Origin of the sequence: Natronospirillum sp., assembly GCF_022565775.1 — a bacterium.
Classification (GTDB): Bacteria; Pseudomonadota; Gammaproteobacteria; order Pseudomonadales; family Natronospirillaceae; genus Natronospirillum.
Map to the genome: position 1 here is coordinate 1 of NZ_JAIUMC010000009.1, position 56,827 is coordinate 56,827.

Here is a 56,827-nt window from a genome sequence, read left to right on the forward strand (position 1 = left end):
CTGCTGTCATCCTGCTGGCGACCACCACGGCCCTTGCCGCCGCCGCGCTGCTCGGTTTGACCGGTGCCTCTGTTGTCAGAGCCGCTGGGCCTGTTGTTGCGACCGCCGCGACGGCGGTTATTGCCGCCACTGTCGGCAGTTTCCGGCTTGTCGCCCTGCTGTGCGTTGCGACCACCACGGCTGTCCTGGTTTCGGTTGCCACCCCGGTTGTTGTTGCGGCCGCGGTTGTCCGATCCGCGCCGCGCCTGGCTGCTGCCACCGCGATTCTGCGCGTTACCGCTGCGCCGATCAGTACGAGCCTGGCCAGAGCGCGAGTCGTCCTCGTTGCTGCTACCGCCGAACAGGTTACCGACCCAACTGCCCAGTCGGCTCATCATGCCCGGCGTGCTGGCGGCCGGGGTTGTTCTTGCGGCAGGTGTTGTTGCCCTGGCTACCGGTTCTGCCGCTTTGGGCGCCGGAGCTGGAGCCGGGGGTGCCATCACACCCGAGAGGGCTGCCTCTTCAGGCTTGTGGCTGCGCTCCAGAACGGCTTCCTGCTCAACCGTGGATTTGTCTTCCAGCTTCACCGCATAAGACGGTTCATCGGTCAGCGTTTCATCGTCGTCGCGGATACGCGTCACTTCGTAGTGTGGCGTCACCATGTCCGGGTTGGGAATGACCACAACCTGAACTTTCTGTGTGGTTTCAATGCTGGCCAGGTTTTCCCGCTTCTCGTTCAGCAGGAAGGTTGCCACCGGCATCGGAACGATACAGCGCACCTGAGCGGTACGTTCCTTGAAAGATTCTTCTTCCATCAGACGCAGAATGGCCAGCGACAGTGACTTGACGTCACGGATGACGCCATGACCTTCGCAGCGCGGGCAGACTACACCGCTGGTTTCACCCAGAGAGGGGCGCAGGCGCTGACGGGACATTTCCAGCAGACCAAAGCGGGAAATACGGCCAATCTGAACACGCGCCCGATCCGAGTCGGTCGCATTTTTCAGGCGATTTTCCACTTCTTTCTGATTGCGGCTGCTCGACATGTCGATGAAATCGATGACGACCAGGCCACCCATGTCACGCAGGCGCAGCTGACGAGCAATTTCGTCCGCTGCTTCAAGATTGGTGTTCAGGGCGGTTTCTTCGATGTCGCCACCTTTGGTGGCGCGCGAGGAGTTGATATCAATTGCCACGAACGCTTCGGTGGGGTCAATCACGATCGACCCACCGGAAGGAAGCTTGACCTCACGCTGGAAGGCAGACTCGATCTGCGCCTCGATCTGGTAGCGGCTGAACAGCGGTACCTGATCTTCGTACAGTTTGACCTTGGCTTCAAAGTGCGGCATGACCTTGCGCACAAAATCCAGCGCATGATCGTAAACCGCCTTGTTGTCGATCAGTACCTCGCCGATGTCCTGGCGCAGGTAGTCACGAATGGCGCGAATAATGACATTGCTTTCCTGCAGTATCAGGAAGGGAGCAGGGCGCTCCTTGGCGGCACTGTCGATGCTTTCCCAGAGTTGCATCAGGTAGTCCAGATCCCACTGCAGCTCTTCGGCCGTACGACCAATGCCGGCCGTGCGCACGATGACACCCATGCCGTCCGGAATGGTGACACCGCGCAAGGCGTCTTTCAGTTGCGCCCGTTCTTCACCTTCGATGCGGCGCGAAATGCCACCGGCCCGAGGGTTGTTCGGCATCAACACCAGATAGCGACCCGCCAGGCTGACCAGACTGGTCAGAGCAGCGCCTTTGGTGCCGCGCTCTTCCTTGTCTACCTGGACGATGACTTCGGTGCCTTCGGCAACCACTTCCTTGATGTTCACACGACCCTGAACATTCGGGTCCTTGAAGTAGGTGCGGGCGATTTCCTTGAGGGGAAGGAAACCGTGTCGGTCCGAGCCGAAATCGACGAAAGCAGCTTCAAGGGAGGGTTCAACGCGGGTGATTCGACCTTTATAGATGTTGGCTTTCTTCTGTTCGTGAGAGCCGTTTTCGATATCGAGGTCGTAGAGGAATTGACCATCAACGAGGGCGACCCGGATTTCTTCCGATTGGGTCGCATTGATCAGCATTCTTTTCATAGAGAAACTGTACTCTTTTCCATGATTTAACGGAGAGAGCTACAGTCTCGCGGTCTGAATGCAGAATGCTCATGGGTTCAGAACCAGTCTGAACAGAGCCGGGCAGGTGGTTCGAGCGGCCCCAATAACACAGGGGCAGGCCCGACCAACAGCGGGAAAACTGTCAGGGGACGGTGAAGGTCACGGCACAGCGGGGCTGTTTTAACCTGCCGGGCTCCGGGAAATCAGCGCGCCTGCCCGGCGGCCTTGGCCGCGGCGGGGGAAGAAACGATGTTGTCCAATCGACGTGCAATCCGGCTGCGAAATCTGGCATTGGGGCCGCAGGAATCCGTGTCTGACCGTCCGTATTTCATTCAGTGAACCGAAGACTGTAGCTCGGTTTTATTTTGGGTGGCCCGGCCCTTGCGTACATCCCAGTCAGTTGCGCTCAAGGCGTTGATCAGGGGTTCCAGCCAGGGGCCGAGCAGACCACTAAAATTGCTTTTTGCTTTCCAGTCCACAGGGTATGACGGCATGTTCTTGGCCGGTACCTCTGCGACTCTCAGCAATATATCAGAAAATGCCTATACAGCAAACGGCAGACTGCTATTATACGCGCCATGTCTGAGACCCCTACCACCCGATCCGGCTCGGAGAAGCCCGCAGCTCAGGTGCGTTATGTTCGAATTGACGCTGGACAGGAAGGTCAGCGGCTGGACAATTTTCTGCGCAATGAGTTGAAAGGTGCCCCCAAAAGCCTGATTTACCGCATCATTCGCAAGGGCGAGGTGCGCGTGAACAAGAAGCGCGCCAAACCGCTGCAGAAGCTGTGCATCGGCGATGATGTCAGGGTGCCTCCCGTGCGGCTGCAACAGAGCGATGTGCCGCCACCGCCTTCGGAACAACTCAGCCAGACGCTGCGTGATCGAATCCTGTGGGATGACGATGCCTTCATGGTGGTCGACAAACCCAGTGGGTTGGCCGTGCACGGTGGCAGCGGCATTACGCTCGGGCTGATAGAAAGCCTGCGCCAGATTTTCCCCGAATACCGACACCTCGAACTGGTACACCGTCTGGATCGTGAAACCTCCGGCTGTGTCATGATTGCCAAAAAGCGCAGCGCCTTGCGTTCCCTGCATGCCATGCTGCGTGAGCACCATATCGACAAGCAGTATCATTGCATCGTGCATGGCCGCTGGCCTGAGCATCAGACGCGCATCAATGTACCGCTGCGCAAGCAGGTGCTGCAATCCGGTGAGCGCATGGTCAAACCGCAAGCAGACGCCGGAGAGGGCGCCAAGCGCTCTGATACCCGTTTTGCCGTCGTCCAGTGGCTGCCTGGCGCCGACTTGACTCTCGTGCTGGCCAGTCCACGCACCGGGCGTACGCATCAGATCCGGGTGCATGCCCAGGTTGCGGGTCACCCGATTGTCGGAGATGACAAGTATGCGACCAGTGAACAACTGACCGCAGCCAAGTCGCTGAAGGTAAAACGGCTGCTGCTGCACGCCAGCGCGCTGAATTTCCGCCACCCGTTGACCGATGAACCGGTATCGGTTGGGGCTCCGCTGCCGGAGGCCTTTACCCGACTGCTGGAGCCCGAGACCCCGAATACACCTTGAACGCCGTCTGACAAAGGAAGACACCATGGTAGACGACAACGAAACCTGGGACCGCCGGCCCCGCCCCGAGGGTGACAGTGCCGGTCAGAATAATCCTGGCAAGGCCCAGGACAGTCCGGCCAGGGCATCGCGCCGCGAAGCGAAAGAATGGCAGTTGATCGAGAAGATCGTGCTGACGCACAGCAATGAACTCAAGCGCAGCCGACGCTGGGGCATACTGTTCAAGTCGCTGACCTTTATCTACCTGTTCGCGCTGCTTTACTTCCTGGTCATCGCCCCCGGCACCATGACCCGGGGGCCGGTGCAGACCGGTGGCCATATGGCCATCGTGGAAATGCACGGTCAGATAGCGGACAACTGGGACATATCCATGGAGACCCACCGCGAGCCGCTGCTGGATGCCTTTGCCCATCCTGATACCCAGGCGGTGGTGCTGGACATCAATTCTCCCGGTGGCAGCCCGTTGCAGGCGCACCTGCTGTATGAACTGATCAACGATCTCAAGGCCGAATACCCGGATATCCCGGTGTATGCCGTGGTAGGCGAGATGGCAGCCAGCGGAGGCTACTATATCGCCGCAGCGGCCGATGAAATCTATGCCGGCGGATCAAGCCTGGTGGGCTCCATCGGGGTGATCTCCGGCAGTTTCGGTTTTGACCGCGCCCTGGAGGAGTTGGGTATCGACCGGCGCATTTATACCGCCGGCGAAAACAAGGCTTTCCTGGACATGTTCACTCCGGAGAACGAGGAGGCGGTCGCGCATTGGCAGACCGTGCTCGACAGTGTGCATGATCAGTTCCTGGAGGCCGTTATTGCCGGCCGGGGCGACCGTCTTGACGACAGCAATCCGGATGTTCTCAGCGGTTTCCTGTGGTCCGGCCGACAGGCGGTCGACAACGGGCTTGTTGATGGTATCGATTCCATCTACAGCCTGGCCAACCGCCTGGAAATCGAGGAACTGCTGTACTTCGATCCGAAACGCGACCCCTGGCGCCAGATTCTGGATGACCTCGGTCTGGCTGTCGGGCAGGGTATTGGCAATGCCATTCAGGCCGACCGATGGTTTGAACTGAGGTAGCGTGCCATGTCGACAATAGCATGGACCCCTGAACCGCCTTACTACGCTGTGATTTTTACCTCGCATCGGACCCAGGGCGACAATGGGTACGGGGAAATGGCGGAGCGCATGGTTGAACTGGCCTCCCGGCAGCCGGGCTTCCTGGGTATCGAGTCCGCTAGAGAGGAGGTTGGCATTACGGTGTCCTACTGGGCAGACCTGGAATCCATCAGGGCCTGGAAGAGAAATGCCGAGCACCTTGAGGCCCAGTCGAAGGGTCGAAAGGCGTGGTATTCAGAGTTCAAGGTAAGAGTTGCCAGGGTCGAGCGTGACTATGGTTTCTGAGCCAATGGCCCTTGCAACCTGCTCCAGAGTCGAAATCTCCCTGTTGTGTCCTGAAACCCAGGCAGTGAGTGCCGCATGAAAAAACAGCGCATCGCCGTCGTCGGAGCAGGCACTGCAGGGCTCGCCACTGCAACTCTGCTTGGTCGTCAGGGTCACGCGGTTACTGTTATTGAACGGGCCAATTCGCTTGGCGCCGTCGGGGCAGGATTGCTGCTGCAACCTTCGGCCATCAGTGCCTTGTCGGAGATGGGCTGTCTCGAGCACATGCAGCAGTATGGCCAGAGAATCGACGCGCTCTTCGGGTGGACGCGGTCTGGCCGGGCGATCATGCAGGTTGAATACGCCCACCTTGGCGAAAAGAATGATGTGTTCGGTCTGGGTGTTCATCGGTCTGCTCTGTGCCATGTGTTGGATACTGCGCTGGAGACAGTGCCTCATGACCGCTGGTTTGGATGTGAGGTATCGTCCATCGGGCAGAGCGATCGGGATGCGGTGGTCGCATTTCGCCGTGACGCAGAGATTCATCGGGAAGCTTTCGATGCGGTAGTGATAGCCAATGGCAGTGCCAGTCAATTGCGCCCGCCAGCGCTGGTTCGCTTTGACCGCGAATATCCCTGGGGTGCGATGTGGATGATTCGCCCGTTGACGGAGAATCTGGCCGCATTGAACCGGCCTCATCTGCAGCAGAAGTATGACGGCTCGGCGGTCATGGTGGGCGCATTGCCAACGGGTTGCATTCCGGATGCAGACGGGACGCCGATGCTGAGCCTGTTCTGGAGTCTGCCGGTTTCGGAGATATCGGACTGGCGCGCCGGGCGCATTGATCTGGCGCTCTGGAAAACACAGGTGATAGCCTTGTGGCCGGAACTCGAGCCGCTGATCAGTGCCATCGCCAGTCCGTCCGAGTTGCTGCCCGCGACCTACAGAGATGTCATCATGTCGCGATGGGCTCAGGGGCGCGTTGGTGTTATCGGAGACGCTGCACATGCAATGAGCCCGCAACTGGGGCAGGGCGCCAATATGGCGTTGCTCGATGCCACGGCCTTGGCATCAGCCGTGCGACAATGCGAAAACTGGGACGAGGTTTGGGGCCAGTACTATAGGGTCAGACAAGGGTCGATCCGTTTCTACCAGCGCATGAGCCGGTTCCTGACGCCCCTGTTCCAGTCCAGAATGGTTGGTGCCGCCCGGGGGCGTGATTTGGCGTTACCCCTGTCACACAGGATTCCCTGGGTGCGCCGGCAGATGGCAGAAACCGTCGCCGGTAGAAAGCAACGGTGGATTTTGTAGTTAACAATCGGAACAGTCTGACATCTCAACGCACCCCTGTGGCCATACCTTTCGTCGTTCCTTGCCTGTTTCAATACAGGTAAACGGCACCACTGTTGCTGGCCGTATTGTCGTTGAGGTTTCCGCCAATACCTGTGGCATTGCTGTTTTCGCGAGAAGACCCGACTGCCATGAGTTTACCATCACCCGAAAGAGCTACTCGCCGTCCAAACGCGTGACCTGCCCTTGTATTGGAAGCCTTGACATAGGACTGCTGCGACCATGTATCGCCATTTCGAACAAAAACATAAACTGACCCACTGTTGGCGCTGTCGTTATTGTTTTGCTCACCATTGATGCCGATGGCATTGCTGTTTTCATCAATTGCACCGACTGCCAGCGTATCACCGTCAATTGAGAGCGCCAGCCCCTCACCAAACTGATTTCCGGTTGCGGTATCGGAAGCTTTCACATAAGCCTGCTGTGACCAGGCTCCGCTGCTCCTGGTAAATACATAGACTGCGCCGCTATTGGTCGCATCACTATTGTTCTGAGTACCATCAATGCCTGTAGCGTTGCTGCTTTCTCCCGTTGCCCCGACTGCCAGGGTATTGCCATCTCCCGAAAGCGCGACGCTGATGCCGAACTCGTCACCCGCCGCAGTATTGGACGCCTTGACGTAGGCTTGTTGTTGCCAGTCCTCGCTATCGCGGGTAAACACGTAGACGGCGCCACTATCCGGTTTGTTGTTGTTGTCCTGATTGCCGTCAATGCCTTCGGCGTCACTGTCTTCCTGGTATGCTCCAACAGCCAGGGTATTGCCATCGCTCGACAGCGCAAGACTATATCCAAACCGGTGACCTTCTCCGGTATTGGAGGCCTTCACGTAAGCCTGTTGTGACCAGAAGGCACCCGTGCGAGTAAAGACATAGACCGCGCCACTACTTGCGGCATCGGTATTGCTCTGGTCACCATCTATGCCTGTGGCATCACTGTCTTCAATCCGCGCACCGACCGCAAGGGTATTGCCATCGTCCGAGAGCGCTACCGAGAATCCGAAGTGGGCACCAGAGTCAGTATTGGAAGCCTTGACATAGGCCTGTTGTGACCAGACCTCATTGCTGCGGGTAAAGATATACACTGCGCCGCTATTGTTGGCATCGCTGTTCTCCTGGTCGCCGCCGATGCCTGTAGCATCGCTGTTTTCCCGCATGGCTCCCACAGCCAAAGTGTCGCCGTTATGTGACAAGGCGACACTGAATCCGAATTCATCTCCGGCACTCGTGTTTGATGCCTTGACGTAAGCCTGCTGTGACCAGGTACCATCGGAAAGAGCAAAGACATAAACTGCGCCGCTATTGCTGGCGTCGCTGTTGGTCTGGTCTCCGTCGATCCCGCGGGCATCGCTGTTCTCTCGGTGAGCCCCTACCGCAATCGTCTTTCCATCGCGCGAAACCGCTATGCTGACGCCGAAATTGGTAGATTCAGACGTATTGGAGGCCTTCACGTAGCCTACCGCCTCGGCCAGTGTCCCGCTGACATGTACCGCACTGGAATCGCTGCAGCCACCGCTGTTGCAGGCCTGGAGTATATAGCTGGCGTTGATGCGTCCCGGCAGAAACACATCCAGCTCATGTTCTGTAGTGTCGGCGTCAATAGTGGCTATCTCGGTATAGCCTGATTCGCCATCCGGATTTTCCAATAGTCGGTACTCCGTTTCATCCGAAACGTCTGACCAATTGAAGCTGAAGGTCTTGATCGCTTTTGGGGTGAGGGTCAGAGTGGGAGCCTCTGGAGCTGCCGTTGTTGATTCCGTTTCGTTGTCTTCGACTTCATCTTCACTACTGCTTCCGCTGCCACCGCAGGCGGATAAGCAAAAAAGCACAATTCCAAGCAAGCCAAGTCGAACGAAAGGGGGCGAGTATCGGAGGTGCTCGCTAAATCGAGTACATACTGACGGATGACCGTTTACCATTAATTTCACCATTATGAGTCGATTCACCGCATAGCCTGATCAGGATAATCACTGGTAGGAAGTGGCAAACATAAAATAGAAGTAGAAGCTGTTTACTGCTGTACATTGCGGGATATGTATCGCTCAGGAAATAGTGCAAATGCACTATGGCAGCTTCTGTATGGACCAACAGCACTGGCTGCTTTCGCTTTGCATGCGTGCCTCTGAACTCATGTACACGCATGGTGTTAGGTGAATAGATTGAAAAGCGCTTTTGTTGCACACATACTGCGCGCGTTGTTTTGCCCAATGGAAGTGGATCAGCCTATGTGCCTCGCTGGGTCAGTATGGAGGCTGTGTCAGCTGCATTTGAATAGGGAGGCCTGAAGCCAATGATCAAGCCATTGACGCCTGATAATGTAAGAGCGGCTATTGATGCCCTCGGGCTGGATATCCGTGTGGAAACTTTCGACACCTCGACTGCGACTTCACAGGAGGCGGCCGATACGCTGGGAACAGCGCTGGGCAGCATCGTGAAGAGCCTGTGCTTTCTGATCAACGACGAGCCGATAATGGTGCTGGGCGCCGGGGACCAGCGGATGGATGACCGCAAGCTGGCGGCTTTGCGCGGTGTTGGCCGCAAGAAGGTCAAAATGGCCACACCGGATCAGTCGATCGAATTCAGTGGCTTTGCGCCCGGCGGTGTGCCGCCGATTGGTCATCGAGTACCCATGCCGATCTATATCGACAATACACTGGCCCGCTTCGAGATTGTGTATGCGGCAGCCGGCGCGGCCGACACCATTTTCCGCATTCCTTATGAGCATTTGCTGGCGGTCACCGAAGGAGAAGTGGTTGATGTGGCACGCAAGGGCTGATCAATTCCGGAAGCTTCGAAGCTTCAGCCCACAATGAGTGACCTGTCCGACGACATTGCGGTCTGGTGTGTGATGCTGACCAGCCAGCGAAAGTAGTCTGGCTGGCAAGGGTTTTGATTGTAATGGTATAAAGAATAATCGTCACAAGAGCAAACTTCGAATGACTCCTCTTCGATATGCGACAGTTCTGCAGGTTTTGTTTCCTCGCATACCTGCAGAGTGGAAAGAGGAGTTTCTGGATCATGAGCGCCGACAGGCCCGGCGGATAGCTGTGGTTGCAGCAGTGCTGACATTGCTGGCACTTCCGGCTTTCCAGCTGTTCGAGCTCATATTTTACCGCGATACCCCGGCGTTCGGGCTGCACAATGCGCTCTGGCGAATACCGGTAATGGGCGTGGTCCTGCTGATACTGGTACTGCGCTGCTCCCGGCCTAATGGCAACTGGCCCAGACCCTTGTTGCAGTTGTTCGCTATTGCTCTGTTGCTCATGACGAGCGGCATGGTTGCCATAGCTCTGATGTTGGAACATGCTGCCCTTCACTACACCCTGCAGGGCCTGATCATCAGCCTCGCTGCTGTTTCCATGGCTGCCATCCGCGGGCTGCAGGATCTGCCCGTTATCTACGGTCTGCCGATGCTCGCCTTGATCATTGTGACGCAGCTCAATAATGTACCCCTTGGACAGCTGGCAAACTATCTGATAAATCCCGCCATGATGATTGTTGTGGGATCGGCTATCGCCGGGCTTCTGTATCATGGCGCAGTTTCTGCATTTCTGGCTAACCAGCACTTGCGCGAGGCCGCCACGACGGATCCGCTTACTGGCTTGCTGAATCGACGTGCCATGAGTGCCGAGTTGGCCATGGCTGTGTCGCACCAACGGCGCCACAACCAGAGCTTTGCCCTGATCATGGCGGATCTGGATCATTTCAAACAGATTAATGACGCTCATGGCCATGATGTGGGTGACGAGGTGCTGATCGAGCTGGGCCAGCGCCTGAAAAAGGCGGTCCGCCTGGAAGACAGGGTTGCACGCTGGGGCGGTGAAGAGTTTCTGCTGCTGATTCAGGAAGTCGAAGAGAAGGCTGCTTTTGACGTCGCTGAGAAGATTCGTCTGGCAATTGGGAAGACCGCGTTTGTCACCAGTGCTGCAGAACTCGATGTGACTATCAGTCTGGGCTTGGTTCTATCCGACTCAGGTGGCACAGTGGATGGACTCATTACGATGGCGGACCGGGCGCTTTATGAGGCAAAGCGCAATGGCCGCAATCGCACTGAAGTCATGAGCAGACAGAAAACATGAAGGAAGAAAGTTGGCGGAGCGGATTAGCTGTCGTCTAGTGTCCTTGAGGATTTTGGTGCTGCCCGATTCGCTGCGGCTCGTTGTCCAGACAGACGTCGCCACCGCTGACCGGCCAGTATTTCAAAGGTACCGAGGCAGGATCCCTTACAACGATGCTGAATCATCAATTTTCAAGGACAAATTGTAGTGATGACATGGCCGCAAAGCCTATGGATCAAAGCCACTCCGGTACTGTTTGTGCTGCTGTGGAGCACGGGCTTCATAGGGGCGAAATTCGGGCTGCCCTACGCTGAACCCTATACCTTTCTCTTTGTGCGCTTCATCTGCACGCTGGTGCTGCTTTATGTGCTGATTCGCATACTGGGTGAACATTGGCCCACTGAACCCATGCTCTGGTTTCATATCGCCGTGGTCGGTGTGCTGGTGCACGGCATCTATCTGGGCGCCGTGTTCACGGCCATCGGGCTGGGAATGCCAGCCGGAGTCACGGCGCTGATTGTGGGTCTGCAGCCTCTGGTGACAGCGGGTCTGGCCAGATCCTGGCTGGGTGAGCAAATCAGCCGGCGGCAATGGGTCGGCATTGTGATGGGTCTGATCGGTATTGTGCTGGTGATGGGGGAGAAGCTTGATCTGGCCAACCCCGAAGCACTGTTCGTCGGGTTTGGCTGGGCAGCAGTGGTGTCCGCGTTTTCTGCATTGCTCGGCATTTCAATCGGGACCATCTATCAGAAACGCCATTGCACAAGCATGCCTCTGATTACCGGCACCTTTATTCAGTACCTGGGGGCTGCCGTGGTGCTGGGTGTCGGGGCGATGCTGTTTGAAACGCGTGAAATAGAGTGGAGTCCAACCTTCATCGGGGCCTTGCTCTGGCTTATTTTCGGATTGTCTATTGCGGCGATCCTGCTGCTGATGACGTTGATTCGCCGGGGTGAAGCTTCTCGGGTTGCAAGCCTGTTCTACCTGGTGCCGCCGGTAACCGCTTTGGAAGCGTGGATTTTGTTCGGTGAGCGGCTTGGCCCGATGGCTCTTATCGGCATTGCGGTGGCGGTCAGTGGTGTGGCGCTGGCCGTAAAACAACAAAAAAAGAGCTGAGGCGGGAATAGCCTCAGCTCTTTCTTGATTCAGCCAATCAATCCTTCGTTCGGTTCAGACGGCGTTCCTTGCCTACTGAATCGAGCGCGTTGATCACTGGTTCATTGAAGAGTATTCGCTGACCGGACGATCAGAGTCCAATTCCGCATAGCTGTCGGAATCATAGTCTGGACGCATGTCTGCTTCGCTCTCGTTGAAATTGGCACGCACCTGGTCTTCATTCACTGAAGTCAGTTCACTCAGTGGAATGACAAACTCGTGTGATCCGATGCCCAGAACGCCACCATGAGTGACAACGGCATAGGCTTCATCATCGGTCAGACTGCCGACAATTTCACTGATGTCGCCGATTGACTCACCATCCGCACCGATGACTTCCATGCCATTCAGTTCATCAGGTGTCATGCTCATCAGGGTACTGTCGCCATGGTCGCCCATGCCGTCCATGCCATCATCCGAACCGAATTCTTCATCATTCCAGGTGTCGTCGGACTGCTCGTCCTGAGACTGCGAATCCATGGGTTGTTCGGCATCGAGATCTGAATCGATGTCATGAGTGTCTGACCAGGCCGGAGCGCTCATCAGGGCGGCCACTGCAGTGGCTATAAGTGTCTTGCGATAAAGTTTGTTCATCATGATTTCCTTTGCTTGACGTTCAGATAGGCTCAACCATCCCTGCACCTTGGTGCCTGTCTGCGGATGTTTACCACATGGTGGCTGAGCTGCGTGAAGTCTTGCAGAACCTCACTGAGTGCTCTGTTCGTTGACGCACGCTGCGCCAGAAATACAGCGCAATGGGTTGTAAAAGACTCAGCGCTCTTCCGGCAATGCTGAAGCAACAGAGGTCAGTCAGAGGTGCTTTTTTCAGAAGGTATGGATTCAGCTGAATCAGTGGATGCGGAGTTTGACGGCAAGGGCGCACCCTCAGAGGTGAACTCGTTTTCCGCAGCGTTCTCGTCGACTCGCTCTGCAGGTGACAGGGGTCGAGTAGGCCGCGGTACAATTTTTACCAGAGAGAGAATTTTCATGGGTTTACCTGCTCATTTTGAGGGAGACCCGAAGCCAGGCAATGTCCAGGCCTGGACGGATCTCAAGGTGGGGCTATCCAGAACTGTTGCGTTTGTTGGCCCTGGCCATCAGCAAAAGCCGGAGCCCGCTATTGGCTGCAGTAATGATGGGCAGCAGGCGCGTGCCCTGCAGCAAGTGACTGCGCTGCAGTAAGGCTCCGAGTAGGCCGGCGGTGATTACCGTTCCCGGCGTGACAACCTGGCGTCTGATACGAGTGCTGAGACTCCCCAGAGTTTCGCCGATGCTGCTATGTCGTTGGTTGATTCTGCGCTCTACTGCATCAATCTGCGCCCGCAAAGCCCGAGGGCGGTTGGCAGAACTGCCTCCAAATATCATTCAGCACCTCGCTTTACTTCTTCGGGGGTATCCACTGGTTTGATCGCGCGCTGTGTGGCGGGCCATCCAAGAGATTGACTCATGCGTCTGATCCATAACCAGCACATTACGGCAAGCAACAGATTGGCCACAGCAACAAACAGCAACGCCAGAGCCGGATCAAGGCCGTTGCCGATCAGACCCATTGCTGCCGATCCGGCCAGAGCCAGCCAGGCACTGACGAGCACGAGGGCGGTCAGGCTGGACACAACGACCATTCGGAGCAGGGTGTAGACCGAGAGACGTGTTTCCAGCGCGGCCAGCTCGAGGTGGTCATGCGCCAACGAACGAAACTCATTGAGCAATCCACTCATGCCCTTGTTCAGTAACCCGGAAGTGGATGGGGCCTCGGCCCCAGCCATGGTTCCAGGAGACTCATCCTGGGTACTCATCGGTCGGGACGGTTATCCGGACGCGAAGCCAGCAGGCGGCTCAATACATAGCCCGTGGTTACTGCAAGGCCCAGGGTGACGAGCGGGTGCTCGCGCATATAGCTGGTGCTGGCGGTGATCATCTCGTCGCCCTTGACGCCTGCTCTTTCCAGTGCATCAACAGCATAGTCCGCCAATTCGTCCGCGCCCTCTACTGCGCGATGGGCACCGGCCGCAGCCTTGTCGACTGTGGGGTGAACAGCCTCGGAAGCCGAATCAATGCCTGAGTGAGCGGTTTTGGCAAGACGATCCTTGGTTCTTAGCGTCGCGTCACCGGCTGCTGGACTGGAACCGTTTGTGGGGGTTTGGTCTTCACTGGTCATGGTTGATTCCTGGCTGATCAACAGCCTGATATGCGGGTCTAAAGGTCCGTGATGGTATGGCCTAAATCAGACCATCATCGGAATGAAACAAGAGAATGGCAGACTGTTTCGAGCGGGTTGGTGCGGTGGGCCGCATAACCGAGGGAATATTTTCTGCTTGATCAGATCAGCAGATACGGTAAGTTGTCCGTGACAGAAACAGGAGGTTTTTTGTCTGGAAATACCGGCAACGCCGCCGTCACTTGAAGCAGGGAGAATCTGATGTCGCAATACCATCTGGCCCAATTGAATATTTCCCGTTTGCTGGCCCCCATCGACTCTCCCCCATTGGCCGACTTTGTCGCCAACCTCGAGCGCATCAATGCGCTTGCCGAGCGGTCTCCAGGGTTTGTCTGGCGCTTGCAGACAGACGCTGGTGATGCCACCGACATTGACTACTTTGGCAATGATCATATTGTGAATTTGTCGGTATGGACCTCGGTAGACGCACTGCACGATTATGTGTACCGCAGTGCCCACGTGGAGATTCTGCGACGCAAGAAGGAATGGTTTTCCACCATGCGCGAGAGCCACATGGCGCTCTGGTGGGTGAAGGCAGGCCATTTGCCGACGATTGAAGAGGCTGGAGAAAGGTTATCGTTGCTGCGCGAGGCAGGCCCGACGGCGCAGGCGTTTACTTTCAAGACGCCATTTCCTGCCCCGGGAGTGCGGGCTGAAACGACAGAGCAAGCAGGGTCAAAATAGCTGCTCAGGGTTGTCTCGACGCCCAAATAGCCAGTTTGTGCTGAATGGATTTTTGCGATACCTGGTCTTCAGGCAATGGCTGAATCAGACCGTCTCTCACCAGCAGCCGATAGATGAACAGATAGCGCTCGGCCGCTGAATCAGTGGGCTCGAATTCCGCTGCTCCGCGCTCTTCGGCATAAACCATGCCCAGAGCCAGTGCCTTTTTGGTCATTTCCTTTTCGTTCTCGATCTTCTTCATCGCGCGGGCTCCGGGTGCTGACGCCATGGTTGCAAGTTCAGCAGGATCCCGGGCGGGATGCAAGATAAAGAAGCTGGTTCACCCCAAGACCACCTTCGGCCAAGTTGGCTCGCACTCAGGCAAGCATGCGTTTGGGGCAGTCGTCAATAGATCCAGCTCAGGGCATACAGCCAGACGCTGAGAAACAGCAGGCAGATCAGCAGGTAGGGGCCGTTCCAATGGTAAGCCAGATAGCGTGGCGTTACCCCCGACAGGCGGGCAGTCACGGCAACGGAGATGGTGAAAGGCGAGGAGTTGACCGTCAGGCACCAGGCCGACATCAGCCCGAGAGCCAGCAGTTCCTGTGTCAGTCCAAACAGTTCAACGGGTTGCAGAGCTGCGGCCAGCAGCGTCACCGAGACAATGGGATTGAAACCGATCTGGCCCAGCAGAATCGTCAGCACCATGGCGGCAATCAGCAGCGGTAGCCCCTGCAGGTGCAGTAAAGTCAGCAACCAGACGACCTGATCAACATTGATCATGGCTGTGGCAACGGAGCCCAGAAATCCCGCTGCCGCCAACAGGCCGACTTCACCACTCAAGGGTACTACCTGACCGGGCACGGTCTTGCGCAGGCGTCGCATGGTCAGTCGCGGTGCTGATACCCAGCCAGCCCTACGGCCTTGCCATACAAACCAGCCCAGACTGAACGGGGGAGCCAGGATCAGCACCGACAGTGGCAAGGAGAGATCAGTGCTCGACTCGACAACCAGTGCCGCCCCGACCAGAGACATGATCAGGATAACCAGATGTACGGCTGACTTCCACGCATCGGCAGGGGGTTTCCGGCGCGGACCGGGTGGGTGAATGTGGCGATGTCGGACAAAGTCCTCCAGCCAGCCGATCAGGATAAGGAGAACGGCCGTGACTATGCCGATGGGCAGAATGGCCTGCCAGCGCAGGTCGGGAATCATGGTGAGCAGCACTATCAAAGTGACTGAAAAAGGCGACGCCAGAGGCAGTGCAGCGAAACCCCGCAACATAGCCTGGCTCATCCGTTTTTGCCGCAGACGCTGTATTGTTTCCTGCCCCCAGGCACCGGCCAGCGTATTTCCACGCACTACCATCAGGCCCAGCAGGTGCAGTACACCGAAGTTGAGGATGGTACCGAACAGGGCAGTTGCATAGCTCAGCATGCCATAACGCCTGAGAGGGGGCTGGATGACGGCCCATTCTCCGCATTGCCGGATCATAGGGGATTGCTGGGCAGCCAGGCGGAGAAAAGTCAGTGCTATCAGGAAGGTTGCAAAATACCCGGCCCGGTCAAAAGCTTCCCAGAGGACAGCCTGCCAGTCATCCAGCCAGGGCAGGGAGAGGGCGCTGGCGACAGCCAGGCCGATCAGGATGCGGGGCGAGTTGGAGATGGCGTGCCAGCGCAGGAGCAGGAATACCAGGATAGCCGGGCTCGCCAACCAGAGCCCCAGGGTTACATCAGCCAACTGGTACAGCAATGTGCCGAAGAAGATGAGCGCCAGTACCACCAGTGGCAGGGTTCTGCTCTTCATGACACGGTTATTGAAACTGGTGAAGCCCACTTTTGCACCGGGTCGGCTTACCACATCAGGTCGTCGGGAATCGGGAAGTCCTTGTAAGGGTCGTCCTCGTCCACTTCATTGGCTTTGGGGTCTGCGAGGGAGATCAGGGCTTCCGGGAAGCGCTCAGCCACCTTTTCCGCAATGGCTTTCGGCACGACTACGTACTGGTCACCGTCGGCACAAATCGCCAGGCGGCCCTTGGCCAGTTGATCCTGAATCTCGCTGGTCACATAGAGCCGTTTGATCTTGTTGATCCGCGGATCGGTAAAGTTGAAACGTACTTCACCGTCGACCGGCTGGCGATTATGCTGCAGCATCTGTGCAGCCTGAGCCTGCATGGCGCGAGCATCCTCGGCAGCACGGCGTTCCTGGTTCAACTGGCGATCGCGCTCGGCCTTTTCCTGCTTCTGTTTTTGCAGGCGGGCCCGGGTATCGTCCTCTGCCGCCTGACCCTTGAACTGCTGCTTTTTCTGCTTTCGCTTTTCTTGCTGAATCTGCTTGGCTTTCTTGTCATCTACCAACCCGGCGCTTTTCAGTTGATCTGCCAGTGACTTGGCCATGCCCGCAATGTCCTCTATTGAGTTTATGTGATGAAGTGTACGCAACGGAGGCCGGTTGTCTCAAGCACTCTGAAACCGAATAGACCTGAAGCAGAGGATTGCCGAGCCTCGTGTTGACAGGGTTAGCCCGTCTCTCACCCAGTCTGGTGATTGCCAACAGGGATTGCAGGCGCCATAGTGGAAAGATCGAAAAAGCGAGAATAGGTAAGGGATGCGCCGAGTTCTTATAGTAGAAGATCATCTTGAAACCAGAGACTGGCTGCGCACTATAGTCGAGGAAGCATTTGACGAGCCTGTCGTGCATGAAGCCGGCACTCTGGAGCAGACTTACCTGCTGTTGTCAGAGCATACGCCATCACTGGCCCTGATTGATCTCAGTCTGCCTGACGGCAACGGACTGGATATAGTGGTGCATCTGCAAAGCCAATGTCCGGAAACCTTGCTGGTCGTGACCACGATATTTGACGATGACCGCCACCTGTTCAATGCATTGCGCGCCGGCGCCAGTGGTTACTTGCTAAAAGATCAGCCCAAGAGTGCCATGGTAGAGAGTCTCAGCGGTATTCTGTCAGGGCGACCCCCTCTGAGTCCTGCCATTGCGCGGCGGATATTGCGCCATTTCCAGCAGGAAAGAGTGCCCGTACAGACACCACTCTCCGAGCGAGAGGAAGAGGTTCTGCTGCTGTTGGTCAAGGGATTCGGACGCAGTGAAATAGCTGAGCTGCTGCAGGTATCAGTCAATACCGCAGCCAGCCACATCAAGTCCATCTATCGCAAACTGAATGTCTCCGGCCGGGCAGAGGCCACCATGCAGGCAGTCAAACTCGGCTTGGTGTCCAGCGAGCACCATGAGTCGTGATCCGTCGTCTGCTGCCTGAACGATCTATGCCGGTCGCAGCGCCGATCCCGATTATGGTTGCTGGATTGGTATTCTCCCTGCTCATTTTGGGCGGTGCGGTATTCAGTGCACTGAGCCAACCCTGGATGGGCGTGACGTTCGGGTTTGATCAGCAGCGCAACATGCCGGTCATAGAGTCAACTCATCGCGCACTGCGCGAGGTGCTGCCGCGTAATACGGCAGTGGCCGGTTTGAGCGACCCTGCTACAGGTGCGGAGAAAACCCTGTATGGGTTTCAGCCCTTGCTTGAACCGCCCAGTCTGCCGACTTTTACAGACTACAACCGTTATCTTCATCAGGAAGGAGATGTTGCTGAGTTTCTGCGGGGAGGGGCCGTCACACTGATTCTGGCGGAAGGTGGCCGGGTGACGCTGCCGTTGACACATAATCGACCTGCCTATGCTTTGCCATTGGATTTCTGGCTGTTCAATGTCTTCGGAATGATTGCCTGGAACTTAAGCCTGGCTGTCGTTGCAGTAAGGCCCTCCGCTATGGCCGCACGACTTTTGGTCGTCTCTGGTGCCGGTTTCATGATGGCGACTGTTTTCAACAGCCTCTATCTCGCACGCGAACTCGCTTTGCCCATGGAGACGCTGCGCCTGTTCTCTCAATTGAATCAGATTGGGCTGACTGTGTTTCTTTTCTCTCTCTTGGCCCTGATGTTGCATTACCCGAGGTGCCTGGCCAAGCGAGGATCCATTGCAGTCATGATTGCACTGGCAACAGCCTACCAACTGAATGCATCGCAACAATGGATGGAGTGGCCACTTCATACGCACTACCTGCCAATCTTCATACTTTACCTCGTCGGCGTGCTGATCGCCGCCGCTCAGTGGCGGCTGTCGCGTGATGAACCGCTGGACAGGGCGGTACTCAAGTGGATTCTGTTGTCCATTCTTATCGGTATGGGTCTGGGGCTGGCGATTTATTTTATCCCCATAGCGCTGGCCGGTGAGGCACTTATGCCGCAATGGGTCATGGTCGGGATTGCCAGCCTTCTCTATGTCGGCTTTGCGTTCGGCATTGTCCGGTACCGATTGTTTGATGTGCAGATCTGGTGGCTCAGGATATGGGGATGGTTTCTGGGTGGTCTTGGTGTGGTTGCGGTTGACCTTGTACTGGTGGCCTGGTTGAACCTGCAGCCTGTGATGGCATTGGGTGTGGCGGTGGTATCAGTAGGGTGGCTCTATTTTCCGCTTCGGCAGTGGGGCCTGCGCCGTTTTGGCAGTGGGTTGGCTGTTGATCAACGACGGCTGGTGGAGCAGGTTGAGGCCGCAACCCGCGCGCTGCCCAGTCGCGATGTCAACGAACATTGGCAGCATATGCTGACCGAGCAATTCTCACCGGCAGGCATCGAGCAACTCGGGCACGCGGTTGATGATATACGAATTCAAGGCAATGGCGCGGAACTTGAGGTGCCCGTGCTGCATGGGCAGGGCGCGTTGGTTTTGACGTATCCTGAACGTGGCCGGCGACTGTTCTCGGCCCATGACGTGGGATACGCGAGGAGTCTCTGGCAGATTACCCGACGCATACTGACAGTGCACGATGCAGAGATTGAAGCCGTCAGGACGGAGCGCAGTCGTATTGTCAGGGATTTGCATGATGACGTTGGGGGCCACCTGTTGACGCTGCTTCGCCAGGCACCTTCCGAACGATACGAGCAGTTGGCACGCAATGCCTTGCAAGGGTTGCGCGAGGCCATGCAGGCCATGGATCCGGAGGCCGACGTTGTACTGTCTGATTGCCTTGAAGAGTGGAAGCTGATGCTTGAGCAGCGCCTCGAGAGCACAGGTATCGAGTTGATCTGGGAGCAGTCTGTCGACTGCCAGAACAGGCTTCTGACCACCCGGCAAGCCATCAACATCCAGCGTATTCTCGCAGAAGGCATATCCAACGCCCAGAAGCATGCCAGCCCTGGCTATCTCAAGGTCCAGATGATCCTCAACAACAGCACACTGGTACTGAGCATCCGCAACGATGGTGTGACTCATCATCAGGGGCAACAGAAGATATTGCGCGGCCGCGGCCTGAACAACATGACCACTCGGGCCAGGGAATTGGGCGGTGCTCTGGATTTCGAAGTGCAAGCCGGCACAGCCTGTTTGAAAGCTACCTTGTCCCTGGATTCCGAGTAGAACAGGACACGTGGCATTGGCGCCCGGACATGCGGTATAACAGAGCGGACAAGCCCAAGGACCCTCGTCAATATGAGCTCTGAAAAGCCTTTTTCTCAGGCCTGCGAGAACAACAAGCGACCCATTCTGAAGGTGTTGCAGCAGGTGTTGCCCCAACCCGGTAATCACGACTCTTTGATTCTCGAAATAGGCGCCGGAACCGGTCAGCATGCAGCCTGGTTTGCGTCCAATATGCGATGGCTGCAGTGGCAGCCGACGGATCAGGCGCATTACCTGCCGGGCTGTCGTCTGTGGGTTGAAGAGGCCCTATCCGCCGGCGTGGAGAACCTGCTGGAACCCAAAGTGCTGGATGTGCTGTCAACCAACTGGTCGGCGTGGCAGGCTGAGGCCGCTTTTTCTGCCAACACCGCCCACATCATGCATTGGCCTGCCGTCGAGGCCATGTTTCGGGGGCTGGCAAAATGTCTGGTGCCTGGTGGCGCCTTCTGTCTCTATGGTCCGTTTCGCTATCATGGCGAACATACCAGTGACAGCAATCACCGGTTTGATCAGCATCTGCGCCAGCAGGACCCGGGTATGGGCATTCGAGACATGGACGAACTCCTGCCACTTGCGGAAAGGAGCGGGTTTGAACTGGAGGCTTATCATGCCATGCCGGCCAACAACCGAACGCTGGTCTGGCGGCTGAATTCGTAAATTGCAGAGAAGGACTTTGACATGAAAACCATTGGCCTGCTGGGCGGCATGAGCTGGGAATCAACCCAGATCTATTATCGACTGCTGAATGAATCCGTCAAAGCCCGACTTGGCGGGTTGCACTCCGCGAAGTTGGTACTCTACAGCGTTGATTTTGGTGAAATTGAGCGGCTGCAGCATCAGGGTGACTGGGCCGGAACGGCGGACATACTGGTCAGGGCGGCGCAATCCCTCGAGGCTGCCGGTGCCGATTTTCTGCTGATCGGTACCAACACCATGCACAAGGTGGCGCCGGAGATCGCCGAGGGGATTGGTATACCACTGCTGCATCTGGCAGATGCCACGGCGATGGCGCTCAAGAGCGATGGCATCAGCCGTGTCGGCCTGCTTGGAACCCGCTTTACCATGGAGCAGGCCTTCTATCGAGAACGGCTGGAGCAGGTCGGGATTGAAGTGTTGATCCCGGATGACACGCAGCGAGAAACAATACACCGCATCATCTACCAGGAACTGTGTCAGGGTCGCGTTGAACCAGCCTCCCGGCAGCAGTACCTGGACATTGTCGATGCCCTGGCTGCCCGGGGTGCTCAAGGCGTGATTCTGGGTTGCACCGAAATCGGCATGTTGATCGCACAGGCTGACACATCGATACCTCTGTATGACACGACGGAGATTCACTGCCTGCAAGCGATAGAACACGCGCTCCAGTCATAGGCCTGATTTAATTATTCCGCAGAGCGGCTCAGGGTATTTGCAGGCCTTGTCGGCGCAGACACTCGCAAAGTGCAATCAGCGGCAGGCCGATCAGGCTGGTCGGATCGGCGCCCTGATGCCGGGCGAACAGAGCGCTGCCCAGGCCCTCAGACTTGAAGCTGCCGGCACAGTCCAGTGGCTGTTCCTTCCTTATATAGGCCCTGATTTCTTCGTCCGTCAGGTCACGAAACTGGATTTCGTAACGATCCACCAGGTTTTCCGCATCGCCGGTTCGTGTGTTCAGCACGCACAGGCCGGTATAAAACAGCACTATCCTGCCGCTGGCCGCTCTGAGCTGCTCGAACGCCCGTTCTTCCGTCCCAGGCTTGCCGACCGGGGTCAGGTCATCCAATGTCGACACCTGGTCACTGCCGATGATCAGGCTGTCCGGATAATCCGCCTGCAGACTTTGCGCCTTCAGTGCCGCCAGCCGACCGGCCAGCTCTTCCGGTGACTCTCCGCCAAGCGGTGTTTCGTCGGCATCGGGGCGAGCCGTGATGAAATCCAGATGCAGGCGCTCCAGAAGCGCCTTGCGATAGGGTGAGGTTGAAGCCAGGACAAGTTGCATAAAAACACCAATTCGTTTTGACAGGGGCAGGACGCGCGCATATCATACCGCGCCTATGACGAACCCGCAGCTCCCCGAGTTTATTGCACCCTACCGGTTGGCGGATCGTGAGGGTGTTCTTGAAGGGGCTGTTCGGCCTCATCTGCTGCCGCGTGTCAGTGCTGCCGTGTTGGGCCTGGACGCTGTTCAGGTAGAGGCACGCTTCTATCGCAGTGATGAAGGGGACCGCCTGGTTGAAGGCAAGGTGAGTGCGCAGGTTCAGATGACCTGCGAGCGTTGCCTTGGCCCCATGACGCAGGCCATGGAGACCCGGTTTGTGCTGATGATGGTCACAGAGGAAGCGCAGCTTACTTCTGTACCGAAGAAGTATGAGCCCTGGCTGGTGGCGCCGGGTGAGGATATACCCCTCGCCGAACTGCTGGAAGACACCATGCTTCTGGCCTTGCCGCCATTTCCGATGCACCCGGAAGGGGAGTGTCGGATAAAAACGTCTTTCGGTGATGCCGAGACGGCAGAAACTGCCGCCTCGGAGTCGCCAGAGAAACCCAATCCGTTCAGTGTGCTGGCCAACTTGAAAAATGGCCGGAAAAAACAGGAGTAACACCCATGGCTGTTCAGCAGAACAAAAAGACGCGTGCCCGCCGCGGCAATCGTCGGTCTCATGACGCGCTTGGCACTGCCACGCTGTCTGAAGATTCCGTAACTGGTGAAAAGCACCTTCGTCACCACGTCAGCCCCGATGGTTTCTATCGCGGCCGTAAAGTGGTCGACAAGGGCGACGAGTAATCCAGGTCAGGGCCATTAACCCTTGATCCGGTTGGCGGTGGATATTCACGGTGGTGACCAGGGTCCCGCCGTGATTATCCCCGCGGTACTTGCTTTCCTCGAGCGTCATTCAGACGTTCATGTGACTCTGTTCGGCGATACCGCCGAGAACAAGGCCTGGCAGGCCATCGAGTCGCATGCCGATACTCCGAGGCTGCAATGGCAGCATGGTCGGCATTACCCCGCTTCTGCACTTTCCCTGCGCCAACTGCTGGCTGAACCGGCCTCGGATGATGCCTTGCATCGACTGCTGCGCGAGCATCAGCAGGGGCGCTCTGATGCCGTGGTTTCAGCGGCGGATACCCGAACCCTGCTGTTACGCTGCCGTCAGGTGCTTGGCCTGCAGCCGGGCATTCGTCGGCCGGCACTGGGCGCCTGGTTGCCGGCGCTGACCGGTCAGGTTTTGGTGCTGGATGCCGGTGCCTCGGTTGCCCCGCGGCCGGATGATCTGATCCGTTTGGCGCAGATTGGGCACGAGTATCTGCAGGCGCGGCAGTATCGCCAGAAGCCACGCGTGGGTCTGCTCAATATCGGCACTGAAGACAGCAAGGCCCGACAGCGCCTGGGTGCGGTTGCCAGGGCACTGGCAGTGGACGACCGTCTGGACTATCGTGGGTACGTCGAGCCGGCGCATCTGTTTGCGCATCAGGTTGACCTGGTGGTGACGGACGGCTTCAGTGGCAATATCATGCTGAAATCCATGGAAGCCAGCGTTGATTTTGCCCGGCAGCGCCTGACCGAGGTGCTGACCGAACACTGGCATGGTCGACTGCTGGGCTTGCTGATGAGCGCCCTGTATCGACGTCGCTTGCGGGCGCTGAGCCCGGAAGCCCATAACGGAGCACCCTTGCTGGGTGTTCGTGGCTGGGTGGTGAAGAGCCACGGCAGTGCGGGCATAGAGGCTTTTGGCCAGGCCCTTGAGCAGGCTCGACAACAGGTACGAAGCGGTGTGCCGGAACAACTATTAAAACCAGGCAGCAGTGGGTGACCGAACAGAGGGCAGACCTTCATTCCGGCATTGTTTTCGGCGCGTTGAAAGTCTTTTGCTGCCGCAAACTTGGCAACCGGTGCCCCGGCTACCATAATGGCGCCCATTGAACGAATCCGTAACCAAGAGAACGCAAGCATCATGTCAGACAGCAAGCGCGCTTTTCTATTCCCCGGACAGGGCTCACAGTCAGTGGGCATGCTGGCCGAGAGCATTGCCAATGAAGCACTGGTGGCCGCCACATTCAACGAGGCTTCCGAAGCACTGGGCTATGATCTGCTGGATCTGGTCAGCAATGGCCCCGAAGACCGACTGAATGCCACCGAGCGCACACAGCCGGCGATCCTGACGGCCAGCGTGGCCTTGTGGCGCCTCTGGACAGACCGGCAGGGTGCCACGCCGGACTACCTGGCCGGACACAGCCTGGGCGAATACAGTGCGCTGGTGGCCGCCGGTGTCCTCGAGTTCGCTGATGCAGTGCGGCTGGTGGAAAAGCGCGGGCAATTCATGCAGTCTGCCGTACCGGCCGGTGAGGGCGCCATGGCGGCCATCATCGGTCTGAGCGACGAACAGGTTCTCGAAGCCTGCTCCGCCGCAGGCAGTGATGTCTGCGAAGCCGTCAATTTCAATGCGCCGGGACAGGTGGTTATCGCGGGCAGCAAGGCCGGTGTGGACAAGGGTATGGCCGCCGCGAAGGAATTGGGGGCCAAGCGCGCTTTGCCGCTGGCCGTCAGTGCACCGAGCCATTGTGTACTGATGAAACCGGCCGCAGAAAGTCTGGCCGCCGAACTGGCCAGTATTGATCTGCATACAGCGCAGATTCCGATTGTGCAGAATGTTGACGCCCGGGCCTATACTCAGGTGGATATTCTGCGCACCAATCTGGTCGAGCAACTCTATCGGCCGGTACAGTGGGTCAAGACCGTACAGAACCTGGCGGCGGACGGCGTCGATACCGCGTATGAATGTGGCCCCGGCAAGGTGCTGGCAGGCCTGGTGAAGCGTATTGATCGTGAAATGAGCGTTACTCCGCTTGAGCAGCCGGCCTCGTTTGCCGAGGCGCTGTCGGCCGAATAAACGAATGAACAAAAGGAAAGCAGCACATGACTGAGACGAAAAAGGTAGCCCTGGTCACGGGCGCCAGCCGGGGAATCGGCAAGGCCATTGCGCTTCAGCTGGCCGAAAGGGGTTTTGTGGTCGCCGGTACCGCAACGTCTGACGGAGGCGCCGAGCGCATTTCCGCCTATCTGCAGGATGCGGGCGTTTCCGGCAAGGGTTACAACATGAATGTGACCGATGGCGACAGCATCAGTGCTGCCCTGGGTCAGATCAAGGCTGATCTCGGTGATCCGTTGGTGATCGTGAACAATGCCGGGATTACCAAGGACAATCTCTTTCTGCGCATGAAAGAGGAAGAATGGGATGCCGTGATCAATACCAACCTGAGTTCCGCTTTTCGGGTGGTCAAAGCCTGCATCAAGGGCATGACCAAGGCGCGCTGGGGCCGCATTATCAATGTGAGCTCGGTTATCGGCTCCATGGGCAATGCGGGCCAAGTGAACTATGGTGCCTCCAAGGCGGGACTGGAAGGCTTTACACGGTCATTGGCCAGAGAGGTTGCATCACGCAACATTACCGTCAATGCTGTGGCACCCGGGTTCATCCAGACGGACATGACAGATGAGCTGTCGGAAGAACATCGGGACAAGATTCTGGGTCAGGTGCCACTGGGGCGTCTGGGGCAGGCGGAAGAAGTCGCCAAAGCCATTGCATTTCTGGCCAGCGATGATGCCTCATACGTGACTGGGGAGACCCTGCACGTCAATGGCGGCATGTACATGTGAATGAGCTGAACAGTCGTGAAATTTCCGCAAGTGTTTTTTGACTTGCGGGGATGTCGCGGCTTTTAATACACTAGCGCCTGTTTAGGTGCTTAAAAATTGTTAGGGAGCATTATAATGAGTACTGTTGAAGAGCGCGTAAAGAAGATCGTCTGCGAGCAACTGGGCGCCAAAGAGGAAGATGTTACACCTCAGGCTTCCTTCGTTGACGACCTGGGCGCTGACTCACTGGACACTGTTGAGCTGGTAATGGCTCTGGAAGAGGAATTCGAAACCGAGATTCCTGATGAAGAAGCCGAGAAGCTCACCTCTGTTCAGGACGCCATTGATTACATCAATGCTCACCTGCAGTGATCTGTTGATCCGTTAAATGGGTTTCTGAAAGCCGTATTGTGAAACCACAGTACGGCTTTTCTTTTTTCTGGCGAAGACTTGAGTGAGGGGACGATACAGTTATGTCTCGACGTCGTGTGGTAGTTACCGGGCTGGGGATGCTGTCTCCGCTGGGTGGCAATGTGAAGGATACATGGGATGGCATTCTGGCGGGCAAGAGTGGCATCACACCGATAGACCACTTTGATGCCAGTACATTCAGTACACGCTTCTGCGGCCGGGTATCCGGCTTTGAAGCCAGTGACTATATCGACCGGAAAGATTCCAAGAAGATGGACATGTTCATCCAGTACGGCATCGCCGCGGCGGTGCAGGCCATGGAAGATTCCGGTTTGCAGGTCACTGAAGAAAACGCTGGTCGTATAGGCTGTTCCATTGGTTCAGGCATCGGTGGGTTGGAAACCATCGAGAAGAACCACACGGTGCTGGAGAAATCAGGTCCGCGACGGATATCGCCCTTTTTCATTCCCGCCGCCATCATCAACATGATCGCGGGCAACTTTTCCATTCGCTACGGATTGAAAGGCCCCAATATCGCCATTACCACGGCCTGTACAACCGGCAGCCACTCGATTGGCTATGCTGCGCGTACCATCGCTTATGGTGATGCGGATGCCATGGTAGCCGGTGGTGCGGAATATGCGTCCACACCGCTGGGCATCGGCGGATTCTCGGCGGCCCGTGCCCTGTCAGCGCGCAATGACGACCCGCAAGGCGCCAGTCGGCCCTGGGACAGGGACCGCGACGGGTTTGTTCTGGCCGATGGGGCGGGGGTTGTGGTTCTGGAAGAGTATGAGCAGGCGAAAGCCCGTGGTGCCCATATTTATGCAGAACTTACCGGGTTCGGCATGAGTGGCGATGCCTATCACATGACGTCGCCGCCCGAAAACGGCGCCGGTGCTGCGGCCTCCATGCTGAATGCCATTCAGGACGCGAAGCTGAATGCCACCGATATTGACTATATCAATGCGCATGGTACGTCTACGCCCAATGGGGACAAGGCAGAAAGTCAGGCGGCCAAGTCTCTCTACGGGGCTGACTACAAGCAGATTCGCATGAGTTCGACCAAGTCGATGATTGGTCACCTGCTGGGTGCCGCCGGGGCCGTGGAAGCCATTTTCGCCATTCTGGCCATTCGTGATCAGGTAGCACCGCCTACCATTAACCTGGAAAATCCCGACGAAGGCTGTGATCTCGACTATATCCGGGGCAGCGCCCGTGATATGCCGATTCAGCATGCCATGACCAATTCCTTTGGCTTTGGCGGTACCAACGGTACTCTGGTGTTCAGTAAACTGAATGACTGAACATCGGGCCAGCCTTCGCCTGATTGATGGACACCCGGAACAGCCCGGTATCATCAGCCGGGCGGAGTTGCTGGGTCAGGGGTTGTTTGAAACACTGCGCTGGAATGGCGAGCGCTTCCCACTGCTGTCTTTCCATGAGGCCCGACTTAAACGCGGTGCTGATTGGCTGGGCTATGACTCGGGGCAGGTTATCAGCAGCTTTCGCTCCGAGTTGGCAGTGCGCATTGAAGCCGACTTGCCGAAACAGCCGGCCAGCGTGCGCTTCCAGTGGTCACACCAGCAGCTTGAGCGGGGTTATGCGTCCCACCCGGGAATTCCGGTCACGCTGTGGCAGTGGTCCACGACAGTGCCGGAGCCGGTAAGAACACTGAAAAGGTTGGCGCTCGCCGAGCAGCCGATTGTTGAAAACCCCGGGCCGGCGGTCAAACACACCAGTCGGGTTGACCAGGTCGTGGCTGCAGACCGGGATGGAGCCGCCCAGATCCGCTGCGATCGGGATGGCTATCTGCGTGAAGGGCTGAGCGGCAATCTCGTGTTCTGGCGCCATGGTCAGCTCTGTGCGCCGTCGCTGGAACGGCACGGCGTGCAGGGAACACTGCTGAACTGGTTGCTGGACTTCGCCCGAGTGCAAGGGTGGCCGGTCATTCAGGGTGATTTACCTCCGGCAGCACTGCAACGCGCCGATGCAGCCCTGGTTCTCAATGCCCTTGGGGCACAGGTGGTTAACGAATTCGCCGGAAGCCGCTACAATCTGGCGCTGCCACAACTGACGACAACACTTCAAGCCATCAGGCAATTACTTTCATGAAATGGATCAAGGGCTTTATCGCCGGTATTTTTCTGCTGCTGGTTATTTCTCTGGCAATCGCCGGTGGCTGGCTGTATTCGCTGTATGAAACACCCACGCAGAATGCGCAGGAGCAGATCCTCGAGATCCCACGCGGCACCTCTTTTCGTGCCGCGACGCGGATGCTGGCCAATGAGGGTATCTACCCGCATGCCGACTTTCTCTACTACTGGGCGAGACTGACCGAACAGACCAGTATCAGGGCCGGCGAATATGCCATTCCGGCTGATTTGCCTCTGCCCGATCTGCTGGCTTTGCTGGCCAGTGGCAGAACGGTGCAGCACCGGATTACCTTTATCGAAGGCTGGCATTTCCGCCAGTGGCGCGAGGCGCTGGCCGGCGTGGATAACATTGACCACCAGTTGCCGGACTTGAGCGATGAAGAAGTGGCCACGCTGCTGGAACTCTCCGAAGAACATCCCGAGGGCTGGCTCTATCCCGATACCTACAGTTATGGTCGTGGTGACAGTGACATCAGCATCCTGCGCCAGGCTCGCGACCGCATGGCGCGCATACTGGAAGAAGAGTGGGAACAGCGCAGCGACAATGCCGCAGTGAATTCGCCCTATGAAGCCTTGATCCTCGCTTCCATTATCGAGCGGGAAACGGGCGCACCCTGGGAGCGTCATGATATTTCCGGTGTCTTTACCCGACGCATAAACCGGAGCATGCGTCTGCAGACCGACCCGACGGTGATCTATGGTATGGGCGAAGATTATGACGGGCGCATCCGGCGCAGCGACCTTGACACCTGGACGCCCTGGAACACCTACCGTATAGACGGAATGCCGCCAACGCCCATTGCCATGCCCGGACGTGACTCGATCAATGCGGCCCTGCATCCGGCAGACGGCTCGACACTGTATTTTGTGGCACGCGGTGACGGCACTCATCACTTCTCCGACACCCTGGTGGAGCACAATGCCGCCGTGCGGCGCTACCAGTTGCAACGCCGTGAAGACTATCGCAGTTCTCCTCCAGCCACTCTGCCGGAGGGGGGAAGCTGATGGGGCAGCAGCGCGGCCGCTTCATTACTCTGGAAGGCCTGGAGGGTGTGGGCAAAACCACCAATCTGGGCTTTGTCAGGGACTGGCTTCAGGGTCAGGGTATCCCGTACCTGCTGACCCGGGAGCCAGGCGGCACACCGTTGGCGGAAGAACTGCGCGACGTGTTGCTGGCACCGCGAGAAGAAGGGGTAGACCCCTGGTGTGAATTGATGCTGATTTTCGCGGCCCGGGCGCAGCATTTGAATACCCTGATCGCACCCGCTCTGGAAGCGGGTACCTGGGTGCTGTGTGACCGCTTTACCGATGCCACCTATGCCTATCAGGGCGCCGGGCGTGGCCTGCCGCTGGAGAGTATTGCGACGCTCGAGAAACTGGTGCAGGGCGACCTGCGTCCGGACTGCACCTTTCTGCTGGATGCCCCGCCCGAAGTCGGCCTGACCCGCGCCCGGGCGCGGGGTGGCCTGGACCGGTTCGAACAGGAAAAAGTCGACTTCTTCCATCGGGCCAGGGAGATCTATCTCGATCGAGCTGCCGCAGCACCAGGGCGTTACCAGGTGGTGGATGCCTCAAAGCCTCTGCAGGATGTGCAGGTGGATATCGCGAGTCGTCTGGAGTTGCTGCGCGCATGATTGGGCTGCCCTGGTTGGAAGACGCCGGCGCGCAGTTGCGCCAGCAGTATCGGCAGCAACGGTTGCCGCACGGTCTGCTGCTGAGCGGGGGCGCCGGCCTGGGTGTCGACCGATTTGTACAATGGTTGGAAGCCGTGCTGCTCTGTCAACACGCTGAGCAGGCGCCCTGTGGCACCTGTCATAGTTGCGAGCTGCGTCTGGCCGGTAATCATGCAGACAGCCTGACGCTGTCGCCGGAAGGCAAGGGCCAGCAGATCAAGGTAGACATGGTGCGCGAACTGGTCGGTTTCAGCCAGGGTCGGCCCCAGCACAGCCACAACAAGGTGGTAGTACTGAAGTCTGCCGACCGGCTGAACATGGCGGCGGCCAACGCCCTGCTCAAGGTACTTGAAGAGCCCCCCGCCGGGACCTATCTTGTTCTGCAGACCGAGGAACCGGCTCAGTTGTTACCGACCATTCGCAGTCGCTTGCAATGGTTCCGCTGCCCGGTGCCGGCAGCACAGGAAGGGCTGGCCTGGTTGCAGGGGCAGGGGCTGACAGCGGAGCAAGCCGAGCTTGCACTGGCACTGTCAGACCAGCAACCCTGCCGCGCGCTGGAGATGGCGGATGACAGTTATCTTGAGCTGCGTGAGACTTGTCTCAACCAATTGCTGGGTCAACTCGAGAAACCGCGTCGTGACCTGCAGGGCCCGGAAACGCTGTCTCGTCAGGAACCTAAGGTCGTACTGGACATCTGGCGGCCCTGGCTGGCAGATCTGGCCACCCTGGTGCAGACGGGCGACACGGGTCGGGTGCGCAACCGGGACCAGGTGGCGCAACTGCAGGCACTGGTTGCCCGATATCCGCAGCCCGCTCTCTGGATGCAAATCCATGATGACGCCGAGGCCTTGCGTGAGCAGGTAGCCTCCGGCAACAATCTGAACTGGCAATTGCTGTTGGAGCAGTTCTGGCTTAGCATTCCGAAAATAATGAAGCGCGCGCAACAGGAGTAAGGCATGGGCCCGGGTAGTGGTATTCTGCAACTGACCATGAAAGACAAGGCCGTTCTCTATGCAGCCTATATGCCCTGGGTATCCGGTGGGGGTCTGTTCATTGCCACCAACAAGAAGTTCAAGCTGGGCGATGAAGTGTTTCTGTTGCTCAACCTGATGGATGAGCCGGAAAAGATACCGATCACCGGCAAGGTAATCTGGATAACACCACGTGGCGCCCAGGGCAATCGAGCCTCCGGTATAGGCGTACAATTCGGCGCCAAGAGTGAACTGGCCAAGGACAGAATTGAAACCCAACTGGCCGGTGCCATGAATTCTGATCGTCCGACTCATACACTTTAGAGCGCACGGCCATGCGCACTGCGGTCTACCACAACCCGGATCTCCCGGCACCCGAAATGACGCTGCTGAACGCGGCGCTCAATCTGATGATACGGTCTACTCCCGAGTCGGTCACCGCCACCCAGGTCTTCAAATCAGCGGGCGTCAGCAAGGCAACCTTCTATCAGTATTTTTCCGGGCGCGAGGATGTCTGGAGCGGATTGTTGCTGGAGGAAGAGCGCTGGCGACTCGATGGGCTGGACAAGCTGTCGAATCTGGCCGATGAAGACGCCTGGTATCACTTCTTTCGCAGCCTTTTCCAATATCCTGACAAACTGGCCGCTCTGCAGCAGATGGAAACGCGGCTGCGCGCCTCACCGCCGGATCTGCGCCGCTACCATCACTGGCAGGCCCTGCGTTCGACGGTGCTCGATCGCATGGTCACGGTTACCCATCGGGTGGCAGGCTGCCCGCCTGCAGAAAGTCGGCAGGTCGTCGCCGGCATCTGGTGTTACTGGGAGGGCTGGCTGCGCCTGTATCGGGATCCGGAGTTCTCCGGTTTGTCCGGTGGGCGACGGCAGTTTGCCAAATGGCTGGCCCGGGACTGTGCACGGAGGATGACGGGACATGCTCAATCTTGATGCTCTGGGTCGTGAGCCGGCCCCTGATGCGCCCTTTCGCAGAGCGCCCACACATTTGTGGCAGCCGGGCATTGTCGGCACCGTCGATATCCGGATTGACCGGGAAGGGCAGTGGTGGCATGAAGGCGACCCGATTCGCCGGGCAGGTCTGGTGCGGCTGCTGGCCAGCGTGCTGATCTGTGAAGACGACACCTACTGGCTGAAAACACCGGCAGAAAAGATGCAAATCGAAGTAGAAGACGCGCCGTTCGTGGTGACCGATGCACAGACCCGCGAAGACGGGGTAGAGGTACTCACCAATGTCGGGGAGCGCGCGGTATTGCAGACGCCTTGGACCCTTAGAACTGACGTCAGCGGCGCCAGCCGGCCCTGGGTGCCACTTGAACAGGATCTGGGTGCCCGTCTGACCAGAAACCTCTACTACCATCTGGTCAACGAAGCGGCGTACGCTGGAGAAAGCACCCCTGAAGGGGTGCTCGTCTGGCGCGCCGCCGGTCAGGCCTGGCCTTTGGGAGAGCTGTAGACGCCGCCGCCCCTGGGCCACCCCTACATGTTCGGGTAGTTGGGGCCGCCGCCGCCTTCTGGTGCTACCCAGTTGATATTCTGGCTGGGGTCCTTGATGTCACAGGTTTTACAGTGCACACAGTTCTGCGCATTGATCTGGAATCGCTTCTCGCCGCCTTCTTCCACCACTTCATAGACCCCGGCCGGGCAATATCGCTGCGCCGGTTCAAGGTATTCATCCCAGTGCTTGCCGGTCGGCAGGCTCGGATCCTTCAGTTGCAGATGGACCGGCTGGTCTTCTTCATGATTGGTGTTGGACAGGAACACCGACGACAGCCGATCAAAACTCAAGGTATTGTCCGGTTTCGGGTAAGTGATGGCAGGTTGTTGCGCGGCCGATTTCAGGCTCTCGTGATCAGCCACCGGGTCACGCCAGGTCCAGGGCAGGCGGCCGCCGAAGATATTGAGATCAATAAAGGCGTAGGCCGCCCCGATAATATTACCGAAGCGGTGCATGGCCGGGCCGAAGTTGCGCTGTTGATACAGTTCTCTCCAGGCCCAAGAGTCACGGAAAGCCTCATCATAGGGCAGCACTGCCCCAGCATCCATCTGGCCTTTTGAGGCCTTCTCCCAGATCACCTCTGCCGCCACCATGCCGGATTTCATGGCCGTGTGGCTGCCCTTGATCTTGGCAAAGTTGAGCGTACCGGCATCACAGCCGATCAGCAGACCGCCCGGGAAGTTCATTCTGGGCAGCGACTGGATGCCCCCTTTGGCAATCGCACGCGCCCCGTAGGATACCCGCTTGCCGTCTTTCAGGATGGCGGTAATGGCGGGATGGTGTTTCATGCGCTGAAACTCTTCAAACGGCGACAGATGCGGGTTTTCATAGTTCAGGTCGGTGATAAGCCCCAGCACTACCTGCCCGTTCTGCAGGTGGTAGAGGAAGGCGCCGCCATTGGCACCGTGCTCACGCAGCGGCCAGCCGGTGGCATGCACCACCTTGCCAGGCTGTTGCTGGGCTTCCGGGATGTCCCAGAGCTCCTTGATGCCAAGCCCGTAGTGTTGCGGGTCACACCCGTCATCCAACTTGAATTCGCGAATCAGTTGCTTGCCGATATGGCCGCGTGCGCCCTCGGCAAACAGGGTAATCGGTGCCCGGAGCTCCATGCCCGGCATATAGCTGTCCTTGGCCTTCCCGTCGGCGCCAAGCCCCATGTCACCGGTCAGCACACCCACCACCTTGCCGTCTTCCAGCAAGGGCGCCTGAGCGGCAAAGCCGGGAAATACTTCCACGCCCAGCGCTTCAGCCTGCTCGGCCAGCCAGCGGCATACATTGCCCAGGGACACAATATAGTTCCCGTCGTTGTGCATTGTTTTGGGGGCGAGAAAGTTGGGCACCTTGATGGCTGACTGCGCATTGCGCAGCAGCATAATATCGTCGCCAGCAACGGGGGTGTCCAGAGGCGCGCCCTTGTCTTTCCAGTCGGGAATCAGTTCGTTCAGGGCAGTCGGCTCGAACACGGCACCAGAGAGAATATGCGCGCCGACTTCCGATCCCTTTTCCAGGATGCAGACATTGAGCTCCTGCTCCTTTTCTGCGGCCAACTGCTTCAGTCGGATGGCGGCACTCAGACCAGATGGGCCGGCACCGACAATAACCACATCGAATTCCATGGATTCGCGTTCTATTGCTTCTTCCTGGGTCTCGTTTGACATAACCTCTGAACCCCTAATGCGTCGAGAATGTGCGCTACTATAACCTGCGTCCTCAATAATTCAAACGAGTGTTTGAATTTGCGCAGCGAAAGTCTCATGATACGGGCACCCGAATGTCATGACTTTGCCATAAACGTCATTTCATCGAATCATTGCACCGCATAAACTATGCGCAGTATTGAATAAACAGAGAGCCTGCTTATGAAAGTTCTGGTCGCTGTAAAGCGCGTCATCGACTACAACGTCAAGGTCCGGGTCAAGCCCGATGAAACTGACGTTGATCTGGCCAATGTGAAAATGGCCATGAATCCATTTTGCGAGATTGCGGTTGAAGAAGCCGTGCGCCTGAAAGAGCAGGGCATCGCCTCGGAAGTCGTGGTGGTTTCCATTGGGCCCGCCAAGTCGGAAGAGCAACTCCGACAGGCCCTGGCTCTGGGTGCGGACCGGGGTATTCTGGTCACTACCGGAGATGACGAGAAGCTGACATCGCTGCAGGTGGCCAAGACCCTGCAGGCCGTCGTCAGTGAAGAAAAGCCCGAGCTGATCATCCTCGGCAAGCAGTCCATCGACAGTGACAACAACCAGACCGGGCAGATGCTCGCTGCACTGACGGGTCTGCCGCAAGGCACCTTTGCCTCAAAGGTAGCTATTGCCGATGGCAAGGTCTCGGTCACCCGCGAAGTAGATGGCGGCCTGGAAACCATTCGCCTCAGCCTGCCGGCCGTGGTGACCTCGGACCTGCGACTGAACGAGCCGCGGTTTGCCAAGCTGCCGGACATAATGAAGGCCAAGCGCAAGCCGCTGGACAAGAAGTCTCTGGAGGACCTGGGCATTACCCTGAAAACCGGCGTGACCACGTTGAAAGTCACACCGCCACCAGAGCGCAAGGGTGGTGGCAAGGTGGCCAGTGTCGATGAACTGGTCGAGAAACTGAAATCCGAAGCGAAGGTGATCTGATCATGAGTATTCTGTTGATTGCGGACCATCACCAGGGCGAACTGTCCGAAGGCACTGCACATGCGGTGACCGCGGCCCAGGCGATGGGTGGTGACATTCATGTTCTGGTTGCCGGAGAGAATGTATCCGAAGTGGCACAGTCAGCCGCCAAGCTGGCAGGCGTTACTCAGGTCCGTGTCGCCGACAATGCTGCCTATGCACACGCGCTGGCTGAACCACTGGCTGATCTCGTGGTTCAACTCGCTGGCGACTATGAACACATCATTAGTCTGGCCAGCACGACCGGCAAGAACTTCATGCCGCGCGTTGCTGCGCTGCTGGATGTGGAGCAGGTCTCCGACATTATTGAAGTGCACGGTGCCGATGAATTTTCCCGGCCTATCTACGCCGGCAATGCCATTGCCCGTGTCAGAGTTGACGAGGCGAAAAAGGTCATCACCGTCCGTGGCACTGCGTTTGATGCCGCAGGCGAGCAGGGTGCCTGTGACGTTGTTCCCGTCGATGTGGTCTCTGACCAGACCCTGTCCGAGTTTGTGGGCGAAGAACTGGCGCAGTCGGACCGGCCGGAACTGACCTCTGCCAAGGTAGTGATTTCCGGTGGTCGCGGTATGGGCAATGGTGACAACTTCAAGTTGCTGGACGGTATTGCCGACAAGCTGAATGCGGCTATTGGTGCGTCCAGAGCAGCGGTTGATGCGGGCTTTGTCCCCAATGACATGCAGGTTGGGCAGACCGGTAAAGTGGTCGCGCCGGAGCTGTATATTGCCGTGGGCATTTCCGGTCAGATCCAGCACCTTGCCGGGATGAAAGACAGCAAGTTCATCGTGGCCATCAACAAGGACGAAGAAGCGCCGATTTTCCAAGTGGCGGATTATGGCCTGGTAGGTGATCTTTTTGATGTTCTGCCTGAACTTGAGAAGGCCCTTTAAAAGCTTTTTGTCCTTACAGCGAGAGGCGTCAGCCAGACCCGGGCCTTTTCAATGCCCCCGCCGGGCGGCTGGCGCCTTCTTGTAGTGTCCCGAATTAACCACTCGGGACACTACAATGGTTCATCCTGACCCCGCCCTGCGGTATGCTACGCCCTTCCCATGGAATCCACCCAAGGACTTGAAATCGCATGCAATGGGGCCGCTTGCCGGACAACAGCATCCAGAAGAAGCGCAGCATCCTGCGCCATGTGGACAACACCATCTCCCGGCAGGGCAGAATCAGTGTCTTCGGACACTTCTTGGTGTTCCTCTATGTGGAATGGCTGGTGGGCTTCGATGCCCTGACGCCGGTACAGAGTTATGGTATTGGTCTTACGCTGCTGCTGGTTGCTGTCTGGCGTCTGTTGTATCTGCTTCAGTTTGAGCATTTCTATGGTCGGGGGCCGGCGCGTTGGCGCAACAGCTATGGTCTGGTCACGCTCCTGGGCGCCGGCCTGTGGTCTGCTTATCTGACACTGACCATCGTGCTGCCGGGCTATGAAGGCACCATGACCTTTGTCTGGATCTACACCGCAGCCGTTTGCGCCACCCATATCTATATTTTCGCCCCCTATCCGAAAATGGCTGACTGGTATATCCGGATCATGCTGATACCACCGGGTATTGCCGGCATTCTGCAATTCGAATTGCAATACACCACGCTGGGCCTTGCCGTGCTGCTGTTTTATGCCTTTATGCGCAGTACCGGTCTGCGTGTCAGTCGTCAGTTCTGGGAATCTCAGGAAAACCGCCAACGGCTGGAATACGAATTGGGCAAGGCCAGCGCCTCCGAGCATCAGGCCTCACTGCGCGCCGATGACAGCGAGCGCTTCATGGCTAACCTGACCACCATGATCAAGACGCCGCTCAACGGTGTACTGGGCATGCTGAGTCTTTTATCGACGGCTAAATTGCGCCAGGAAGAGAGCAAACTGGTCGAGGTGGCATCGCAAAGCGCGCATTCACTGGCAGAGCTGGTGGATGATTTCGACACCTACTTGCGGGTTCGCGGACATTTCCTGAGTGAAGAAAAAAAAGTCTTCAATGTGGCTCGCCACCTGGAGTCGGTCATGGAGACGCTCGGTCCTGTTGCGCATGGCCGTGAGGTGGAACTCAGCTATACCCTGAAGCCGGATGTGCCGGAGCGGGTGGTCGGCAGTCCGCGGCAGGTCACCACACTGTTCAAGCAGTTGACGACCTTTGCCGTAAGCTTGTCCAGCGGGCCCGAAGTCAGTATTAAAGTCCAGGACGCCAGTGAAGGCGACGGGATCGATATCTCCGTGCGTTTTCAGGCGGATATTGAAGAGCAGGCGCTCGAAGACATGCACACACTGCTGCGCAGCGAGCGCGGCTTCGAGTCTCTCGGCCATATCGATGTTACCATGCTGAGCTTGGTGATCACTTCAAGCTTGGTGCGCCAGCATGGGGGCACGCTAAGGCTGAATATACTGGACACAGAACCGCCCTACAGATATCAGGTCAATATTAATCTGCCGCTGGAGTCCTCGACTCAGAGTGGTCGCGTTTTTCAGGCCAGTCGTCACTTCCACGGCAAAACGGCATTGCTTACCGGGTTTCCCGAATACGGTGGGCTCGCTGTCGCTGCGGAACTTGAAAGCTGGGGCATGGCGGTTGAACAGCGAGCGCTTGATGAGTCGGCGATACCAGACACCTCGTCAAACGCAATTCCGGATTACTGGCTGGTCAATGTACCTGTAGTGCTGGGTGGCTCTCAGCTTGAAGTGTTGCAGGGTATCTCCGGTGTGTGTCAGAAGAACGAGAGCCTGCGCCCCATGCTGATGGTCACGGCCGCCCAGCAGACGCTGTTGTCTGAATGGTTTGACTCCGAGCAGATGCTGAGCAAGCCCATTCCGCGTCGCACCCTGCACCGCTGGTTGCTGCGCAAACCCATTGATCGGCAGGAAGAAGAGAATGTCGATGAGCTGAGCAAGCGTCTGGCGGGTCTGCGCGTGCTGGTCGTCGAGGAAAATCAGGTCAACGCCATGGTGGCGCGCAAGATCCTGCAGCGGCTGGGTGTCGAGGTTGTGGTGGTGGACTCGGGCAAGGCTGCCCGAGAGCGTTACCGGAAAGACAGCTTTGACATGATCTGGGTCGACCAGGAGTTGTCCGATATGTCAGGTCATGAAGCGGTCGCCCTGTTGCGTAACGATGAGCGCGACGAGGGCGGTGATGCCGTGGTTATCCTGGGTATCACCACTTCCAGATCTCCGGCTCTTGAGCGCAACTGCATGGCTGCCGGAATGGACGATATACTGGAGAAACCACTCAACCTGGCCCAGGTGGCCGAGACTTTGCAACGCCATCTGGTGTAATCTGGATGGCATCATGAATATGAATCATACGCCCGTGGACCCCATACAGTCTGGCAACAACCAGGCTGAACCGGAACTGACCCGACTGCCCTTTGCCTATGCCAAGCGGCATGGGGTGGTCATCGACCGGACGCCCAACGGTGCCCGGCTGTTTGTGCGCGGCGACACGCCGCCGTTTGCGATACAGGAAGCCATGCGCCTGCATGGTGACACCTTGCCGTTTGATACCCTGGATGATGAGCAGTTCGAACAGCAACTCGCCCGCATCTATCAGAGCCAGGATGAAGATCGCATGCAGCAGGCAGAGGAATTCTCTGACCTGGACCTGATGAGCCTTGCCGAATCTGTTCCCGAAACCGAGGATCTGCTTGAGCAGGAAGACGATGCGCCGATAATTCGGCTGATCAATGCCATTCTTACCGAAGCCATTCACGAGGCGGCCTCGGATATTCATGTCGAAACCTTCGAGAAGAAGCTGATTATCCGCTTCCGGGTGGATGGGGTGCTGCGCGAAGTGCTGCAGCCCAAGCGCGCACTGGCACCGTTGTTGATCTCGCGTATCAAGGTCATGGCCAAACTGGATATCGCTGAAAAGCGATTGCCGCAGGATGGTCGTATTGCTCTCAAGGTGGCGGGTCGGGAAGTGGATATCCGGGTCTCCACGTTGCCCTCCAATCATGGGGAGCGGGTAGTCATGCGCTTGCTCGACAAGCAGGCAGGGCGGCTGACCCTGTCACACCTGGGCATGATGGAAGAGGACGAGGGGCGCCTGCGTGATCTGATAGCCCGACCTCACGGCATCATACTGGTCACCGGGCCCACCGGATCCGGTAAGACCACCACCCTGTATGCCGCCCTTGAACACCTTAATTCGGCCAGTCGCAACATTATGACCGTCGAAGACCCGATTGAATACTCGCTGCCCGGCATTGGCCAGACGCAGGTCAACAGCCGCATTGAAATGACTTTTGCCCGGGGGTTGCGCGCCATTCTGCGCCAGGATCCCGACGTCGTCATGATTGGTGAAATACGGGATGCGGAAACAGTACAGATTGCCGTTCAGGCCAGCCTGACCGGCCACCTGGTATTGAGTACGCTGCACACCAACTCTGCTGTCGGGGCCATTACCCGCTTGCAGGATATGGGAGTGGAGCCGTTTCTGTTGTCCTCCAGCGTGATTGGAGTGCTGGCCCAGCGCTTGGTGCGGACCCTGTGCCCTGACTGCAAGCAGGGAGCGAAACCCGACAAGGCCGAGCGCCAGTTTCTCGGGCTAAGCGATAAAGACGATCTGACCCTATACCATCCCACGGGCTGCAAAGCCTGCAAGAACACCGGTTATCGCGGGCGGATGGGTGTCTATGAACTGGTCCTGATCGACGATGAGATGCGCAAGGCCATTCATGAGGGTGCCGGAGAGTTTGAACTCGGGCGACTTGCCCGCGCCCGCACTACCGATATCATTGCGGATGGGGTGCACAAGATCAAAGCTGGACTCACCACCATCGAGGAAGTCATGCGGGTGAGCAGGAACCTCTGATGGCGGCATTCGAGTACGAAGCTCTGGACGCGTCTGGCCGACGAAAGAAAGGTGTTATCGAAGCCGACAGTGCGCGCCAGGTCAGGGCGCAATTGCGCGAAAAAGGCTGGGTTCCGGTCGCCCTGGAGCCGGCCGCTGAGCGCAAGAGTCGTGGCGGTTTTCTGCGCGGACCCGGTCTGAGTGTAGCCGAGCTGGCCATGGTCACCCGCCAGTTGGCAACCCTGGTCGGGTCAGGCATGCCACTGGAAGAGTGCCTGCAGGCGGTTGCCGAACAGAATGAACAGCGCCGCATCCGGTCTATCTTTCTGGCTGTACGTGCCCGGGTCATGGAAGGCTACAGTCTGGCCCAGGGTCTGGAGACCTACCCGCGCGCGTTCAATCACCAGTTTCAGGCCACCGTCAATGCCGGTGAGCAATCCGGCAAGCTGGATCTGGTTCTTCTGCGCTTGGCAGATTATATCGAAGAGCAGGATGCGACGCGGCGCAAGCTGCAGATGGCAGCCACTTATCCGGTGATACTGAGCCTGGCGGCCATCGGGATTATCGTCTTCCTGCTCAACAGTGTGGTACCGCGCATTCTCGAGGTGTTCGCCAGCAGTGGTCAGGCTCTGCCCGCGCCGACAAGGGCGCTGATTGCCACCACTGAATTCCTCGACAACTACTGGCTGCACATGATCGGGGTGATCGTTGCGGCAGTGATACTGTTCATTGTCTGGAATCGTAGTGAGAAGCGCCGCTTCTTGATGCATCGGCTGTATTTACGGCTACCTTTCATTGGGCGCCTTATCCGTGGCTTCAGCACCGCACGCTTTGCCAGTACAGTGGCCATGTTGTCCGGCAGCGGGGTACCTCTGGTCGACGCCATGCGCATTTCAGCCTCGGTGGTGACCAATCTGCCCATCCGACAAGCCGTGCAGGATGCGACCCGAAAGGTCAGTGAAGGAGGGTCGTTGAGTCGCGCACTGTCCGAGGCTGGTTATTTCCAGCCGATCATGGTCCACATGATTGCCAGTGGCGAGGCCAGCGGTAAACTCGATGAAATGCTGGCACGCACTGCACGCAGCCAGGAGGAAAACCTCAAGGATCTCATCACCACGGTCATGAGCCTGCTGGAGCCTCTGATGCTGGTGTTGATGGGTGCCATCGTGATGGTGATTGTGCTGTCCGTTGTGCTGCCTCTGACGCAGATGAACACCATGATCTGACAGGCCAGTCGGGCCATAATTCAAAGAAACGAGAGAACGGGACACATGTTGAAACAGGGTCGACGCGAAGCGGGTTTTAGCCTTATTGAACTGATGGTAGTGCTGGTTATCATCGCCGTTATCACTGGTCTGGTGGCACAGAACTTTATCGGCCGCGATGATGAGGCCAGGGTTCAGGCCGTGCGGGCCGACTTCAACAGTGTCGAGAATGCCTTGCAGATGTACCGTCTGGACAATGGCCATTTCCCCAGCAACGAGCAGGGCCTGGATGCGCTGATGAGCGAACCCTCGGGTTCACCGACGCCGCGCAACTGGCGCGGCCCTTATCTTCGGTCCGTGCCCCGGGACCCTTGGGGCAATGATTATGATTATGTCAATCACGGCAGCAATCGTGTCGAGATCATCTCCTATGGCGCCAATGGCCAACCCGGTGGTGACGGCTTTGATGCCGACCTCTCCAGCCTGGATGATGAATGAGCGCAGATCGGTCCGGGGCCTGAGCGCCGGGTTTTCGCTGCTGGAACTGCTCACCGTTCTGATCATCATGTCGGTCGTCGTCTCTCTGGTCGCACTGGGCCTGGCACCCGAAAACCGGGAGCGGAGCCATGAGCGCTATATGCCGCAGCTGCAAAGTTTCATTCTTGAGGGCTATACCACCGCTCGTCTGCAACGGCGAGACTATGCCCTGCACTGGTACCGGGATCAGGTTCATCTGTATTCACTGGCGCTGACCCTGGATGAGCAGGGAGATGAGCAGGTGATCGCTGAACCTGTGGACAACTGGGAGTTGCCGGATAGCCTGGAGTTCAGACTGGGCCTTACCAACGAGTCCATGATGCTGCCGTCCTGGACCGGAGAAGTGCCCGAAGCCGATGCGCTGCACGTGCTGATCAGACCTGATGGCACCAGCGACAACCCCTGGCAACTCGAATTGATCTGGGCCGATGACGGCGAACTCTGGCAGCGCCTGGTCTCGGATGGGTTCAATCGACCCCAGTGGCGGGCCGCCAATGAATAGAACGACACCCAACCGACTGGCCGGTTTTACCCTGCTGGAGGTCATGATCGCTCTCGCCGTGTTTGCCGTCATTGCCTCCGGCCTGACGCTGACTGCCACCCAGAGTATCCGCAACACCGAGGGCCTGCAGGACCGGACTCTGGCCCGCTGGGTTGCCGAAAACCACCTCAATGAGCTGCGCCTGTCCGATCTGCCGGCAATCAATGACTACAGCGATGACGTCACCAACTTCGGTCGCGACTGGATTGTCGAATGGTCGGTGGAAGACCCGGAGTCCGACACCTATGGCGAGTACCTGCGCCGGGTCACCGTGCGGGTTTATCTGGACGATGGCGAGACGCGCATGGACGAACTCGTGGCACTGCTGCCGAGGTCGCTGTGAGGCGGCGCCAGCGCGGTTTCACGCTGCTGGAGTTGATGATTGCTCTGGTGGTCACCGTGCTGCTGGCGGGTGGCACCCTGGCCATGGTCATTCAATTCAGCATGACCCGAGAACGCGTGACCGAACGTCTGGAAGCGCTGGATCGTCTGCAGTTGGCGCAGGATCGTCTGCGCCAGGACTTCGAACAGCATGTTCCCGAACGGCAGGTCGCCGACGACTTCGGCAATCTGCAGCCGGCGCTGGTCAGCAATGAAGAGACCCTCCTGACATTGACCCGGCATGGCTGGCGACGCTCTGCCATCAATCCCGAACTGCGCTCCGACCTGCAGCGCGTGGAGTACCAGTTGGTCCCGATAGATGATGAACGCTGCCGCATGGGTCTGACCTCCGAACAGTGGGCCAACCGCAATGATCTCGAGGGGGATTGCCTGATCAGACGATATCGCCAACATCTGGAAGCCGAGGCAGAAAACCCCTGGCGGGAGCAGGTTATTCTGGCCCCGCTGGGCGAAATCGAGTTCAGTTTCCGGGGACTGAATGAGGAGCGGAGCATGGAAGACTTCGATGCCTGGCCACCTACAGAACCGGTTGGGGGAGAGCAGCCGGGCAGTCTGCGCGCGGTTACCGTCACCATCGACTTCGGTGGCTTCTCACCTGCCCGGTTTGTATGGACTGTTCCTGGCGCGTTGCTGCCCGAGGAGGCGTCGCAATGAAGCGGCAATCGGGCGTTGCACTGATTCAGGTCTTGCTGGTATTCGCCATCCTGATGACGCTGGCCATCCAGTTGACCTATCGCCAGCAACTCAGCATTTCGGGCACTCGCCATGTGCTCGACAGTGGCCAGGCCCGCGCCTGGCTGCTCAGCGTCGAAGCATTGGGGCGCGCCGAACTGCAGCGCGATCTGGACACGCCGCTGTTGCCGGAAGACTGGGGAGAGTGGTCGGACCCGTTCGATCTGGAGCCTGGTGAGGCCGTATTCCGCCTGACCCCGCTGGAAGCACGCTACAATCTGAACTGGTTGCACGCTGATTCCGGTGTTGATGAGGCTTCGGAACAGGTACAGCGACTGCTCAGCGAGCACGGGCAGGACAGCGGCTGGCTGCAGCGACTGGCGGACTGGTTTGATCCGGACAGCGGAGCCGAATTCGAATACCGGCTGGTGGAACCCGGCTACCGACCGCCTTTCTACCCGATTGCCGATGCCAGCGAGTTGCGCCTGCTGATGCCGCAGCAGCAACCGCTGCCGGAACTCGACATAGAAGGCTGGGGCACCTTCCTGCCACCCACCTCGCGCATTGATCTGAACCTGGTTTCCGAGCCCGTATTGCGCGCCTTGCATCCGGACATCGGAGAAGACCAGTGGCTGGCTCTGGAGCGGGCCCGTGAGGACGGACTCGAGGAGGTGGATGACTGGCTGACCCGCGAGGCCATGGAGATACTCAGTGATGAATTGCCAGAAGGCTGGTTTACCGTCCAGGGGGCCTACTTCCTGCTGGAAGCCAGAGTGGAGTACCTGGAACAGACCCTGAGCCTGACCAGTTGGCTATGGCGCTCGACCGATGGTTCAGTCGAAGTCTATCAGCGAAATTACCTGCCCGTTGACGGTCCTGCGGTGGACAGTGGCGACCCGGATGACGACAATGACAACCCGGATAACTGACAGGCTTCCATGAAAGCACAGACCCTATTTATCAGCCCCGACGCTCGAGCCCAGCATTTTAACTGGCTGCTGATCGAAGACGGGGAACGACAGGCACCGGCCAGTGGCCCTGAACCGGAACTGGCGGAAGCACTTGCGGAACTGGCACCCTTGCAACCGCAGGTGGTTTTTGTGCTGCCTGCAGAAGCGGCACTGCACACCGCCGTGGAAGTACCGAAACGGCAACGGCGCTTTCTCAGCCGGTCTCTGCCGTTCATTCTTGAAGCGCAGACCGCGCAGGATATTGAAGAACTGCATATCGTGCCCGGCGATGCGCTGGCTGGGGACCTGCTGGGCGTCTATGCGCTGCCTCATCGATTGGTGCAGACTCTGCTGCGACTGACTGAGACGGCCGGCCTGTCGCCGCGGGCCATGGTTCTGGAAACACAACTGCTGGCGGCCCGGGGGCGAGATCGAATCCATATTGCCTGGCAGGGAGAACGCGTTCTGGTCAGTGTGCCGGGGCGGGGCATGGCCTGTACCCGACAGAATCTCTCGGCCTGGCTGGAGCGGCTGGTGCCCGAGGGGCAGACAGACTGGCCCGTGGGCCTGCATGTCAGCCCGGAGTTGACCACCGAAGCCAATACGCTGGTGGCCGAACTGGAGCAAACCTGGCCGACTCTCGAGCCGGTGCAGACGGTTGCCGAAGGCTGGCTACCCATGCTGGCGGATTTCTGGCTGGAAAACCCGCGCGTGCGCAATCTGCTGACGGGCCCTTATGAGCAGGTCAATGCGTTCCAGCGCTGGAAGCCAGCCTTTGCCGGCCTGGCGGCGGGGCTGGGCTTGCTGGCGGTCAGTGGCGCGCTTTATTTTGTGGCCGACCTGCGGCAGACAGAAGCGCGTGCCGAGGCGACCTGGGTTGCGGCCGATAACCTTTTTGCCGAGGCGGTCAACGGCTCGATGAACCTGCAGCGCCAGCGTGTCCGCCAGCAGATCGATGACTTGATTTCGCGCGGTGACAATACCGATGCGGACGGGGGAACCTTTTTACCTCTGCTGGTCAGAGTCAATACGGCATTGAATGGTGAGCAGATTCGGCTCGAAGAACTGCGCTTCACGGCAGACCGTTCGGAACTGCAGATCCAGGTTCGTGCCCAGTCCACGGAAAATCTGGAGGCGCTGCGCAGTGAACTGGAAGCACAGAACCTGACGGTGACCTACTCGGCCGGGCGCACAGAGGATGGCTTCCGGGGCAACTTCCGAATCCAGGCAACGACTGGGGGAGGCGCTCTGTGACACTGATACCGGCACAACTGCAACAACGTTGGGCGACCTACACCGCTCAGGAAAAAGCCATCTGGTCAGGTTTGGCTGGCGGGCTGCTGGCAGTTCTGATCTGGCTCTATGTCCTGCAACCACTGGCAGATCGCCACGCCGCTGCAGAGCAAAGCCTGGCGCAGGCGGAAGACGCCCTGCAACTGCTGCAGCATGCGGCCCCGCGTCTTCAGATGATCACTGGAGCTGATGCCGGCAGTGTGGATACCGTACAGAGTATGACCAATCTGCTCAGCCAGACAGCGGGCAACAATTCGGTTGAACTGACCCGCTTTGAGCAGAGCGGTGCCGACGGGCTTCGTCTCTGGCTGGACAATCAGCCCTTTGACCGGGTTCTCGCCTGGCTGGCCGAACTGGACAGCTACGGTGTTGAAGTGGATCAACTGACCCTTAGCCAGGGTAACCGGTCCGGTACTGTGACCGTTCGTGGCGTAGTTGCCCGCCGCTGAAGCGGCGGCAAGAGATATCCCCTTGCAAATCGATGAGGTAGTTGATGGATTTTGATCTGTTTGTCATTGGTGCAGGTTCCGGAGGCGTTCGCGCGGCTCGAATGAGTGCTCAACTGGGTGCTCGGGTTGCCGTTGCCGAGGTGTCCGACCTGGGCGGCACCTGCGTCAATCTGGGGTGTGTCCCGAAGAAGCTGTTTGTCTACGCAGCCCAGTTTCGTCGTGGATTTGCGGACGCCGCAGGCTTTGGCCTGGCAGTCGATGCGCCTGAGCTGGACTGGCCCACTCTGCGCGACAATAAAAACCGTGAAATCAAAAGGTTGAATGGTATTTATGGTAACCTGCTTGAAAATGCCGGATGTACTCTTTATCGCGGCAGGGCAACCATAACCGGCCCCAACAGCGTCCAGGTGAACGGGGAGACCATCACCGCGCAGCGTATCCTGATCGCCACCGGAGGCTGGCCCTTCGTGCCCGACATCCCGGGCCGGGAACATCTGATCACCAGCAACGAAGTGTTTCATCTGGAGTCCTGGCCAAAGCGGGCTTTGGTGATCGGTGCCGGCTACATTGCCGTTGAATTTGCCGGCATCTTCAATGGCACTGGCGTCGAGACGACGTTGGTGCACCGAGGTGACCAGGTGCTGCGCGGGTTTGATGACGATGTTCGTCGCTTTGCCCAGACCCAGTACGAGGCCGCCGGCCTACAACTGGAGTTGAATACCCAGGTCTCTTCGGTAGAGAAGACCAGTGACGGCTTTCAGGTGACTCTGACCAATGGCAAGCGAATTGATACCGATCTGGTGCTGTGTGCCACCGGGCGTGTGCCCAACACCGAAGGCCTTGGTCTGCAAACCGTCGACATCAAGACTGATGATCGGGGGACCATACTGGTCGACGACGAGTTTCAGACGACGGCAGACAACATCTACGCCCTGGGCGATGTCGTGGGACGGGCTGAACTGACCCCTGTGGCACTGGCAGAGGGCACCTATCTGGCGCACCAGTGGTTTGGCGAAGGCGGCAAACCGGTGCGCTATGATGTTATCCCGACGGCGGTGTTTTCAGAGCCCAATATCGGCACCGTGGGCCTGACGGAAGAGCAGGCTCGCCGCGAGCACCGAATTACCGTCTATGAGAGCGAGTTTCGGCCAATGCAGAATACGCTGTCAGGCAACCCGTTGCGCGCCTACATGAAACTGATCGTCGAACAGGGCAGTGAACGGGTACTGGGCGTGCACATGGTTGGGCCGGATGCCGGCGAAATCATGCAGGGATTCGGCGTAGCCTATGCGATGGGCGCCACCAAGGCCGATTTTGACCAGACCATTGGCATCCACCCCACATCGGCTGAAGAATTTGTCACCCTGCGCACACCGAGGAAAGAGACGCCATGAAACGAGATCTGGCCCTGCAGTTTTCCCGTGTCACGGAGGCCGCCGCTCTGGCCGGCCACAAGTGGCTCGGTCGTGGCGACAAGAATGCGGCTGACCAGGCCGCCGTTTCGGCCATGCGAACCCTGCTCAACACCAGTGATATAGACGGTGAAATCGTTATTGGTGAGGGTGAAATTGATGAAGCTCCGATGCTTTATATCGGAGAGAAGGTCGGCCGCGGCGGTGAGGCTGTGGACATAGCGGTAGACCCCATAGAGGGCACCCGGATGACGGCGTTGGGGCAGTCCAACGCCGTTGCCGTGCTGGCGGCGGGTGAACAGGGGTGTTTTCTCAAGGCCCCCGACATGTATATGGAAAAGCTGGTTGTAGGGCCGCAGGCCAAGGGCGTGATCGACCTGGAACAATCGCTGGAAAACAATGTCCGGGCAGTGGCCACCGCGTTGAACAAGCCGCTGCAGGAACTGACCCTGGTGACTCTGGAAAAACCACGACACTTCGCCATGATCGAGCAGCTGCAGCGTCTTGGCGTCAAGGTTTTCGCACTGCCCGACGGTGATGTGGCGGCCTCGATACTGACCAGTGTGCCGGACAGTGAAGTGGACATGATGTACTGCATCGGGGGTGCGCCCGAGGGCATTATCTCGGCGGCGGTTATCCGCGCCCTGGGTGGAGACATGCAGGGCAGGCTGGTGCTGCGCCATCAGGCAAAAGAAGACACTGCAGACAATCGAGAGGCCGGGGCACTGGAGGCTGAGCGCTGCCAGAGCATGGGTATCGAGCCCAGTCAGCGACTGCGCCTGGAAGACATGGTCCGCTCGGACAATCTGGTGTTTTCTGCCACCGGCATTACCAAAGGTGACCTGCTGCAGGGGGTTACCCGCCAGGGCAATATGGCCACCACAGAAACCCTGTTGATTCGCGGGCGCTCAAGAACGGTGCGGCGTATCCAGAGCACCCACTACCTCGAGCGCAAGGATGAGGCGGTCAGGGCCGTGATTCTGTAGCTGAAGAGTGACCCGCTCTTACGGGTCACCGTGGTCCAGATAGGTGCTGTCGTCCATGCCTTCGCGCAGCCACTGCATGAAGTCCCGGGAAGCCGCCTCATCCAGCCCCGAGGCGCTGACCTGATCTTCCAGCGCCTGCAACAGGGTATCCGGGTCGAAATTGACGAAACTCAGCACCCGGCGCACGCTGTCGCCATGCTGCATGTTGTGCAACTCCATCTTGCCCTCTTCATCCAGCAGTACATCAACTGAATTGGTATCACCAAACAGGTTGTGCAGGTCACCCAGTATTTCCTGATAGGCACCCACCAGGAAGAACCCCAGCAGCCCGCTGTCGGTGTCCAGTGGAGGGCAGGGCAGTGTTGATTCAACACCTTCATCGTCAACATAGTGGTCGATACGGCCATCCGAGTCACAGGTGATGTCCCGCACTACAGCCCGGCGCAACGGCTGCTGTTCCAGGTTCTGAAGAGGTACTACCGGAAACACCTGGTCAACACCCCAGGCGTCGGGCAGTGACTGGAAGAGGGAAAAGTTGGCAAAGACACGGTCCGCCATCTGTTCATTCAACTCGTCCAGTATTACCCGGTGCGGGCGACGGGCCGGGTTCAGGCGCTTCATCAGGGACAGTGCAGTGGCGCGCAATACCTGCTCGCCGTCCGCCCTCTGCGCCAGATTGACCTGTCCGAGCGCAAAGGCCTGATTGATTTCCGTGGAATAGGTCACCAGGTCATGATGGATTTCCACCAGGCTGCGCGCCCGGTCATCCAGGGTCTGGTAGTTCCGCCAGATATCGTGCAGTAGAAGCGGACTGTCCGGATCAGGCGCACTGACCTCGTCTTCCCTCGGGCGCTCCACCCCAATCACATTGGTCAGCAGTACGGCGTGGTGGGCCGTCATGGCGCGACCCGATTCGGAGATGATATCCGGCTGCGGCAGGTCGTTTGCCAGCGCAGCATCCCGGAAGGCATGCACCACGCGCTTGGCATATTCATCCAGTGAATAATTGATCGAGCAGGTGCTGCGTGAAGCCGTGCCCTCATAGTCCACACCCAGGCCGCCACCCACATCGACGACCTCTATGGGCACACCCAGCAGGCGCAGCTCACTGTAGAAGCGAGCCGCTTCGCGCAGGCCGACCTGAATATCCTGGATATTGGCAATCTGGCTGCCCAGATGAAAATGCAGCAACTGAAAGCTGTCCAGAACCTTGTGTTGGCGCAGTTGCTCGACCGTGTGCAGAATTTCACTGGCGGAGAGACCGAATTTCGATTTGGGGCCACCCGTATCCTGCCAGTTGCCCTTGCCGATGGTCGACAGCCGAGCGCGAACGCCGATACGCGGTTTTACGCCAAGTTCGCGCGCCACAGACAGGACGTCATTCAGTTCACTGCTTTTTTCCAGCACCAGAAACACCTTGTGCCCCAGACGCTGACCGACCAGCGCCAGGCGGATATAGTCCCGGTCCTTGTAGCCATTGCAGACAATGGTGGAGCGCCCCGGCTCTGAGAGGGCCAGCACCGCCAGCAGCTCGGGCTTGCTGCCGGCCTCCAGCCCCATGTGGCCGTCCAGCGCCGCTTTCTGACCCCGCACTATCTCGCGCACCACCCCAAACTGCTGATTCACCTTGATCGGATAGACCGGGGTAAATCGGCCGTGATAGTTCTCCAGCGCTATGGCGCGCTGAAAACTGTCGACCAGAGAGTGCACCCGGTCATGCAGAATATGAGGGAACCTGACCAGCACCGGTAGCGATAACCCCTGCTCCCGCAGCGCAGTGATAATGGCGGGCAGACTGACCTGATGCCCTGTTTTCGGATCAAGAGCGGCCACATCGCCTTCCGGTGTGACGCCGAAGTAGCCAGCGCTCCAGCGGTCCATGTTGTAGAGGTGCAGACTGTCGGTGGCGGTCCAGGGGGCATAACGGGAAACCTTAAGAATTTTGAGTTGCTTGAGTGGACAGTAGACGGTCGACAGTAAAGGGACCCAGCCCAGTTTCTGTTCGCAGACAGCACTTTCGTCCTGGTGTTGCCAGAAAGCAGAACTGTTACCTGTATGCTGTTCACTGTCATCTGTCGACTGTCCTCTGTCGACTCAACAAAACCTTGAATTCCTGATCCCCACCCCCATTACCCATGCCATTGCAAAACTTGTTCAACTGATCCCAGAACATGAGGATGGACGGCATCATGACAACGGCAACCACCGAAAAGCGAGAATTTCAGACCGAGGTCAAGCAGCTTCTGCACCTGATGGTGCACTCCCTGTACAGCAACAAGGAGATTTTCCTGCGCGAACTGATCTCCAATGCGTCCGATGCGGCCGACAAACTGGCCTTTGCGGCCCTGGAAGACGACAGTCTTTACGAGAATGACGGCGATCTGCGTATCCGTATCGATTTTGATGAAAAGAAAAAGACGCTGACGCTGACCGACAACGGCATCGGCATGACGCATGATGAGGTGGTGTCCAATCTCGGTACCATTGCGCGCTCCGGCACTGCCGAGTTCCTGCAGCAACTCAGCGGCGATCGGCAGAAGGACTCCCGCCTGATCGGTCAGTTCGGTGTGGGCTTCTACAGTGCTTTCATTGTTGCGGACAAGGTAGAAGTGCGCACCCGAAAAGCGGGCACTGCGCCTGCTGAGGGTGTCTTCTGGTCCAGTGAGGGCAGCGGCGAGTTTGAAGTCGGACAGGTGGAGAAAGCCGAGCGCGGCACCGAGGTAAAGCTGTTCCTGAAGAAGGAAGAGAAAGAGTTCCTCGATGAGTGGCGCCTGCGCAATCTGGTCGGCAAATACAGCGATCATATTTCCGTGCCGGTGATGATGGAAGTTCGCGACTACGAGGCAGAAGCCGCAGAAAAAGGGGACGACGAAGAGAAGAAGGTCGACCCGAAATACAAGCTGGAAAAGGTCAACACCGCCACCGCACTCTGGACACGCGACAAGTCCGATATCTCGGAAGAGGAATACCAGTCCTTCTACAAGCACATTTCGCATGATTTCAACGATGCGCTGACCTGGAGTCACAACCGGGTGGAGGGTAAGCTCAATTACACCTCATTGCTCTATGTGCCGGGCAAGGCGCCCTTTGACCTCTGGAACCGTGATGCGCAGCGCGGCCTGAAGCTTTATGTGCAGCGTGTCTTCATCATGGACGACGCGGAGCAGTTCCTGCCCCTGTATCTGCGCTTCATGAAGGGTGTGATCGACAGCAATGACCTGTCACTCAACGTTTCGCGCGAGATCCTGCAGAACGACAAGACCGTAAGCTCCCTGAAGACAGCTCTGACCAAGCGCACACTGGACATGCTGGAGAAGCTGGCCAAGAAGAAGCCGGAGCAGTACCAGGCGTTCTGGGACGAATTCGGACAGGTGCTTAAAGAAGGTCCGGCAGAAGATTTTGCCAACCGCGAGAAGGTCGCCGGCCTGCTGCGTTTCGCCACCACACAGACCGGGGAAGAAGCCCAGAGTGTGGCGCTCAAAGACTATGTGGAGCGGATGAAAGACGGCCAGAAAGCCATCTACTATGTAGCGGCGGATTCGCACAAGGCCGCGCTGGGCAGCCCACACCTCGAGGTGTTCCGCAAGAAGGGCATTGAAGTGCTGCTGTTGTCGGATCGCGTTGACGAATGGCTGATGGGTCATTTGAACGAGTTTGACGAGAAGCCGTTCCAGGACATCGCCAAGGGTGAACTGGATCTGGGCGATCTGGAAGATGAGGCCGAAAAGAAGCAGCACGAAGAGACCGACAAGGCCTTCCAAAGCCTGACCGGCCAGATCGCCAAGGAACTCGAGGATGACGTCAAGGAGGTGCGCACCACCCATCGTCTGACCGACTCCCCAGCCTGTCTGGTGGTGGGTGAGCATGACATGGGTGCTCAGATGCAGCGTCTGCTGGAGGCGGCCGGGCAGCAGGTGCCGGCCAGCAAGCCGATTCTTGAAATCAACCCGGAGCACCCACTGATTCAGCGCCTGAACACGGAAACCGACGAAGCCCGCAGCCGTGAGCTGATCAGTGTGGTCTACGAGCAGGCTCGACTGGCCGGGGGCGATGGACTGAAAGATCCCGCAGCCTATGTGCAGCGTATCAACCGGCTGCTTCTGGACCTCGCACGATAATTACGCAAGGCCACGCACAACGGGGGATGAATTTATCCCCCGTTGCCGGTAAAATGCGCCGCAACCTCAAGGAGTTTCTGTGCGGATGCTGAAATCAATGACTCGTGTCGCGCTCGCGGCACTGGCTCTGGGCTGGTCTGTACCGGCACTGGCTGGTGGCTCAGTGGATATTGCCCTGACCAATGAATCCATTCGTGGTGAACACGGTGCCGTAAGAGCAGGCACCGCCGCCTATCTGACGGTGGGCGGCTGGTATCATTTGGAGAACGGCCAGATGGGCCATGTGGGTTTCCACGCCATCGACCCAAACAACACCCGTCCGGAACTGGTAGCCGGCCTGGGTGGCAAGGGCTTTCTGTTCAAGACACCCGGCTTTGATACCAGTGCAGCGGTTGGCCTCGGCGGTTTCGTGCGTTATCAGCCGGACAATTTTCAGGGGTTCGGTGGCGAACTCGCTGCCTATTACTCGCCACCTGTGCTTGCCTTCTCCAGCCTTGAGCAGTTCTATGACCTGCAGGCGCGCCTGTCATACGAAGTGCTTCCTCAGGGCCGGGTGTTCGTGGGCTACAGTCACCTGCAGGCGGACTATGACGATGCCGATGTAGAGCTGGACTCCTCATTTACCATCGGATTTCGAGTTCGCTACTGACCGTGCGCTCTGTTCACAGATTGCTTTACCGGTTTGACTGTCTGCAGCAGGTGACGACGCAAGACAGCGGCAGCGAAAAAGCCCTTTCAGACGCCCGACGGCTCCTGCTCTGGCGTGCCTACGTTGGCCTACTGCAGTCTTTGGCCGAGGTCTACCGGGTACGGCCTGATGCGGCTCTGGACCCTGCCAGTGAACAGACCTGGCTGCAGTCGCTGGCCGAGTTCAATCCACAAATGGCAGAGTTGTTGCTGATCGAGCAGGCGCGAGCAGACCAGAACCACTGGCTGCATGCACTGGTCCAGTGGTGGCGGGGTTACTGGCAGGCAGCGCAGACGACGCCAGCCAGCTCCGAACGAATCAACCTGACCGGGACCGAGGTCGATTGGGCACTGGATGCCCGAAACGGCCTTGCCGCCTGGGCAACTGAGCTGGCGAAATACAGCCAGACCAATTGAGAGGTATTACATGTACTGGGAAATCGTCGAATTGGAAGATGGCGCCATTGCTCTGGTCCGCGAGGATGAAGATGAACCCGTGCTGACCATCGGTTTTTCCGATGAAGCCAGAGAGCGCCTGGCGAGTAACCACATGGAGGTGGCCAAGGCGATGATAGGTGCCGGTATGGATGCGGTGGAGCATTTCACCATGCTGGAAGAAGAGTCTGATAGTGCTGATGAAGAGCTGTTGCTGGATGACCGGGACAGTCATACGGTGGTGCACTGAGCCGGAGATGCCGGCTCAGACGTCGTCACCGTCCGCACGCTCCAGAGAACCACTGAGCAGCAGAACGTTCAACGTCCGCCTGGCGCTGTCTGACTGACTCGCTGCCCACAGGCTTTGCCAGCGCCAGCGGTTGCCGTTCAACAACAGGTCAATCAGCGGTCGGTCTGATTCTTCCAGTACAAAAGCCCTGCCGTTAACATACAGGCGCGTTCCCCAGGCCGTCATGCGGGTGGGCAGGGCGCCGCGTACCATGACATCTTCCGCCATATCGCCCATCTGATTTGCTGCATCTGCCTCGAGTTGATTTTCCGTACCCTGCCAGTCAAACAGATCATATTTGTTCTGCGTCATGTAGGCACCCAGCCAGTCCGCCAGAACCTCATCCCGCGCTGCGGTGCGTGTCAGCAGTCCGCGCAGGCGGTCCAGGCTGGCTGCACTCAGCCGTCTGTCAGTGGCTTCTGCCGGAGAGATGTTCGCGTCGGAATAGCGCAGAAACTCGATGTCGTCTTCCAGCTCCGCGCGCAGCGCCAGCCCGTGCAGGGCTTCATAGGCATCCGGGGCGCGAAAGCCGACAGACCAGGTCATGCAGGTATCCAGAGCAACGCCGTGGTGGGCATAGCGCGGAGGCAGGTAGAGCATGTCCCCGGGTGCCAGGTCCCAGACCTGTGTCGGTTCGGGTATTCCCTGACGCAGAATGCGCAACGGGGCGCCTTCGATGATGGGGGTGTCCGGGTCGCAAGGGGCGCCCACTGTCCAGCGTCGATGACCTTCCACCTGCAGCAGAAAGACATCATATTGATCGTAATGCGGTCCGACACTGCCCTGGTCCGGGGCTATACTGATCATGATGTCATCCAGTCGCCACGCGGGCAGGAATTTGAACTCCGACAGCAGCTGGCTGACCTCGGGCACCCACTGATCCACCGCCTGCACCAGCAGACTCCAGTGGGACGCTGGCAGACTGGTCAGGTCCTGTTCACTGAACGGGCCGTGGCGCACGGTCCATGGCTGCCTGGCGCCCGGTGTCTCCGTCACCAGACGGCTCTCGATCGAGTCCTCCAGCGCCAGCCCGGCCACTTCATCCGTGCTGATGCCAGGCTTGAAGTCAGGCAGCGCCTGTCGGAACAGGAGTGGTTTCTGCTGCCAGTAGTCGCGCAGGAACTCCGCCTGTGACAGGCTACCGAACAGCAGTTGTTCCCGGGCGTTATCGGTCATCAGGCGTTCAGACCTGTTTGGCCTGGGCCGCTGCATTACCGATATAGGTTGCAGGGCTCATCGCCAGTACCCGTTCTTTCTCGGCGGGCGGCAGGTCCAGGCTGCGCACAAACTCCGTCATGCTTTCGTGCGTGATGGCCTTGCCCCGGGTAAATGCCTTCAGCTTTTCATACGGCTCTGCAATTCCGTAGCGTCGCATAACCGTCTGCACCGCCTCTGCCATGACTTCCCAGGCCTGATTCAGGTCTGCATCGATTCTGGCCTTGTTGGCTTCCAGCTTGCTGATGCCCTTGCGTGTTGCCTCATAGGCAATGAGGCTGTGCGCCAGGCCGACGCCCATATTGCGCAGGACGGTGGAATCCGTCAGATCACGCTGCCAGCGTGAAATCGGCAACTTGGCACTCAGATGAGACAGCAGGGCATTGGCGATGCCCAGGTTGCCTTCGGAGTTCTCGAAATCAATCGGGTTGACCTTGTGCGGCATGGTGCTCGAGCCGACTTCGCCTTCCACTGTGCGTTGCTTGAAATAGCCCAGCGAAATGTAGCTCCAGATGTCGCGGTCGAAATCGATCAGGATGGTATTGAAGCGGCAGATGGCATCGTACAGTTCGGCGATGTAGTCGTGCGGTTCAATCTGCGTGGTATAGGGGTTCCAGGACAGGCCCAGCGACTCGACGAAAGCCTGTGCATTGGCGGCCCAGTCAATATCCGGATAGGTTGCGAGATGGGCGTTGTAGTTGCCCACCGCGCCATTGATCTTGCCCAGATACTCGACCTTCTCCAGTTGACTCAACTGGCGGTCCAGCCGCGCCACAACATTGGCCAGCTCTTTACCGAGCGTAGTGGGAGATGCGGTCTGACCATGGGTACGCGACAACATGGGCTGGTGCGCATGCTCATGCGCCAGTTTGCGGATGTCGTCGGCGATGGACTGCATGACCGGCAGCAAGACATCACTTACGCCGTGGCGCAGCATCAGGGCGTGAGACAGGTTGTTGATGTCTTCCGACGTGCAGGCAAAATGTACGAACTCACTGATGTCAGCCAGCTCTTCGACTTCGGCAATCTGTTCCTTGATGAAGTATTCGACGGCTTTCACATCATGGTTGGTGGTGCGCTCAATAGCCTTGATGCGCTGTGCGTCTTCTTCGGTAAACTGTTCAGCCAGACGATTGAGGCACTCATTGGCCTGCGCAGAGAAAGGCTTTACCTCACTGATGCCGGAGTGGTCGGCCAAACGCTGCAACCAGCGTACTTCCACCAGCACGCGATAACGGATCAGGCCAAACTCACTAAAGTGCTCGCGCAAGGGCGCGCTTTTGCTGCCATAGCGGCCGTCTACAGGAGAAATTGCGGTAAGGGCGTTCAGTTCCATGCGGGATTCTCGTGGTTCGGGATCAGTCTTTGCGCTCATCCGAGCGCTCGTCAGTGTCTTCTTTCACTGCCGGCTCGTGCGGTTCCTGGCCGGTCAGCAGGTTCTGAATGGCATACAGCAGGCGACGACGACCCAGCAGCAGTTGCAGTCTGCGGCCACCGACCTGGCGCCAGAGCAGGGCAGAGCGCACTCCAAACAACAGCAGCATACGAATCTGGTCTGCGTGGCGCTGCTGGTTCAGGTAACTCGGATTGCCGGTGACCTGGATGCGAAATTTCAGTTTGCTCAGTGTGTCCTGGTAGTTGCGCGCCAGGGAGCCGACCACAGCATCATGCAGCGGGTCCTGAAAGTATTGCTTGCGCTCGACACTCTGCTGGATAAGGTCCCCCAGCGCGCTCAGCATGTCCGGCTTCTTGCGCAGACGGTTTTCAAGGTGCAGCAGGCTCATGGCATAACGCACAATATCGTTGTGCACTGCACCACGCTGTCGACTGAGCAACTGGCGCAGGATCGTCAGTCCGCTGCGCAGATTGGCGGCGGAGCCGAAAACATCCTCGGTCGACGCAGGATTCAGA

At 58.1% G+C, this 56,827-nt stretch carries 58 protein-coding genes (1 of these 58 cut by a window edge); 44 read left to right on the forward strand and 14 right to left on the reverse strand.

What is annotated here, in order from left to right:
- A partial coding sequence (gene rne / locus LAT62_RS03600) for a ribonuclease E (protein ID WP_293379094.1) occupies positions 1-2,066 on the reverse strand: 2,066 nt, incomplete at its 3' end.
- A 599-nt stretch (positions 2,067-2,665) separates the two neighbouring features.
- On the opposite strand from rne, the gene LAT62_RS03605 reads away from it, so the two are divergent.
- The 4 genes from LAT62_RS03605 (at position 2,666) to LAT62_RS03620 (ending at position 6,359) form a co-directional block, all read left to right on the forward strand.
- On the forward strand, positions 2,666-3,667 hold the full coding sequence (locus LAT62_RS03605; protein ID WP_293379097.1) for an RluA family pseudouridine synthase: 1,002 nt from the start codon (positions 2,666-2,668) through the stop codon (positions 3,665-3,667).
- Between the two features lie 25 nt (positions 3,668-3,692).
- The gene (locus tag LAT62_RS03610; RefSeq protein WP_293379100.1) at positions 3,693-4,745 is read left to right on the forward strand and encodes a S49 family peptidase; all 1,053 of its coding nucleotides are present in this window, start codon (positions 3,693-3,695) and stop codon (positions 4,743-4,745) included.
- A gap of 6 nt (positions 4,746-4,751) precedes the next feature.
- A complete protein-coding gene (locus tag LAT62_RS03615; protein WP_293379103.1) occupies positions 4,752-5,069 on the forward strand; it encodes an antibiotic biosynthesis monooxygenase in 318 nt (105 codons plus the stop codon).
- A gap of 75 nt (positions 5,070-5,144) precedes the next feature.
- Entirely contained in the window at positions 5,145-6,359 is a 1,215-nt protein-coding gene (locus tag LAT62_RS03620) for an NAD(P)/FAD-dependent oxidoreductase (RefSeq protein ID WP_293379106.1), read from the forward strand.
- A 70-nt stretch (positions 6,360-6,429) separates the two neighbouring features.
- Here the strand turns inward: LAT62_RS03620 and LAT62_RS03625 are convergent, their stop codons facing one another.
- Positions 6,430-8,235, reverse strand: coding sequence for an FG-GAP repeat protein (locus tag LAT62_RS03625; RefSeq protein ID WP_293379109.1), 1,806 nt, complete (start codon positions 8,233-8,235; stop codon positions 6,430-6,432).
- 449 nt (positions 8,236-8,684) lie between these two features.
- Here LAT62_RS03625 and LAT62_RS03630 point away from each other — a divergent pair, with 449 nt between their 5' ends.
- The 3 genes from LAT62_RS03630 (at position 8,685) to LAT62_RS03640 (ending at position 11,568) form a co-directional block, all read left to right on the forward strand.
- Positions 8,685-9,170: a YbaK/EbsC family protein gene (locus tag LAT62_RS03630; RefSeq protein WP_293379112.1), complete on the forward strand. Its 486-nt coding sequence runs from the start codon at positions 8,685-8,687 to the stop codon at positions 9,168-9,170.
- A 160-nt stretch (positions 9,171-9,330) separates the two neighbouring features.
- On the forward strand, positions 9,331-10,473 hold the full coding sequence (locus tag LAT62_RS03635; RefSeq protein ID WP_293379115.1) for a GGDEF domain-containing protein: 1,143 nt from the start codon (positions 9,331-9,333) through the stop codon (positions 10,471-10,473).
- Between the two features lie 189 nt (positions 10,474-10,662).
- Positions 10,663-11,568 carry an EamA family transporter gene (locus tag LAT62_RS03640; protein WP_293379118.1) on the forward strand — a complete coding sequence of 302 codons (906 nt, stop codon included), beginning with the start codon at positions 10,663-10,665 and terminating at the stop codon, positions 11,566-11,568.
- A 93-nt stretch (positions 11,569-11,661) separates the two neighbouring features.
- On the opposite strand, the gene LAT62_RS03645 is transcribed toward LAT62_RS03640, so the two are convergent.
- The 3 genes from LAT62_RS03645 to LAT62_RS03655 form a co-directional block, all read right to left on the reverse strand.
- Positions 11,662-12,204 (reverse strand): PRC-barrel domain-containing protein, encoded by a 543-nt coding sequence (locus tag LAT62_RS03645; protein WP_293379121.1) that lies wholly within the window; start codon positions 12,202-12,204, stop codon positions 11,662-11,664.
- A 764-nt stretch (positions 12,205-12,968) separates the two neighbouring features.
- Entirely contained in the window at positions 12,969-13,373 is a 405-nt protein-coding gene (locus tag LAT62_RS03650) for a phage holin family protein (protein WP_293379124.1), read from the reverse strand.
- Positions 13,374-13,399: 26 nt separating this feature from the next.
- Positions 13,400-13,765, reverse strand: a complete 366-nt coding sequence (locus LAT62_RS03655) for a hypothetical protein (protein WP_293379127.1) — start codon at positions 13,763-13,765, stop codon at positions 13,400-13,402.
- A gap of 261 nt (positions 13,766-14,026) precedes the next feature.
- Between LAT62_RS03655 and LAT62_RS03660 the strand changes: the two genes are divergently transcribed.
- Positions 14,027-14,509 (forward strand): DUF3291 domain-containing protein, encoded by a 483-nt coding sequence (locus LAT62_RS03660; protein WP_293379130.1) that lies wholly within the window; start codon positions 14,027-14,029, stop codon positions 14,507-14,509.
- 4 nt (positions 14,510-14,513) lie between these two features.
- Here LAT62_RS03660 and LAT62_RS03665 read toward each other — a convergent pair whose 3' ends face one another.
- The 3 genes from LAT62_RS03665 to LAT62_RS03675 form a co-directional block, all read right to left on the reverse strand.
- Complete coding sequence (locus LAT62_RS03665) at positions 14,514-14,750, reverse strand: DUF5062 family protein (RefSeq protein WP_293379133.1); 237 nt, start codon at positions 14,748-14,750, stop codon at positions 14,514-14,516.
- 143 nt (positions 14,751-14,893) lie between these two features.
- On the reverse strand, positions 14,894-16,294 hold the full coding sequence (locus tag LAT62_RS03670) for a hypothetical protein (RefSeq protein ID WP_293379135.1): 1,401 nt from the start codon (positions 16,292-16,294) through the stop codon (positions 14,894-14,896).
- 47 nt (positions 16,295-16,341) lie between these two features.
- Positions 16,342-16,884 carry a DUF2058 domain-containing protein gene (locus LAT62_RS03675; protein WP_293379138.1) on the reverse strand — a complete coding sequence of 181 codons (543 nt, stop codon included), beginning with the start codon at positions 16,882-16,884 and terminating at the stop codon, positions 16,342-16,344.
- A gap of 211 nt (positions 16,885-17,095) precedes the next feature.
- Here LAT62_RS03675 and LAT62_RS03680 point away from each other — a divergent pair, with 211 nt between their 5' ends.
- The 4 genes from LAT62_RS03680 to LAT62_RS03695 all read left to right on the forward strand — a co-directional run bounded on the left by LAT62_RS03680 (position 17,096) and on the right by LAT62_RS03695 (position 21,330).
- Positions 17,096-17,743 carry a response regulator transcription factor gene (locus tag LAT62_RS03680; protein WP_293379141.1) on the forward strand — a complete coding sequence of 216 codons (648 nt, stop codon included), beginning with the start codon at positions 17,096-17,098 and terminating at the stop codon, positions 17,741-17,743.
- A 53-nt stretch (positions 17,744-17,796) separates the two neighbouring features.
- On the forward strand, positions 17,797-19,920 hold the full coding sequence (locus tag LAT62_RS03685) for a hypothetical protein (protein ID WP_293379144.1): 2,124 nt from the start codon (positions 17,797-17,799) through the stop codon (positions 19,918-19,920).
- Between the two features lie 72 nt (positions 19,921-19,992).
- Complete coding sequence (locus LAT62_RS03690; protein WP_293379147.1) at positions 19,993-20,616, forward strand: DUF938 domain-containing protein; 624 nt, start codon at positions 19,993-19,995, stop codon at positions 20,614-20,616.
- A gap of 21 nt (positions 20,617-20,637) precedes the next feature.
- Positions 20,638-21,330 (forward strand): aspartate/glutamate racemase family protein, encoded by a 693-nt coding sequence (locus LAT62_RS03695; protein ID WP_293379150.1) that lies wholly within the window; start codon positions 20,638-20,640, stop codon positions 21,328-21,330.
- A 28-nt stretch (positions 21,331-21,358) separates the two neighbouring features.
- Here the strand turns inward: LAT62_RS03695 and LAT62_RS03700 are convergent, their stop codons facing one another.
- Positions 21,359-21,937: a Maf family nucleotide pyrophosphatase gene (locus tag LAT62_RS03700; protein ID WP_293379153.1), complete on the reverse strand. Its 579-nt coding sequence runs from the start codon at positions 21,935-21,937 to the stop codon at positions 21,359-21,361.
- A 55-nt stretch (positions 21,938-21,992) separates the two neighbouring features.
- On the opposite strand from LAT62_RS03700, the gene LAT62_RS03705 reads away from it, so the two are divergent.
- From LAT62_RS03705 to LAT62_RS03770, 14 genes are all read left to right on the forward strand, one after another.
- Positions 21,993-22,538 (forward strand): YceD family protein, encoded by a 546-nt coding sequence (locus tag LAT62_RS03705; RefSeq protein ID WP_293379156.1) that lies wholly within the window; start codon positions 21,993-21,995, stop codon positions 22,536-22,538.
- 5 nt (positions 22,539-22,543) lie between these two features.
- The gene (rpmF, locus tag LAT62_RS03710; protein ID WP_135481435.1) at positions 22,544-22,723 is read left to right on the forward strand and encodes a 50S ribosomal protein L32; all 180 of its coding nucleotides are present in this window, start codon (positions 22,544-22,546) and stop codon (positions 22,721-22,723) included.
- A 22-nt stretch (positions 22,724-22,745) separates the two neighbouring features.
- Positions 22,746-23,750, forward strand: coding sequence for a hypothetical protein (locus LAT62_RS03715; protein WP_293379165.1), 1,005 nt, complete (start codon positions 22,746-22,748; stop codon positions 23,748-23,750).
- A 141-nt stretch (positions 23,751-23,891) separates the two neighbouring features.
- Positions 23,892-24,827 (forward strand): ACP S-malonyltransferase, encoded by a 936-nt coding sequence (gene fabD, locus LAT62_RS03720; RefSeq protein ID WP_293379168.1) that lies wholly within the window; start codon positions 23,892-23,894, stop codon positions 24,825-24,827.
- A gap of 26 nt (positions 24,828-24,853) precedes the next feature.
- The gene (gene fabG / locus LAT62_RS03725) at positions 24,854-25,594 is read left to right on the forward strand and encodes a 3-oxoacyl-ACP reductase FabG (RefSeq protein ID WP_293379171.1); all 741 of its coding nucleotides are present in this window, start codon (positions 24,854-24,856) and stop codon (positions 25,592-25,594) included.
- Between the two features lie 114 nt (positions 25,595-25,708).
- Positions 25,709-25,945: an acyl carrier protein gene (acpP, locus tag LAT62_RS03730; protein WP_135481442.1), complete on the forward strand. Its 237-nt coding sequence runs from the start codon at positions 25,709-25,711 to the stop codon at positions 25,943-25,945.
- A gap of 101 nt (positions 25,946-26,046) precedes the next feature.
- Positions 26,047-27,291, forward strand: coding sequence for a beta-ketoacyl-ACP synthase II (gene fabF / locus LAT62_RS03735; protein ID WP_293379177.1), 1,245 nt, complete (start codon positions 26,047-26,049; stop codon positions 27,289-27,291).
- Positions 27,284-28,099 carry an aminotransferase class IV gene (locus tag LAT62_RS03740; protein WP_293379180.1) on the forward strand — a complete coding sequence of 272 codons (816 nt, stop codon included), beginning with the start codon at positions 27,284-27,286 and terminating at the stop codon, positions 28,097-28,099. The genes fabF and LAT62_RS03740 overlap by 8 nt, the downstream gene beginning before the upstream one ends.
- Complete coding sequence (gene mltG, locus LAT62_RS03745) at positions 28,096-29,145, forward strand: endolytic transglycosylase MltG (RefSeq protein ID WP_293379183.1); 1,050 nt, start codon at positions 28,096-28,098, stop codon at positions 29,143-29,145. The genes LAT62_RS03740 and mltG overlap by 4 nt, the downstream gene beginning before the upstream one ends.
- Positions 29,145-29,774 (forward strand): dTMP kinase, encoded by a 630-nt coding sequence (gene tmk, locus LAT62_RS03750; RefSeq protein ID WP_293379186.1) that lies wholly within the window; start codon positions 29,145-29,147, stop codon positions 29,772-29,774. Before mltG ends, tmk begins: the two co-directional genes overlap by 1 nt.
- Positions 29,771-30,766: a DNA polymerase III subunit delta' gene (gene holB / locus LAT62_RS03755; RefSeq protein ID WP_293379189.1), complete on the forward strand. Its 996-nt coding sequence runs from the start codon at positions 29,771-29,773 to the stop codon at positions 30,764-30,766. Before tmk ends, holB begins: the two co-directional genes overlap by 4 nt.
- A gap of 3 nt (positions 30,767-30,769) precedes the next feature.
- Positions 30,770-31,108, forward strand: coding sequence for a PilZ domain-containing protein (locus LAT62_RS03760; RefSeq protein ID WP_293379192.1), 339 nt, complete (start codon positions 30,770-30,772; stop codon positions 31,106-31,108).
- Positions 31,109-31,119: 11 nt separating this feature from the next.
- A complete protein-coding gene (locus tag LAT62_RS03765; protein WP_293379195.1) occupies positions 31,120-31,728 on the forward strand; it encodes a TetR/AcrR family transcriptional regulator in 609 nt (202 codons plus the stop codon).
- The gene (locus LAT62_RS03770) at positions 31,715-32,251 is read left to right on the forward strand and encodes a DUF1285 domain-containing protein (protein WP_293379198.1); all 537 of its coding nucleotides are present in this window, start codon (positions 31,715-31,717) and stop codon (positions 32,249-32,251) included. The genes LAT62_RS03765 and LAT62_RS03770 overlap by 14 nt, the downstream gene beginning before the upstream one ends.
- A 23-nt stretch (positions 32,252-32,274) precedes the next feature.
- On the opposite strand, the gene LAT62_RS03775 is transcribed toward LAT62_RS03770, so the two are convergent.
- Complete coding sequence (locus tag LAT62_RS03775; protein WP_293379201.1) at positions 32,275-33,951, reverse strand: electron transfer flavoprotein-ubiquinone oxidoreductase; 1,677 nt, start codon at positions 33,949-33,951, stop codon at positions 32,275-32,277.
- A 201-nt stretch (positions 33,952-34,152) separates the two neighbouring features.
- Between LAT62_RS03775 and LAT62_RS03780 the strand changes: the two genes are divergently transcribed.
- From LAT62_RS03780 to glpX, 14 genes are all read left to right on the forward strand, one after another.
- A complete protein-coding gene (locus LAT62_RS03780; RefSeq protein ID WP_293379204.1) occupies positions 34,153-34,908 on the forward strand; it encodes an electron transfer flavoprotein subunit beta/FixA family protein in 756 nt (251 codons plus the stop codon).
- Between the two features lie 2 nt (positions 34,909-34,910).
- On the forward strand, positions 34,911-35,837 hold the full coding sequence (locus tag LAT62_RS03785) for an FAD-binding protein (RefSeq protein WP_293379207.1): 927 nt from the start codon (positions 34,911-34,913) through the stop codon (positions 35,835-35,837).
- A gap of 188 nt (positions 35,838-36,025) precedes the next feature.
- A complete protein-coding gene (locus LAT62_RS03790) occupies positions 36,026-38,209 on the forward strand; it encodes a hybrid sensor histidine kinase/response regulator (protein WP_293379209.1) in 2,184 nt (727 codons plus the stop codon).
- 19 nt (positions 38,210-38,228) lie between these two features.
- Entirely contained in the window at positions 38,229-39,746 is a 1,518-nt protein-coding gene (gene gspE / locus LAT62_RS03795; RefSeq protein ID WP_293379265.1) for a type II secretion system ATPase GspE, read from the forward strand.
- Positions 39,746-40,951 (forward strand): type II secretion system inner membrane protein GspF, encoded by a 1,206-nt coding sequence (gene gspF, locus LAT62_RS03800; RefSeq protein WP_293379211.1) that lies wholly within the window; start codon positions 39,746-39,748, stop codon positions 40,949-40,951. Before gspE ends, gspF begins: the two co-directional genes overlap by 1 nt.
- A 45-nt stretch (positions 40,952-40,996) precedes the next feature.
- On the forward strand, positions 40,997-41,428 hold the full coding sequence (gene gspG / locus LAT62_RS03805) for a type II secretion system major pseudopilin GspG (protein ID WP_293379213.1): 432 nt from the start codon (positions 40,997-40,999) through the stop codon (positions 41,426-41,428).
- Entirely contained in the window at positions 41,397-41,969 is a 573-nt protein-coding gene (locus LAT62_RS03810; RefSeq protein WP_293379215.1) for a Tfp pilus assembly protein FimT/FimU, read from the forward strand. Before gspG ends, LAT62_RS03810 begins: the two co-directional genes overlap by 32 nt.
- Positions 41,962-42,351 carry a type II secretion system minor pseudopilin GspI gene (gene gspI, locus LAT62_RS03815; RefSeq protein ID WP_293379217.1) on the forward strand — a complete coding sequence of 130 codons (390 nt, stop codon included), beginning with the start codon at positions 41,962-41,964 and terminating at the stop codon, positions 42,349-42,351. Before LAT62_RS03810 ends, gspI begins: the two co-directional genes overlap by 8 nt.
- A complete protein-coding gene (locus tag LAT62_RS03820; protein ID WP_293379219.1) occupies positions 42,348-43,064 on the forward strand; it encodes a GspJ family type II secretion system protein in 717 nt (238 codons plus the stop codon). The genes gspI and LAT62_RS03820 overlap by 4 nt, the downstream gene beginning before the upstream one ends.
- The gene (gene gspK / locus LAT62_RS03825; RefSeq protein ID WP_293379221.1) at positions 43,061-44,011 is read left to right on the forward strand and encodes a type II secretion system minor pseudopilin GspK; all 951 of its coding nucleotides are present in this window, start codon (positions 43,061-43,063) and stop codon (positions 44,009-44,011) included. The genes LAT62_RS03820 and gspK overlap by 4 nt, the downstream gene beginning before the upstream one ends.
- 9 nt (positions 44,012-44,020) lie before the next feature.
- Positions 44,021-45,286: a type II secretion system protein GspL gene (gene gspL, locus LAT62_RS03830; protein ID WP_293379223.1), complete on the forward strand. Its 1,266-nt coding sequence runs from the start codon at positions 44,021-44,023 to the stop codon at positions 45,284-45,286.
- A complete protein-coding gene (gspM, locus tag LAT62_RS03835; RefSeq protein ID WP_293379224.1) occupies positions 45,283-45,774 on the forward strand; it encodes a type II secretion system protein M in 492 nt (163 codons plus the stop codon). The genes gspL and gspM overlap by 4 nt, the downstream gene beginning before the upstream one ends.
- Before the next feature lie 44 nt (positions 45,775-45,818).
- Complete coding sequence (gorA, locus tag LAT62_RS03840; protein ID WP_293379225.1) at positions 45,819-47,168, forward strand: glutathione-disulfide reductase; 1,350 nt, start codon at positions 45,819-45,821, stop codon at positions 47,166-47,168.
- On the forward strand, positions 47,165-48,172 hold the full coding sequence (gene glpX / locus LAT62_RS03845; protein WP_293379227.1) for a class II fructose-bisphosphatase: 1,008 nt from the start codon (positions 47,165-47,167) through the stop codon (positions 48,170-48,172). The genes gorA and glpX overlap by 4 nt, the downstream gene beginning before the upstream one ends.
- Before the next feature lie 18 nt (positions 48,173-48,190).
- Here glpX and speA read toward each other — a convergent pair whose 3' ends face one another.
- Complete coding sequence (gene speA / locus LAT62_RS03850) at positions 48,191-50,167, reverse strand: biosynthetic arginine decarboxylase (protein ID WP_367120520.1); 1,977 nt, start codon at positions 50,165-50,167, stop codon at positions 48,191-48,193.
- 194 nt (positions 50,168-50,361) lie between these two features.
- On the opposite strand from speA, the gene htpG reads away from it, so the two are divergent.
- From htpG to LAT62_RS03870, 4 genes are all read left to right on the forward strand, one after another.
- Positions 50,362-52,290: a molecular chaperone HtpG gene (gene htpG / locus LAT62_RS03855; protein ID WP_293379229.1), complete on the forward strand. Its 1,929-nt coding sequence runs from the start codon at positions 50,362-50,364 to the stop codon at positions 52,288-52,290.
- An 85-nt stretch (positions 52,291-52,375) separates the two neighbouring features.
- Entirely contained in the window at positions 52,376-52,939 is a 564-nt protein-coding gene (locus LAT62_RS03860; RefSeq protein ID WP_293379232.1) for a YfaZ family outer membrane protein, read from the forward strand.
- Positions 52,940-52,989: 50 nt separating this feature from the next.
- Positions 52,990-53,394, forward strand: a complete 405-nt coding sequence (locus LAT62_RS03865; protein WP_293379235.1) for a hypothetical protein — start codon at positions 52,990-52,992, stop codon at positions 53,392-53,394.
- A 10-nt stretch (positions 53,395-53,404) separates the two neighbouring features.
- Positions 53,405-53,662: a hypothetical protein gene (locus tag LAT62_RS03870; RefSeq protein ID WP_293379238.1), complete on the forward strand. Its 258-nt coding sequence runs from the start codon at positions 53,405-53,407 to the stop codon at positions 53,660-53,662.
- A gap of 15 nt (positions 53,663-53,677) precedes the next feature.
- Here the strand turns inward: LAT62_RS03870 and LAT62_RS03875 are convergent, their stop codons facing one another.
- The 3 genes in view from LAT62_RS03875 to hflD are tightly spaced (at most 22 nt apart) and all read right to left on the reverse strand, a layout consistent with a single transcriptional unit that may run on beyond the window.
- Complete coding sequence (locus LAT62_RS03875) at positions 53,678-54,877, reverse strand: cupin domain-containing protein (protein ID WP_293379241.1); 1,200 nt, start codon at positions 54,875-54,877, stop codon at positions 53,678-53,680.
- A gap of 7 nt (positions 54,878-54,884) precedes the next feature.
- A complete protein-coding gene (gene purB / locus LAT62_RS03880; RefSeq protein WP_293379271.1) occupies positions 54,885-56,252 on the reverse strand; it encodes an adenylosuccinate lyase in 1,368 nt (455 codons plus the stop codon).
- Positions 56,253-56,274: 22 nt separating this feature from the next.
- On the reverse strand, positions 56,275-56,827 hold the 3' portion of the coding sequence (gene hflD, locus LAT62_RS03885; RefSeq protein WP_293379244.1) for a high frequency lysogenization protein HflD. The gene runs 137 nt beyond the window's last position; the window shows 553 of its 690 coding nt (coding positions 138-690); its start codon lies off the right edge, out of view; its stop codon occupies positions 56,275-56,277.

Coding starts and splice junctions, on each gene's coding strand:
- LAT62_RS03605 (WP_293379097.1), top strand. CDS start 2,666: ATGTCTGAGACCCCTACCACCCGATCCGGCTCGGAGAAGCCCGCAGCT.
- LAT62_RS03610 (WP_293379100.1), top strand. CDS start 3,693: ATGGTAGACGACAACGAAACCTGGGACCGCCGGCCCCGCCCCGAGGGT.
- LAT62_RS03615 (WP_293379103.1), top strand. CDS start 4,752: ATGTCGACAATAGCATGGACCCCTGAACCGCCTTACTACGCTGTGATT.
- LAT62_RS03620 (WP_293379106.1), top strand. CDS start 5,145: ATGAAAAAACAGCGCATCGCCGTCGTCGGAGCAGGCACTGCAGGGCTC.
- LAT62_RS03630 (WP_293379112.1), top strand. CDS start 8,685: ATGATCAAGCCATTGACGCCTGATAATGTAAGAGCGGCTATTGATGCC.
- LAT62_RS03635 (WP_293379115.1), top strand. CDS start 9,331: ATGACTCCTCTTCGATATGCGACAGTTCTGCAGGTTTTGTTTCCTCGC.
- LAT62_RS03640 (WP_293379118.1), top strand. CDS start 10,663: ATGACATGGCCGCAAAGCCTATGGATCAAAGCCACTCCGGTACTGTTT.
- LAT62_RS03645 (WP_293379121.1), bottom strand. CDS start 12,204: ATGATGAACAAACTTTATCGCAAGACACTTATAGCCACTGCAGTGGCC.
- LAT62_RS03650 (WP_293379124.1), bottom strand. CDS start 13,373: ATGGCTGGGGCCGAGGCCCCATCCACTTCCGGGTTACTGAACAAGGGC.
- LAT62_RS03655 (WP_293379127.1), bottom strand. CDS start 13,765: ATGACCAGTGAAGACCAAACCCCCACAAACGGTTCCAGTCCAGCAGCC.
- LAT62_RS03660 (WP_293379130.1), top strand. CDS start 14,027: ATGTCGCAATACCATCTGGCCCAATTGAATATTTCCCGTTTGCTGGCC.
- LAT62_RS03665 (WP_293379133.1), bottom strand. CDS start 14,750: ATGAAGAAGATCGAGAACGAAAAGGAAATGACCAAAAAGGCACTGGCT.
- LAT62_RS03670 (WP_293379135.1), bottom strand. CDS start 16,294: ATGAAGAGCAGAACCCTGCCACTGGTGGTACTGGCGCTCATCTTCTTC.
- LAT62_RS03675 (WP_293379138.1), bottom strand. CDS start 16,884: ATGGCCAAGTCACTGGCAGATCAACTGAAAAGCGCCGGGTTGGTAGAT.
- LAT62_RS03680 (WP_293379141.1), top strand. CDS start 17,096: ATGCGCCGAGTTCTTATAGTAGAAGATCATCTTGAAACCAGAGACTGG.
- LAT62_RS03685 (WP_293379144.1), top strand. CDS start 17,797: ATGGTTGCTGGATTGGTATTCTCCCTGCTCATTTTGGGCGGTGCGGTA.
- LAT62_RS03690 (WP_293379147.1), top strand. CDS start 19,993: ATGAGCTCTGAAAAGCCTTTTTCTCAGGCCTGCGAGAACAACAAGCGA.
- LAT62_RS03695 (WP_293379150.1), top strand. CDS start 20,638: ATGAAAACCATTGGCCTGCTGGGCGGCATGAGCTGGGAATCAACCCAG.
- LAT62_RS03700 (WP_293379153.1), bottom strand. CDS start 21,937: ATGCAACTTGTCCTGGCTTCAACCTCACCCTATCGCAAGGCGCTTCTG.
- LAT62_RS03705 (WP_293379156.1), top strand. CDS start 21,993: ATGACGAACCCGCAGCTCCCCGAGTTTATTGCACCCTACCGGTTGGCG.
- rpmF (WP_135481435.1), top strand. CDS start 22,544: ATGGCTGTTCAGCAGAACAAAAAGACGCGTGCCCGCCGCGGCAATCGT.
- fabD (WP_293379168.1), top strand. CDS start 23,892: ATGTCAGACAGCAAGCGCGCTTTTCTATTCCCCGGACAGGGCTCACAG.
- fabG (WP_293379171.1), top strand. CDS start 24,854: ATGACTGAGACGAAAAAGGTAGCCCTGGTCACGGGCGCCAGCCGGGGA.
- acpP (WP_135481442.1), top strand. CDS start 25,709: ATGAGTACTGTTGAAGAGCGCGTAAAGAAGATCGTCTGCGAGCAACTG.
- fabF (WP_293379177.1), top strand. CDS start 26,047: ATGTCTCGACGTCGTGTGGTAGTTACCGGGCTGGGGATGCTGTCTCCG.
- LAT62_RS03740 (WP_293379180.1), top strand. CDS start 27,284: ATGACTGAACATCGGGCCAGCCTTCGCCTGATTGATGGACACCCGGAA.
- mltG (WP_293379183.1), top strand. CDS start 28,096: ATGAAATGGATCAAGGGCTTTATCGCCGGTATTTTTCTGCTGCTGGTT.
- tmk (WP_293379186.1), top strand. CDS start 29,145: ATGGGGCAGCAGCGCGGCCGCTTCATTACTCTGGAAGGCCTGGAGGGT.
- holB (WP_293379189.1), top strand. CDS start 29,771: ATGATTGGGCTGCCCTGGTTGGAAGACGCCGGCGCGCAGTTGCGCCAG.
- LAT62_RS03760 (WP_293379192.1), top strand. CDS start 30,770: ATGGGCCCGGGTAGTGGTATTCTGCAACTGACCATGAAAGACAAGGCC.
- LAT62_RS03765 (WP_293379195.1), top strand. CDS start 31,120: ATGCGCACTGCGGTCTACCACAACCCGGATCTCCCGGCACCCGAAATG.
- LAT62_RS03770 (WP_293379198.1), top strand. CDS start 31,715: ATGCTCAATCTTGATGCTCTGGGTCGTGAGCCGGCCCCTGATGCGCCC.
- LAT62_RS03775 (WP_293379201.1), bottom strand. CDS start 33,951: ATGTCAAACGAGACCCAGGAAGAAGCAATAGAACGCGAATCCATGGAA.
- LAT62_RS03780 (WP_293379204.1), top strand. CDS start 34,153: ATGAAAGTTCTGGTCGCTGTAAAGCGCGTCATCGACTACAACGTCAAG.
- LAT62_RS03785 (WP_293379207.1), top strand. CDS start 34,911: ATGAGTATTCTGTTGATTGCGGACCATCACCAGGGCGAACTGTCCGAA.
- LAT62_RS03790 (WP_293379209.1), top strand. CDS start 36,026: ATGCAATGGGGCCGCTTGCCGGACAACAGCATCCAGAAGAAGCGCAGC.
- gspE (WP_293379265.1), top strand. CDS start 38,229: ATGAATCATACGCCCGTGGACCCCATACAGTCTGGCAACAACCAGGCT.
- gspF (WP_293379211.1), top strand. CDS start 39,746: ATGGCGGCATTCGAGTACGAAGCTCTGGACGCGTCTGGCCGACGAAAG.
- gspG (WP_293379213.1), top strand. CDS start 40,997: ATGTTGAAACAGGGTCGACGCGAAGCGGGTTTTAGCCTTATTGAACTG.
- LAT62_RS03810 (WP_293379215.1), top strand. CDS start 41,397: ATGCCGACCTCTCCAGCCTGGATGATGAATGAGCGCAGATCGGTCCGG.
- gspI (WP_293379217.1), top strand. CDS start 41,962: ATGAATAGAACGACACCCAACCGACTGGCCGGTTTTACCCTGCTGGAG.
- gspK (WP_293379221.1), top strand. CDS start 43,061: ATGAAGCGGCAATCGGGCGTTGCACTGATTCAGGTCTTGCTGGTATTC.
- gspL (WP_293379223.1), top strand. CDS start 44,021: ATGAAAGCACAGACCCTATTTATCAGCCCCGACGCTCGAGCCCAGCAT.
- gorA (WP_293379225.1), top strand. CDS start 45,819: ATGGATTTTGATCTGTTTGTCATTGGTGCAGGTTCCGGAGGCGTTCGC.
- glpX (WP_293379227.1), top strand. CDS start 47,165: ATGAAACGAGATCTGGCCCTGCAGTTTTCCCGTGTCACGGAGGCCGCC.
- htpG (WP_293379229.1), top strand. CDS start 50,362: ATGACAACGGCAACCACCGAAAAGCGAGAATTTCAGACCGAGGTCAAG.
- LAT62_RS03860 (WP_293379232.1), top strand. CDS start 52,376: ATGCTGAAATCAATGACTCGTGTCGCGCTCGCGGCACTGGCTCTGGGC.
- LAT62_RS03870 (WP_293379238.1), top strand. CDS start 53,405: ATGTACTGGGAAATCGTCGAATTGGAAGATGGCGCCATTGCTCTGGTC.
- LAT62_RS03875 (WP_293379241.1), bottom strand. CDS start 54,877: ATGACCGATAACGCCCGGGAACAACTGCTGTTCGGTAGCCTGTCACAG.
- purB (WP_293379271.1), bottom strand. CDS start 56,252: ATGGAACTGAACGCCCTTACCGCAATTTCTCCTGTAGACGGCCGCTAT.